The following is a 56,543-nucleotide window of genomic DNA, read 5'->3' as shown; positions in this document are numbered from 1 at the left end:
GCTGGAAAGGGAGCCTCGGGCCCGGTTCGCTCAGTACGACCGGAAAACCGGGCGGGTGACGGTCGAATTGGTGAACGGCTGCAGCTACCTCTTCCCGACCGATCTCGTTCAAGACCTGAGCGATGCCAGCCCCGAAGATCTCGCGGATGTCCAGGTCGATGGCATGGGTTTCAATCTGCACTGGCCCAAGCTTGACGTCGATCTCTACGTTCCGGCGCTCGTGGCAGGCGTGTTCGGCACGCGCGACTGGATGAGAAAGGCGCTCGCACGCCATGCGGGCAGTTCGACCTCTGCGGCGAAGGCGGCGGCGGCGCGCGAGAATGGTCGCAAGGGCGGACGGCCGCGCAAGCAGGCGTAATCAATCGCGAAGTGCATGAATGGGGAAGAGCCAGAGCATGGTGGGCGCGGCTGGGATTGAACCAGCGACCCCTGCCGTGTGAATACGGGTTTACCCCTTTTACCCTTGCTGACACGCTGACACCCCCGGCACAAAATCGTTGTAAAAGCCTATGTTAGTGGCAAACTGCAAGGCAGTGGTTAGCGCCCGCTGACACCTGTTTTTGCTGACACGTGCTGACATGGTGCTGACACAGGACGCTGACACGGGGGAGCGACATGGCGATCAAACTGACCAAAACGACAGTCGGCGAGGCCAAGCCTACGGGCAAACGATACATCTTGTGGGATATCGAAATTAAGGGCTTCGGGCTCCTGGTCCTGCCCACCGGCATCAAGTCCTATCTGTTCAACTACCGCACGCCCGAGGGCAAAGAGCGGCGCATCACCATCGGCAAGGCAACGGACTGGACCGCAGCCGAGGCACGCAAGCAGGCGGACAAGTACAAAGACGCGGTGAAACTGGGCTTGGACCCTTTGGGCAAAAAGCGAGAAGCACGGCAATCCATCACCGTTAGCGAACTGCTCGACGCCTACCTTGCCAGCGCCAAGTTCGGGGAAAAGGCAGAGTCAACCAAGGCGACCGACAAGGGACGCATCGACCGGCACTTAAAACCCCTGATGGGCAAGGTGTATGTGGAAAAGCTGACCAGCGAGGGGGTCAGGAAAATGCACCGCGACATCAAGGCCGGGAAGACCAGCGCCAAGGTAAAGACGAAGGCGCGCGGTCTGGCACGGGTGCAAGGCGGCGAGGGCACTGCAAACAAAGCTGTCAGGCTGCTCAGCGCGGCGATCAACTGGGCAATGTCCGAGGGTCTGCTGGCAAAGCTTACTAAGAACCCAAGCGAGGGGGTGAAGCTGGGCTCCGACGGGCAACGCGATACCATCTTGGCAGACGCCGAGGACTACAAGCGACTGTTTGAAACCCTGGACCGACTGCAAGAGGAACGCAGGCTGCGCCCTGCCGTGGCAGACGCGATCCGCGTCATCGCGCTGACCGGCGCGCGTAGGGGCGAAATCGCCGGTCTCAAATGGCAGCACGTGCATCTTGATAAGGGCCGCATCACCCTCCCGCCTGCAAGTCACAAGTCCGGCAGCAGGACCGGCAAGGCGCGCATCATAGGTCTGCCGACGCTGGCGCAGGAGATCATTAAGCGGCAGCCACAGGGCGAGCCGCACGACTATGTTTTCGCGCCACGCAAGGGTGAGGGGGTAGCTAACTTGTCCAAGCCCTGGCGTCTTGTAAGGGTCGAGGCGCAGCTACCAGACGGGATCGGGCTGCATGGGCTGCGCCACAGTCTGGCAAGCCAAATGGCTATGCAGGGCGCGCAGGCGGCGGAGATCATGACTGCGCTGGGGCATAGCCAACTCAGCACCGCGCAGCGGTATATCCATTGGGCGGAGGACCAGCACCAGAGCCTTGCAGAGCGTGCTGCGGGCGTGGTCATCGCTGGGGCAACCAGCGCCCAAGCCAAGCCCAAACGGGTCCGGCTCGACCCTACCAAGCGAAAGTGACCGCGTTTATATAAGCACGCGGAAAACATCTGTTTTCCAGAGACTTAGGGGGCTTTTTAGCCCCCATTATTTTTCTGCTAACGCGCGACTGTATTACATACGCAGTGACAGCGTTACGCAGAGGGTAAACGACAGTGCAAAAGTACCTTACCAGAAAAGAGGCGGCGGAGTTCCTGACCGAGCGCGGGATGCCGATATCCTGGCGTAGCTTGGGCAAGTTTGCCACGCGGGGCGGCGGGCCGACCTACCGTATCTTTGGGTTCCGCGCTCTTTACAGGCCGGACGACCTGCTTGAATGGGCCGAAGGCAGGATGAGCGAACCGCGCGAAAACACTGCGGGGCAACCGGCGCGCAGCAAGCGAGTCAGGCTATAGGCCATGACGTTACGCCAACTTATTTTGCGTAACATAAATAAACACCAAGCATAGACTCTTTTTGTTCTGGGTTGACGATAAGAAACGGCTGAACTATGGATGAAGGTATTCCGCAATTGGAGGATACGGCATGGATAAGGCAATGCTTGAGCGCATAAAAGATAAGGAACTTAGGAATTGCAGGTGGTTTGGACCATACGCCAAGCAACCAATTAAGAAAAAACAGGCGACTAAGATAAGAACACGGCCTGTTAAGCGAAATGAATGCAAGTAAATAATCGTATGAATTTAGCATAACGATGCTAAAATACCCTCCAGTGATTGTTTTATCCTGGAGGGTATTTTCATGTCTGACGCCAAGATTGGAGCCGTACATGCCGAAGCCTCGCTTGGCGTTGCTTCCTGGCAAAAGAGTCTAGATCAACTGAGCCGCAGCACGCGGGTCGCAACCACTAGAGTCAATAAAGAGTTTCAAACCACCACGACCGCAACGCAAAGGCTCGAAAGGTCGATGGGGAACCTTGCCAGGGCCGCAGCCGGGCCATTGGCAGCCGCGCTGAGCGTGAGAACCGTGCAGCGGTTTACCGCCGAGACATTAAAGAGTGCCGACGCCCTGCAGAAGATGTCTCGGCAGGTCGGGCTCGGCACGTCGGAGTTCCAAAGCTACAGCCAAGCGGCTGAGCGCGCCGGGATGCAGACCAATAACTTTGAGCGGTCCCTGGGCACGTTTGCCCAGCGTGTGGGCGAAGCCCGTAAGGAGCAGGGCAGCCTAAACACGGCGCTCAAAGACACCGATAAAGCCCTGCTCGACAACGTGAAGAACGCCAAGAACCAACGCGAAGCCCTGGAACTGATGGCCGACGCCATCGCCGGCGCGGAAGACCAGACCGAGCGCCTACGTCTGGCCAATGCTGCGTTTGGCCGACAGGGCCGCGAAATGGTTGAGTTTTTGCAACACGGGCGCGAGGGGCTGAGGCAATACGAGCAACGTGCGCAGGCCCTGGGCCATGTCCTAAGCAAGGAAGCCCTCGATGGTGTTGAGGACTTCAATGATGCAGTCGCCGACCTAAACAAAACCATCCGCACGCAGATCCAGGAAGGTCTGCTGACCACCTTCACCAAGGACACCGGGGCACTAAGCGAAGTAGCCAAGGATAAGGACTTCCATCAGGGCTTGCAGGCTATTGGGGGCGGCATCGCTTGGATAGGTCAGCAGGCTGCGGGCACTGTAACGCAGCTTGGGAATGTCGTCGAACTCATGAATGACCCAAGCTGGGCCAACTTCCGCGCAGTCATGCAGACGGGCATTGGTGGCTTGGCGCAGGGGGCTGCACAGACGGTCGGGGGATGGTTCGGCGACAGCAAGCCGGAGACCATGCTTGAGGCTGCAAAGCAGCTACAGGCTGTGCAGGAGCGCATCGCGGAGACCGAGCGCACCATCGCACAGTATAGGGCACAAGGGTACGAGTCTGGCGCACAGGAGGCCGAGCGGCAGCTTGCATCACTGCGGCAGCAAGAAGCCGCTATCCACGGGCAAATGGCAGCCCTGGATGAACTGGGCACCGCACGCGAGCGCAACACAGACGCCACGCTCGACGCCATTGTCGTCACGGGGCAGGCGACCGAGGCGACCGACACGGACACCGAGTCCAACAACGCCAACACCAATTCTCTTGGCGGGCGGGCCAGTGCAGTCAGTCAGCTCGAAGCCTCCTACGAAGCATTGGAAGCCAGACTGGACCCCCTTGGCGCTGCCCATGATGAGTTCAACGGCCACATGGAAACGCTGAACAAGGCCCTAGATGCTGGCATCGTGGGTTACGGGGAATATCTACAGCAAGTCGCCCGGCTGGAGTCGGTTTACGCGGACACCCTCGATCCGCTGGCCGCTACCCTGGAGGGCTTGGACGAGCAAATCAAACTGACCCGGATGAGTAGCGAGGAAGCGGCGATCTACTCCGACGTGCAGGCCCACGTTAACGAACTCCGCGCGCAGGGTGTGGAGCTGACAGCAGCCGAGATCGACGCCATCGAAGGCAAAGTAAGGGCCTTGCACCGGGAGCGCGGCGCACTCGATAGAAACGCAGCCTCCATGCAACGCTATGGCTCGGCGCAAAGCTCCATGGGCATGGGGATTGATGGGTTCACCAACAAGCTCTTCGACGCGATTACAGACCCGTCGAAGTGGAACATGGATAGTGTCAGGGGCATGGCAAATGACCTCGCTATGGACTTCTTCCAGGTCGGGATGAGCGAGGCACTAGGCGGCGCTGCGGGCAGTGGCATGGGCCAGGGCATCAGCAGCGTCCTGGGCGGCATCCTGGGCCAATCGGGTGCCCGACCTGCTGGCCAGTCTGGCGGGAACATCCTCAACGACCTGTTCAGCGTCGGCACCAGCATGGCGGGCTTCGTCGAAATGGGGCGTGGCAACGGATTCCTAGGCGAGCTGCTCAGTATCCCGATCGGAGGCATGTCTGCGGGCACCACGCTCACCCCATACGTTGTAGACGAGGTTGCGCTCACCGACGAGCAGCGCACCCAAATACTTTCTTACCTAAAAGGAAATAGTGATGAGCCTTGTAGCCGCTTTTGTGAACAGCACGGATGCGTTTCTAGTGAGCGACACTGCGGCGTATCAGGGGCGCGATCCACAATTTCACTTTCCGAAGGTGTTCTACTTACCGCATCATAACCTTGCTTTTGGTGGGGTTGGTTCCTGCTATGTTTTACTCAAAATGTATGAGTATCTTTGTGGCCAGACGTTATTTCGCGGCTTTGACGATGCTGCACAGGTGGTAAAACCCCTACTAATGCAAGCCAATGCCGAGTTTAAGAAGTCTCTTGGTGCCGAAGCTGATAACTTTAATTTCCACGACGTGAATGCACCCAAGGAACCGGCAAGCGTAAATACGATATACAACGTGCTTGTACTTGTAGGGTACAGCCTAACACTTAAACGAATGGCCGCTCTGGTTTTTGACGATCAGCCCACCACGGAGACGCAGTTGAGCGAGGGCTTGATATGCGTGCCTGCCGTCCCGCCGGACCTGCTCAACGTTTTCCAGCATTACGCGCAGACGGACCCGCAGCACGCCCTGATCGCCACAGCGGAAGCCCAGCACGCGGGCATGAAGAACGAGCTAGGACACTTCGGAAGTGGGGGCAAATTGGTCTGCCATCATGTTATGGAACATGAAGCAACGTGCAAGACTATACACCATTTTGACAATAACGCGGAGTTCTCACAAAGGTTAAAGGAAAAACAGCATGAGCATTGAGAGCACGGCATTGGAAAGCTGTCTGGCGTCCGGCAGTGATTTCTATCCGGAGATTCAGACAATAAGGCAACTACAAAAGGAAATAGAGGCGGGTGCCTTCGAGGCGCTGCCGCTGTCTGAGCAGGCGAGACTTATTAGGAAAATGCTGTCTGGTCTGTCTGCTATTTCCCGGCGCATGGTCGAATTGGGGCAAAACGAAATGAAGCCCCACCTACGGAACTTGGATCATTTTTGTATTGCAGTAAACGGCGGATACCTACGCAGCATGCCAAATGCCGAGCGCAAGGCACTGATGGCCACGCTAGTTGGACTTCTTTTGGACGTTTCGACGACCGCTATTTTGGCGGGCAAGTATTAAGCTAGGATAAGCGGAGGTAGACCGATGGCGGGGAAAGAGTACGATTATTCCGAGTACTTGCGAAAGCCGCAACCGCAGTTGGACTGGGCCAAGCGTAGGTGCCTGGGCTGCGATACAATGTTTAATTCGTCTTGGATTGGAAACCGACTCTGCAATCCATGCAAGGGAATCGTTGATAACAGGCAGAAGAACACAGGATGGAGCCGGGGAACGAATCGAGACAGGGGGGAGGTCCGAACGGAGCGGCGGTTCGTCCTACCCTTGGACCAAAAGTGGAACGATTTCAGCTTTCAGCGGAAGCGGAAGGTTAGGCGGGTGCGGTTGCCCGAGACGCAGGCTGCGGAGTGAGCCATGTTGACGATTCGGCGCCATGCGACTACGCTGGACGCATAATTACTAATATAGAATATTATAACTTTTTCTTTGTGACATAAAAATTTCCCCCCGCTGGCCAGGGCAGGTAAGCGAGGGGAAATAAAGGAACAACGATGGTTATTACATTAGCCCCACCTCGCCTCCCAGTCAACAGCCCTGTGCTTGCCTATGTGGACACTATTGCGGTCTACATCAGCCGGGCCAAACTTGCCTACAACAGAACGATATTTAGCGAGTTGTCAGACGCGAACCAAGGTAGGTTCCAGAAGTGCGTTGTACAGCCCCAAGGCTGGGCAGACCCGCTCGGGTGGTACGTGACCCTGCATCAACCCACCCATGCCACGCTGGCAGCCCTAGCACGCCATAGGCTGCCCCTGTCACGCTGCCACATAGCCATCGACGTAGACCCCGACCACGGTCACACCCTGGCGCACGCGACCGTGCAGAAATGGCACGGCAAGCGGCAGACATACCAGTACGAGGCCTCCACCTATTGGGCTGCCGATGCCAGCACGGGGCGAAACCTGTCTTACTACGGGGACCGGGCTAGCAAGGTAACGGGCACGCGCTGCGGTCACTTAGAATTACGATTCAACGGTAGGAAGGCAACGCGACGTGCAGGGCTAGACAATCCCCGAACGATACTGGACGACATCGACCTGGATGCACTGCTCGGCCGACAGATTCGCTTTTTGAAAATGAACCACACCAAGCTAGGGCGGCGATTGGATAAGCTGGCGCAGACCGTAAAGTGGAAGCGGAGGCGGTCTGGTCGCGTGTCGTCTATCCGCCAGGAGCAAGAGCGCCGTCATCTACGTAGGTTATCCAGGCTGGGCAGCACGGAAACACAGACAGCACGATATGCCAGTTTTGACGATGTGCCAGTGCAGCTTATCCAAGACTACTGCCCACACCTTAGAACCTGTCTGGACCCCCTAGAATACCCCCATGGAAACGCCCCACAGACATAGTTAAGTGACCACCCTTACCATTTTGCCTGGATCCCATTGATATTATTGACAAAAACAGCACCCCTATTTTTACCACGCACCCCACAATGTTAGATACACCTAGCGAAGCTAGTAACATCAATTATTGGAGTGGTAGTGGGGTAACTATGGTGGGTCTGTAGTGGGTAGGGGTAGGTGTAGCTATGTAGTGTTGTCAGTGTCCCTAGTCCAGTCCCTAGTCCTATCCATACTACTACCATTGTCCCACACCCCACACTTATATTCCTTAGTACAGACCACACCCATAGAAACTATTTCCACCCCCACTAAAATAATCCACACTACGTAGCCACACCCCATAACTACGCCTATAGATGTCACCTACATCCCATATTGAGCTGTAGACCGGAGTCTATTGGCTTGTGGAAGGTGTCCGGCGGGATGCTCACCCTGGCACAAGTAACCCCGCGTTCGCACGGCCACCGATATGCCGCGCCTTTGCCAGTGGTAAAGTATAGATAAGACGTGGCGCAGGCGATACTTGACGCAGTAACTATATCATGCTTATATATGTCCTGGGTCGAGATGTTTGATATACCTCCTTCCTTTTACGTACTTAGGGCGACTTGGCTACCTCCGAAGCAGTCAAGTCGCCCTATTTCTTTGTCCTATTGTGACGGTCGTTTGGCAGGTCACGGCCAGGTTAACCCCGCGCCCAATCGGATGATGCGAGAGTTGCTGCAAAGCTTGCCATCCCCAGTAGAATGGGCGAGGCTGCCCGTGTCGATGCACGCAGACCGCAACCAAGGGTGCGAGAGATGAGGAAAACCATCCTGGCCGCAGCACTTGCGCTCATGCCCGTGTCGGCTGGGGCAGAAGAGACGAAAATGGATTTCCTCACATGCGGACCAGCCGAGGAGTATGCCTGGGAGATCATGGCTGCGCGCCAAAGGGGTGTTTCTATTGGCGACGTGATGCTTCTAACTGACGTTATGGAAGAGGGGTTTTGGAAGCAATACCTTAAAAGCATGACCATAGCTGCGTACCGATTTCCGGTAGCCGATAGCGAACAGGGTAAATATGAGTTGGTCAGTGACTTTGCAAATAAAGTAGCAATAGAATGCTACGAAGCGTTATATTCAATAAATTAATCCTATATCATTCATCATCGCTTTTTTTATTATACCTTTCTATAGTTCGCCTAATTGCATACCCTCTGTCATGGTGTATACCATACTCTGCAAATTGCGAAACGTCGAGTTCGCATGTCTTAGTAAAGCATTTCTCTTGTTTAGAATTTTTGTAATAAAGCACTGTAGTAAACGGCATAAGACCATCAACGCCGATAAGATTGTGCAAGTTTCCAATTTGTATTCGTAATTCTCCACCTGGGCGTATGGCGGTAATTGGATTAAGTTTTGTGTTAGTAGTAATGTTATCTATATGCCATACGAAGTTTTCTTTATCGCATTTAATTGCTAATTGTATATCTCTGGCAATCCCTCGCCCTGAATTGTGGATAACGAGCGCCACTTCATCATTGTGCTCTCCTTCGAGTTCTAAATAAGTCATAACCTCGGGCAACTCCCCAAGCTCCCGAAGCAAGCGGTTCTCTTCAGCTACACGACGGGAAAACACCGCCGTTGCGCCTGCGACCAGTACCATCGCTGCCGTCGAAAACGCGATAATGATATCGAGAAAAGCCTGCCACTGCGGGTCCATTGCCATAGCCCCCTCCACTAGTACTAGTACGACGCGAGGCACGCACTCTACCTTGGCTGCTTGGGGATGTGAAGGGTGCTAGATGCTCTCGCCGTAGTGTGCCGCACTAAGCGCAGCATATTCACTTTAGAGTAGTAATTACATAAAAGGATGCTATATTACCTGTAGTGGATAACAGTACACTTGCAGGTTAGCGGAAATGGCACGTAGTAATCTGTATACTACAGCACGATGGAAAGCGAAACGACACGCCCAACTAAGGGCCGAGCCCCTTTGTCGTTTCTGCGCGATACAGGGCGCGACCACACCCGCAACCATCGCAGACCACGTACAGCCCCACAATGGCGACCCACAAGCATTCTGGTCTAACCAGCTACAGTCCCTGTGCAAGTACCACCACGACTCCACAAAGCAGAGCATGGAGCGCAACGCCCACAAGCCCCGCATCGGTCTAGACGGTTTCCCAGTCGAGAACAATCCAGATGAATACTTATCCTATATATACTGACCTGAGCGCCCATTATCGCTGCAAGCAGTGCAAGACCGAGTGGCAGGCCGAACTCGGGCTTATCGAATGCCCTGCATGTGGCCACCACTACGCACACTGGACCAATGCAGACGCCATGCAGACGGCCATAGACCAAGCGAACCAGAACTACCACGAACGAAAAGCATTTAACCCCAACTACAGACGACCGCACCGGGGGTAGGAAGAACTCCAAACCGAAATCGCCAGACAGCGGCGGCAGTACCGCAAAAACTACAAACATTAAGAAACAAGATTATTAGTAGAACCCTATCCTAACACATTTAGCTTGCCAGGAAATTATGGGCGCACGAGGTTTTAAGTCTAAGCAGGAAACGGAGATGGTAGCAAAGCGCGGGCAGGTAATGACCGTGCCAGAGCCTCCGTTTGACCTTGTAGACGAAGAGGCTGCGGAGTGGCGTCGGCAGATCATCGACATGGACCCAAGCCGATGCACGCCCGAGACCCTGGCGCTACTGACTCAGCTTTGTCGGCATATCGTTTGCGCGCGCAGGATCGCCCGTAACATCACCAAGTTCAACAAGGCCAAGCATCACCCGATCAAACCCTATAACGATCTGTTGCGGATGCAGGAGCGTGAAACGCGGTGCATCGTGTCCATCGCCAAGCAGATAAGAATTGCGGTCGATGGTTACGGCAAGACGAAAGGACGTGGTGGCCGTCGCGTTTCCTTGGAGGCGTCTCCATGGAACGAGTAAGACTGTCACAACGCGGACGCAGGAATATAGCCTGGATTGAAAAGCACTGCTTTGTGCCAGAGGGCAAGCTGTACGCGCAGCCAATGAGGCTGCGTGGATGGCAGAAGAAAGACCTTCGCAAGATCTACGATAACCCCGCAGGCACCCGGACTGCCATACTTTCGTTCGGAAAGAAGAATGGCAAGTCCACGCTGGCAGCCTGTTTGTTGCTCCTACACTTGGTCGGTCCTGAGTCGGTTCCTAATGGTCAGTTGATTTCCACGGCACAAAGCAAGGAGCAGGCCGGCGTGCTTTTCAAGCTCGCCGCCAAGATCGTTCGCTTGTCTCCGACCCTACAGCCTTTTGTCACGGTCAGGGACCACATGAAGGAATTGCACTGCGCAAAGCGCGGCACGCTCTACCGCGCCCTGTCTGCCGAAGCCAAGACCGCGCACGGCTTGAGCCCCGTCTTTGCGGTGCATGACGAACTCGGTCAGGTCGAAGGCCCCCGGTCCGAACTATACAACGCTGTCGAGAACGCAGCCGGTGCCCATGAGGCCCCACTGTCGATTGTCATATCGACCCAAGCCCCCACCGATGCCGACCTACTCTCTATTCTGATTGATGATGCCCTGGCAGGGCACGATCCCCGAACCGTGGTCTCCCTATATACGGCAGACCCCGACGCAGACCCCTTTGACGAGCAGACCATACGCCAAGCGAACCCGAGCGCCGCAGACTTCCTTAACCTGGAGGAATTGCAGCAGCAGGCGGCACGGGCAAAGCGACTGCCGTCAGAGGAACCCCTGTTCCGCAACTACGTCCTCAATCAGCGGGTCGAAGTAGCAAGCCCCTTCATTACCAAGGATGTGTGGAAGTCCTGCGCCCTGCATGTGCTGGAAGACTTGGAGGGCTTGCCGGTCTACGCAGGCTTAGACCTGTCACAGACAACCGACCTGACCGCCCTGGTTCTCGTGGCGCACAACGAGGGCCGGTGGCATGTGCAGCCCACCTTCTGGCTCCCACAGGAGGGGCTTGTGGAGCGGTCACGGCGCGACCGGGTGCCCTACGACACATGGGCCGCGCAGGGCCACCTACAGACGACCCCCGGCAAGGCGCTCGAATACAGCTACGTAGCCGAACACATCCGGGGCTTGGTTGACGACCTCGACTTGAGAAAGGTCGCGTTCGACCGCTGGGGTTTCCGTCACCTACGCCCGTGGCTTCTGCAAGCGGGAATGAGTGAAGCCGAGGTCGATGACCTGTTCGCCGACTTCGGGCAGGGCTTCCGCTCAATGAGTCCTGCCCTGACCACGCTCGAAACCCTGCTCTTGCAAGAGAAGGTCGCGCATGGGGGCCACCCCGTACTTTCCATGTGTGCCGCAAACGCGGTCATCGAGTCCGATGCAGCGGGCAATAGGAAGCTTGCAAAGCACAAGGCGCGCGGACGCATCGACGGGCTTGTGGCCCTAACGATGGCGCTCGCCGTGGCCGAGACCGCACCGCCCCCCAAAGGCCCGTCTGTTTATGAGTCCAGGGGAGTCTTGTCCCTGGATATGCCCTGGATTTAAGCCCCATGAATTTCGTTCAGAAACTCGCCGCTCAAGTGTTCCGCATCGACCAGCCTATGAGCCCGTCTGACCGGGATTCGTTCTTGCGAGTGGGCGGCGGCATGGAGAGTTCGAGCGGGGCCGTGGTCAATGACCAGACCGCAATGAAGGTGGCCGTCTTTTGGCGCTGTGTGTCGCTGATCTCGGGTGCCGTGGCTAACCTGCCCTTGGACTTAATCGAGCGCCGCGCCGACGACGTAAGAGCACCCGCCACGGGGCACCCCCTGCGCCGCGTGCTCACCGTCAAGCCTAACCATTGGCAGACGCCCGCGGAGTTTAGGAAATACCTACAGACCTCGGTCCTAATGCGCGGCAATGGCTATGCGCTGATCGTGCGGACGGGCAACGCAGTCCAAGCCCTGATACCGATCCACCCTGACCGCGTGACAGTGGAGCAGGGAGACAATCTAAGCCTGACCTATCGCGTGACCACCAAGGACGGCAGCACTCGCCAGTTCCCACAACGCGACGTGCTTCACCTACGGGGCTTGAGCCTGGACGGGTTCACCGGACTGAGCGTCATTTCATATATGCGGGAAGCCCTGGGGCTATCGCTCAAAGGCGAGGAAGCCACGGCACGGCTCTTTAAGCAGGGCAACCTTGCAGGCGGATACTTCACCCACCCCGACAAGCTGAGCCAGGACGCATATCAGCGCCTACGGGCCAGCCTTGTAGAGCGTGCTGGATCGGGCCAAGCCCATAAGTGGGATATCCTCGAAGAGGGCATGAAGCCCGAACCACTAAAGATGAACGCGCAAGACCAGCAGTTTATAGAACTACGCGACCTGCAAAAATACGATATCGCTACCTTCATGGGCGTGCCACCTCACCTAGTCGGCTTGTTAGATAAAACCACAAGTTGGGGCAGTGGCATTGAGCAGCAGTCCATCGGTTTCGTTATCTACACCCTAAACGACTGGATCAAGACTTGGGAAGAAACGCTCAAGCGTGACCTGCTACAGGAAGCGCAGTGGGAGACCCATGATTTCCGCTTTTACGTCCAGGGACTAATGCGCGGCGATAGCGGAGCCCGTGCCAATTACTATGCCCAAGCCCTGCAATATCGCTGGATGAACCCTAATGAAGTCCGGGCGCTAGAGGATATGGCCCCCTATAGCGGCGGCGATACGTTCCTTGATCCCCCTAACACTGCTGGCACGCCCGTCGGAGGTAACGATGAGTCTTAAAGCCCTGCCCGAGCTAAAGGGCTTTGACGCCCTGCGCACCCTTGCCTTTGAGCCCGACCCGCAGGCGGTCGAGCAGTGGAACCCCGCGTTGCGTGCAGCCGAGGCCGACGACCCTGCGACCGTCTCCATCTATGACACCATAGGCGAGGACGAGTGGGGCGGGTTTAGCGATAAGCGGATGGCCGCAGCCCTGCGCGCCATTGGCCCCAAGGATGTGACCGTCAACATCAACAGCCCCGGCGGAGACTTCTTCCAAGGGCTGGCTATCTACAGCCTCCTGCGTGACCACCCGGCGCGCGTCACAGTGCAGGTGATGGGGCTGGCAGCGAGCGCCGCGTCGGTCATCGCTATGGCAGCCGACGACCTCCGTATCAGCGATGTGGGTTTCCTCATGATCCACAATGCTTGGGGGGTAGTCATCGGCAACCGCCACGATCTGCGCCAAGCGGCCGAGACCCTGGAACCCTTCGACGATGCAATGGCGTCCCTCTACGCCCGTCGCGCCAATGTGGACAAGGAAACCGCTGCCGCATGGATGGATCAGGAAACCTGGCTCAATGCGGAGCAGGCGGTCGAAGCCGGTCTAGCCGATAGTGTCATAAATGGCGAGCGACCCGTCGAGGCCCCGGACGCCACAACCAATTCCCTTGCCGCAATTAGGCGAGTGGAAGCAGCCCTTGCCAGCCAAGGGCTATCCCGCCGGGAGCGCCGTAGCCTCCTTGGCGAAATCACCAATACCCCCCGTCCTGCCGTAGCGGACGAAACCCCCGAGTTGGTGGGCGCACTGCGCTCGCTTTTGTCTAGTTTGGAGAACAAAGCATGAATGCAATTAACCGAGGGCTCGTCAGCGTGCGGGCCGATGCCGGGGGCGGCGACACCCGTGCCCTGGTCAACCAGATCCAGTCGGCCTTCGAAGAGTTCAAGAAGGCCAATGACGAACGTCTGAACGGCAAGGCCGATGCGGTCCTGAATGAAAAGGTGGACCGGATCAACGCCCACATCAGCGACTTGCAGACGCAGCTCGCAGACGTGGCCAGCCGCAACGCTGGGGCCACCCTGGGCGGCAATGCAAGTCCGGTCGGCGAGGTGCAGGCGGCAGCCGACTTCTCGCGCCAGACTGGCCAGCAGGTCAGCCCCGAGGACCTCCGCGCCTACCGGGCCGCTATCAACACCTACCTGCGCCGTGGTCCTGCCACGCCCGCAGACGTGCAGGCGGCGATGTCTGTAGGTTCCGACCCGGACGGGGGCTATCTGGTCGAGCCCACCCTCGGCGGACGTATCGTCCAGAAGGTCTACGAAACCAGCCCAATCCGGCAGGTCGCCAACGTGACCACCATCGGCACGGACGCGCTCGAAGGCTTCAACGACTTGGACGAAGCCGGGTCCGGTTGGGTTGGTGAAATGGACGCCCGCAACGAAACCAGCACCCCGACCCTGGGGCAGTATCGTATCCCCGTGTACGAGGTTTATGCCGAGCCGAAGGCAACGCAGAAGCTGCTCGACGATGCGGCTTGGAATGTCGAAGCGTGGCTGACCGATAAGGTTTCCAGCCGGTTCGTGCGCCAGGAAAATACCGCCTTCGTCAACGGTGACGGAAGCAACAAGCCTCGCGGTTTCCTCGACTACACAACCAATGACAAGGATGACAGCGCCCGCTCCTGGGGCAAGCTGCAACACGTCCTGACCGGGGCCAATGGTGAATTCCTCGATCTGGACGTGGATACCGGCGACTACCCTGGCGATTGCCTCGTTGACGTGGTGTTCGCCCTGAAGGCTGCCTATCGCTCCAACGCCGTTTGGATGATGCCGCGCAGCGTGGTTGCGACTGTGCGGAAGCTCAAGGACGCCGATGGAAATTACCTTTGGCAGCCGGACTTCCAACAGCGCCAGGGCGGAATGCTCTTGGGCTACCCCATCGTGGAAGCTGAGGACATGCCCGAAGCCGACAACGGCAGCCTTTCCATCGCGTTTGGTGACTTCAACGCGGGCTACCAGATCGTCGATCGCACTGGCATCCGCGTCCTGCGCGACCCGTATACGCAGAAGGGTTTCGTGAAATTCTACGCAACGAAGCGCGTCGGCGGTGATGTGGTCAACTTCGAGGCCATCAAGCTGCTCAAGTTCGCAAGCGCCTAATAGGAGAAAATAGTGATGCGTGACAATTCCTCTAACGTCGGCGTGGTTGCGAGCGTGGTGCCGCAGACCGCGACCGGCAATGTGACCGGCGATCCGGTCGATACGCGCGGATACGACAGCGTGACCCTGGTTGTGGCCACTGGCGCAAGCACGGGCTTTGATGCGGCTGCCGAAGTGCAGGCTAGTGATTCCACTGGTAGCACCTCGTTTGCAGCAGCCGACAGCGCCGAACTGGTCGGATCGTTCGATGCCCTGGAAGCCAATGCCGTGCAGCGTGTCGGATATGTCGGGTCCAAGCGATATGTGCGTGTCGTCCTCGACCACGACAGCGGCAGTGTCGATGCCTCCGCGGTTGCGGTGCTCGGCCACGCGCATCAGCGCCCGGTCGCGTAATGGCTGGGGGGCAGGTTAAGAGCCTGCCCCCACTGCCCTTGGAGGCTACCTACATGCACGCGCTACCACCCGTCCTTGTCACCCCGCCTAGTGGCGTCCTGCTGTCGCTGGCCGAAGCCAAGGCGCACCTCAATATCGACGTGGATGCGACCTATGATGATTTCACCATCAACACGTATATCGACGCTGCGACCGCCTACCTCGACGGATATCACGGCATCCTTGGCCGTGCCCTACTGAACCAGACGTGGAAACAATCCTACGCCGAGTTCTCGTGGCTACTGCGCCTACGTTTGGCACCCGTCTTAGAGGTCACACAGCTCACCTACTACGACAGGGACGGGCAGCAGCAGACTGTCGATTCCGAAGCCTACAGTCTCTTCCACGATGACCTTGGGCCACTGGTCACGTTCCATGATGACTACCAGTTCCCCAGCGTAGCGAACCGCCCCGACGCGGTAACAGTCACTTATGAATGTGGAGTGGGCGACCAGCCCGTTCCGCACCCGGTCAAGCAAGCTGCCCTGCTCTTGGTCGGTCACTGGTATGAGCACCGGGAGGCCGTGTCCGAGGTCGCACAGTCTGCCGTGCCAATGGCCGTCGATGCACTGGTCGCCCCGTACAGACGAGTGGGGCTGCGCTGATGCTTATTGGACGCCTCGACACCACCATCAAAGTGAAGCGCAAGACGCTGGATTACTCTGGCCCCGAGCCGGTGGAAGCGTGGATCACCTTCCTAACCTGCCGCGCCAATGCCAAAGACGCGAGCGCAAGCGAGAGCTATCAGGCACAGGCCGTCCAGGCTTCCATCACCACAAGGTTCACAGTCAGGTGGTCGCCAGACGCGGGCGAGGTCAAACCGCAGGACCGCATCCTTTACGCTGGCAGAACCTACAACGTGACCGGATGCCGTGATGTGGGGCGGCGGCGCTGGCGTGAGATAGATGCCGTGGCGGAGGATTCCTGATGGCCGCAAAGTTCCACGTTGCAGGTCTAAAGGAATTGGCGACCAGCCTGGACGATATGAAAAAGTCCACGGCCAAGAACGTAGTGCGACGGGGCTTGCGCAAGGCTCTCCAGCCCGTGGCCGACCATGCCAAAGACCTTGTGCGCGAGGACTCCGGCGCGCTGAAAGGGTCGATCAAGGTAGGGGCACAGCTCACCCGCAAGCAGAAGTCACTGCACAGGGCTAGGCGCGATGCCGTGCATATTTTCGTCGGAGCCGGTGGGCTCACCCAAGCAGTGACCGAGGAATACGGCACCATCGACCAAGCGCCCCATCCGTATATGCGCCCGGCTTGGGACGCGCACGCGGATAAGGTCATGCCGACGGCAGTGCAGGAAATAAACGTAGAGATCGACAAGGCTAAGAAGCGTGCCGAGCGACGGGCAGCACGGGCCAAGGCCAAGGCCATAGCGGCAGCGAGGGCGAACCGATGATGATGGCTGACCTGATCGCACACCTACGCGCCGAACCTGCCGTGGCCGATCTTGTAGGGCACCGCGTAACGCCAGTGACCCGCTACGAGGAAACCCTACCTGCCGTGGTGGTCACACAGGTCAGTGGGCTCACCGTCCTGACAATGGCCGGACTGGACTCCATGAAGCGAAGCCGGGTGCAGGTGGACTGCTGGGGCACGACATGGACCAGTGCGAAGCAGGTCGCCGAGGCGGTCGAGTCCACCATCAACGGTGAGTGTGGCGTGACCTGGGGAGACACCCTGTTCGGAGAAGTGCATCTCCAGACCATCCGCGACACCAGAGAGACAGGCTCGAACCGCCCCGACTACCTCTTTAGAACGATGCTAGACTTCCATGTCTGGCACCGGGGGGCTTAGTCCTCCAACTCATCCGGCAACCGTCTAGCTACATACCAACCCTCGCCCAACTCCTCTGGATGTGGGAAGCCGGCCTGCTGCCATGCAACCATGCGCTGATGGTTCATTAGCCAAGTAGTATTGCTATCGAGATCAAACAGACAGCACCACTCGGGCAGGGCGGCGTTCGCGTCGATAGGTAGCCACTTCGCCGCGTCGATCTCGTATGTTCGAATTTCAATGGCATACTGGCTCGCAGCCACGCAGAACGGCATGGCAGGCAGGGTTTGATAGATCGTTTTCATATATACAACTCCACAGTTTGCGCGGGGCACCATTGCCCTTGCGTAGGAGTTATACCGGCGGCGATTCCTATATAATTTAAATTCGATATTTCTCTAACGCATAACGCGCAAGGGTAGAGGCTTGCTGACACAGGCTGCTGACACAGGACGCTGACACGGCCAGACCAGACGCAGCAGACCTCCCCTTGTTACCCCCTTTGCACCCGCTGGCACCCTACGGGCACGCGCTACCCCCTTTGCGTGACACCAAGCCCATGCCAGCACAGACCGCGCAAAACTGCGGCTTGCTTGCTGACACAGTGCTGACACGGGGCAAAACAGGGGCTAGACCCTGGTGAGGGCTAGGCCAAAAAAGCTAGGTTTTTCAGGAGGGTAGGTGGTGGGCGCGGCTGGGATTGAACCAGCGACCCCTGCCGTGTGAAGGCAGTGCTCTCCCGCTGAGCTACGCGCCCGCATGTCTGCGGCGGGCGTTTGTCTAAGCGGCGGCGGGGGGGCTGTCAAGACGCGCGAGGCGGCGCGCTTGGGGGCAAGTGGCTTTTCCCGCGCCGGCGCCTGCGGCAGCATGGGCGCAGCAGCCTTCTGGAGGGATGATGACAGCGATTCTGATCACCGGCGCGGCCGGCTTTCTCGGCCAACACCTGGCGCAGCACTTCGCGGACAAGGCCGAGCGCCTGGTGCTGAGCGACATCAAGCCGCTGCCCGAAGAGCCGGCGGGTGCTGAGCGCGTGCAGGCGGACCTGGGCGACCAGCAAGCGGTGCTGGAGATGGCGCGCGGGGTCGACGCCATCCTGCACTTCGGCGGGCTGCCGGTGGAGTACCCCTTCGAGGAGATCCTGCACGCCAACCTGCGCGGCTCCTACCATGTCTTCGAGGCGGCACGGGCCAGCGGGGCGCGGGTCATCTTCGCCAGCTCGAACCACGCCATTGGCTACTACGAGCGCAGCCAGCGCCTGGACGTGGCCGATCCGCCGGTGCCCGACGGCTTCTATGGCCTGTCCAAGGCCTATGTAGAGCTGCTGGCGCGCACCTACTGGATGAAGCACGGGGTGGAGAGCGCCAGCCTGCGGATCGGCAGTGCGCTGCCGGAGCCGCGCGATGCGCGCAACCTCAGCACCTGGTTCGCACTGCCGGACATGATGGCGATGATCGAGGCCTGTCTGGCCGCTCAGACGCTGGGCTGCCGCCTGCTCTGGGGCGCCAGCGCAAACAGCCGCGGCTGGTGGGGCAGGGACGATCGTGAGGGCCTGGACCTGCCGCCCTTTGACGATGCGGAGCGCTTCGCCGCCGCACTCGAGCCGAAGGTGACCGACGATCCGGTGAACGAGCGCTACCAGGGCGGCAGCTTCGCCAGCGACGGCTATGACCGTGACGCGCCGGCGCCGCCCCCGCCGCTGAGAAGGTGATGGTCCGGTAGAGCAGATCGACTCAAATCGGGTTCGCGAAGCGGCCCGGTTTGAGTCGTGAATCTGCTCTACACCCTGATTCAGAGCGGATTCACGCGTTTGTTCTGAACGCTGCGCGTTGCAGATCAAGTGCGATCCACTCTCGCCTATTCCGCTTCGCAGGCCCAGTCGGCCAGGCGGCGCAGGAAGGCGGTGCAGGCCTCCACCTGGGACAGCTCGATGAACTCGTCGGGCTGATGCGCCTGGTCGATCGAGCCGGGGCCGCAGACCACGGTGGAAAGCCCCGCCTGCTGGAACAGACCGCCTTCGGTGGTAAACGCCACCATGCGGCTTTCGTTAGCGCCGGTGAGGCGGCGCACCAGGGCCTCGGCGGCGCCCTCGCGCTCGGGCGTGAGCGGCGGCACGGCGGCAATGGCTTCGGTGACGATGTCGGCTTCCGGCGCGAACTCGCGCAGGGCCGGCAGCACCTCCTCCTGCGCGAAGGCTTCCATGCGCCGGTGGATGTCTGTCGGATCGTCGCCGGGCAGGCTGCGATACTCCCACACGAAGCTGCAGGCACCGGGCAGGATGTTTAGCGCGGTGCCCCCCTCGATGGTGCCGACCTGCACCGTGGTATAGGGCGGTTCGAAGCGGGGGTCGCTGTGCTGTCGCTTCTCCTGGCCCAGTTGCCAGAGCTTCTCGATCAGGCGCCCGGCGGCAAAGATCGCCCCGGCGCCGCGGTGCGGCTGGCTGGAGTGGGCCGGGCGGCCGGTGATGCTGGTGCGGAAGGCATGGACGGCCTTGTGCCCGGTCACCAGGCGCATGTCCGTGGGCTCGCCGATAATCGCCAGCGCCGGCAGGGGCAGGTTGGCGCTCATGTCCTCGATCAGCCCGCCCACGCCCAGGCAACCGACCTCCTCGTCATAGGAGAAGGCGAGATGGATCGGGCGGCGCAGGGGCCGCGCGGCGAACTCCGGCGCCAGTGCCAGCGCGATGGCGAGGAAGGACTTCATGTCGGCGGTGCCGCGGCCATAGAGGCGGCCGTCGCGCTCAGTGAGGGTGAAGGGGTCGCTGGACCAGGTCTGGCCCTCCACCGGCACCACGTCGCTGTGGCCCGAGAGCACGATGCCACCGGGAATGTCCGGGCCGATGCGGGCAAAGAGATTGGCCTTGGTGCCCTCGGCATTGGCGGTGCGGCGGCAGCGCGCGCCCAGGCCCGTGAGTCGTTCCTCAACCCAGTCGATCAGGTCGAGGTTGGAGCGGCTGGACACCGTGGGAAAGGCGATCAGCCTGGCAATCATCTCTTTCGGGTCGAGCGTCGCGTCGGTCATGGATCCTCCGGTCTGGGGGAAGGTGAGGCTTAGCTGCGCCAGAAGCTCGGCATGAAGAGCACCAGCACGGTGAAGATCTCCAGTCGGCCCAGCAGCATGCCGGCGGACAGCAGCCATTTGGCCGAGTCCGGCAGCGGCGAGAAGTTGCCGGCGGGCCCGACGATGGGGCCCAGGCCCGGGCCGACGTTGGCCATGGCGGTGGCGGCGGAGGACACGGCGGTCACGAAGTCCAGGCCGATCGCACCCAGGATTGCCGCCAGCACGGCAAAGCAGAAGATGAAGAGAAAGAAGAAGCTCATCACCGAGGCGCTGACCTGATCGGTCACCGGCCGGCCGTTGTAGTTCACCAGGAAGACGCCGCTGGGCTGCATCAGCCGCATCAACTGGGTCATGGAGGTGGCATAGAGCACCTGGAAGCGGAAGACCTTGATGCCACAGGAAGTGGAGCCGGCGCAGCCGCCGATGAACATCAGGAGGAAGAAGACCGCCACGGCAAAGCCGCCCCAGAGATCGAAGCTGGTGGTGGCGTAGCCGGTGCCGGTCATGATCGAGATGGCGTTGAAGGTGGTCAGGCGCAGAGCGTCGAGCAGCGGCAGGTGGCTCATGGTGAAAAAGAGCCAGAGCGTAAGCGCGGCGATGGCCACGGCCATGATCGAAAGCATGCCGCGGACCTGCTCGTCGCGCAGCAACGTGGTCCAATCCCCCTGCAGGCTGCGCAGGTAGAGCACAAAGGGCATGGAGCCGAGGATCATGAAAAGGCTCGCGGCCCACTCCAGCGCCGGCTCGTGGAAAGCGGCGAAGGAAGCATCGCGGGTGGAGTAGCCGGCGGTGGAGACGGAGGTCATGGCGTGGGCCACGGCGTCGAATGCGCTCATGCCCAAGAGGAAGTAGGTCGCCACAGCCAGGAAGGTGACGAAGATATAGACCGCCACGATCTGCCCGGCGATCTGTGCGGCACGGGGCAGGACCTTGTCGGTCTCGAAGGCCTCGATCTTGAAGAGCTGCATGCCGCCGATGCGCAGCATGGGCAGGACCGAGATCGCGGTGACGATGATGCCGATGCCGCCCAGCCATTGCAGCAGCGCGCGCCAGAGCAGGATCCCATGTGCCGTGCCATCGAGGCCGACGATCACTGTCGAACCGGTCGTGGTGATCCCCGACATGGCCTCGAAGAAGGCGTCGGTGTAGCTGAGCTGCGTGCTGCCCAGGGTGAAGGGCAAGGCGGAGAAGATCGCCAGCACCACCCAGACCGTCGCGGTGAGAATGAAGGCCTGGCGCAGTTCGAGCTGCGGGCGGTTGCCGCGGCTCGCCAGGGCCATGCCGACGCCGATGAACAGCGTCAGCCCGGAGCAGAGCAGAAACACCGGCCAGTCGTCGTCCCCGAAGCTGGCGTCCACCGCGGCGGGCGCCAGCATGATCAGCGCCAGGACCGAGAGGATGATGCCGTTGACGAAGACGACGGGCTTGAGATTGGGCATCGCGGGCGATCCGGCGAAACGCCCCGCGCGCGCCTAACCGGCCGACCCGCGATGGCCGACCAGGGAGAGAAACTCGCGCCGGGTGGAGGCGTTGTTGCGGAACAGCCCGAGCATTCGACTGGTGACCATGTTGACCCCCGGTTTGTGGATGCCGCGGGTGGTCATGCACTGATGTTCGGCCTCGATCACCACGGCCACACCCAGGGGATCCAGCACATCCTGCAGCGTGTTCGCAATCTGCGCTGTCATCTTCTCCTGAATCTGTAGCCGCTTGGCATAAGCCTCTACGACACGGGCCAGTTTCGAAATCCCCACCACTCGCCGACGCGGCATGTAGGCCACGTGGGCGACGCCGATGATCGGCGCCAGATGATGCTCGCAGTGGCTCTCGAAGCCGATGTCCTTGAGCAGCACCATCTCGTCGTAGCCGTCGGTTTCCGCGAAGGTGCGCTGCAGCAGTTCCACCGGATCGATGGCATAGCCGGCAAAGTACTCTTCATAGGCACGCGCTACCCGGGCCGGCGTGTCGCGTAGGCCCTCGCGCTCAGGATTGTCTCCGGCCCAGCGCAGCAGCAACCTGACGGCGGCCTCCGCTTCCTCCCGGCTCGGCCGGTCGGTCAGTGAATCGTCGGAAGGGCCGGAGGGCGAGGTCTTCACCGAAGTCATTTTCATTGGCGGCCTCCTATGCCGCGCTGTCAGGGCATGAAGTCGAGTGTTTGGAACTAGTTGATCCGCACGGCTTCATGCGGGCTGTCCAGAGAGAAGGCGGGAATGGCGATCCAGAAGCGTTCCCCGCCGTCGCTTTGCATCTCGTAGCGACCCTGCATGATGCCGCTGGCCGTCGGCAGCGGGCAGCCGCTGGTGTAGACGAAGCTCTCGCCGGGTGCCAGATGCGGCTGCTCGCCCACCACTCCTGGCCCCTCGACTTCCTGATTGAGGCCGTTGGCATCGGTGATGCGCCAATAGCGGTTGAGCAGCTGCACAGCCTCGGCGCCGTGGTTCTCGATGCGCACCTGATAGGCCCAGACGTAGTGGTGGTTCTCCGGCTGCGACTGATCCTCCAGGAACCTGGGCTCGACCGTCACCTGAATGGAACGGGTGGTTTCACTGTAGCTCAAGGCTGTACTTTCTCTCGCTCACATGGTGTCCGGGGCATCGACGACGGCATCGATCTCCGGGCGCATGGTTTCGGCCATCTGCAGATCCTCGTCGCTCACCTGCTCGATGGAGCGGGCAATCGCCACGGCCGGTCCCATCATCTCCAGCATGCTGGCGCGCTGCTCCTCGCTGACTCCGGGTTGATTCTCGATCTGCTCCAGCGCCGCCGTCATCTCTTGCAGCATGTTCGGGTGCTGCTCCCGGATTTGCAGTGCCATGTAGGCGCGCAGGGTGCGATCACCGACCTCGGCCCAGCGATCCTCATCCGTAAAGTCCTGATCGACAAGAATGGCCTGGAACTCCGGGTAGCCTTCGTGGCCGCGGAACTCTTCAAGCGAGGCGGCCATGGGCGAAAAGCCGTCGTCGGGGTTGATCTCGATGTTGTCGAAATCGCTCTCGTCGTAGCGCTGGCCCAGTTCTTCGAGCGCGTCCAGCGTCGCCAGGAAGCGACGTACCTCGTCTTCTTGTAGCGGCGCGCCACTCTGCGCCTGGGCGGTGAACGGCAGCAGGACGATCAGCGCGGCAAGCAGGGCGGAGCGCAGGCCAAAGCGCAGTACGGACATGGGTAACCTCTATGAAACGTCGTTGACCGGCAGGAGCCTAGAGCAAGTCCCCGTGAGTTGAAACCTCGCAGCGCAGCTTCCATGCTGGCCCAGAGCATGGCGGCAAGCTTGGCGGCAAGGGCACGTGCGGCGCGGCATATGGCGCTTGCGCGCCCCAGCAGCGCTGGGCTACCAAGCAGTAGGAATCCAGAATTAAGAGTAGGCGCCATGGCCGATGAGATGATCAAACTGCTCGCCCGCGAGGAGATCCGCGAACTGATCAAGCGCTGGTGCCGCGCGATCGACCGGCTCGACCTCGAGGCCATTCGCGATGTCTTCCACCCCGATGCCTACGATGATCACGGCAGCTTCAAGGGGGGTGTCGACGCTCTCATTGCCTGGATCGCCGAGCGACACAGCAGCATCCCCTTCAGCATGCACGCGGTGACCAACTGCCTGGTGGACTTTCTGGCCGAGGATGAGGCTCTGGCCGAAACCTATTGTATCGCCATGCAAAAGTATCCCGTGGAAAGCCGAGGCGCGCTGGAATCCCTTGTGGGCGAGCTGGACATGCCGGCCGACAAGGCTTTGGACATGACGATCGCCTGCCGCTACGTGGATATCGTGACGCGGCGCGATGGTTGTTGGAAGATTGCCCGACGCACGGTTGTCTTCGATTCTGTCTCCGTGGTCCCCGGCGTGGCCATACCGCGTCCCGAGGACACAGGCTGGGTCGGCGGCAAGCGTGGGGGCGAGGGCGCGGACCGCGACCTGGTCCATCAAATTCTGGCACGAGGGACGGCATGACGACGAGGACGCGAGACCACCAGCCGAAGGGCCTGCGCGCGGAGTTGCACGCCCTGAAGCGCGCCCGCATCGTCGACGCGGCGGTGCGGTTGTTCTACGAGCGCGGCTACGAAGGCACCACGGTGGATGCGCTTGCTGCGGACATCGGAGTGGCCAAGCCCTTTATCTATAGTCATTTCAGCAGTAAGCAGGCGATACTTGAGACTGTTTATGAACAGTCGGCCACCCGTCTGCACGCCAACATCGAGGCGGTGGTGGCCAGCGACCAGCCGGTTCCCGACAAGCTCGCGGGTTTCCTGCGGGAGTTCACGCTGGAGAACATCGATCGCCAGGTGACCAGCGGCGTGTACCTGCAGGAGGAAAAGAACCTCTCCGAGGCGTTCCTGACCCGCATCCGCGCCGTCGAACGCTCCTTCAACGATCTCCTGGCCGGTCTGGTCGCCCAGGGCTGTGAGGAGGGGCATTTCCATGTGAGCCAGCCCAAGCTCGCGGCGCTCAGCATCGCCGGCATGGTGCGTTGGGTGCACCGCTGGTACTCACCCGATGGCCCCCTCTCGCCCGAGGAACTGGCGGACGAGATCGCACAGCTTGGTCTGAACCTGGTGGGATATCGCAGGTGAGCGCTGTCAAGGCACGGCCGGCAGTTGAGGCCACTACTCCGACAGTGAATTTTGGCCGGGCGGAGGAGATCGTCGCGGTCGGGGCGGCAGTGGCCACCCTGCGGCGGGACGAGGCGCTGGCCCGGCGCCTGGCGGAGGAGGTGGCCGAGCGGGGGCGCGGGCGCATCTCCGACGAACTGATTGAAACGATCCGGCTCGCAGCGGCCGAGGAGGCCGAAGCGGGCCGGATTACGCCGCGGCTCGAGGGCGACAGCAGGCTGGCAACGCTGCTGGTTACCGCCTGCCTGGGCACGGAGGTCGAAGCGCAGGAACGCCTCATGCTGCTCGATCAGTCCGACCTCTTGGCGGACGAGCCGCAGCCTCGTCCGCTGGGCTCTCATCCGCAAGCGGTGGAGCAGAAGCGGGTCGCGGTGATCGGTGCCGGGGCCTCGGGCATCGCCATGGGGCGCGAACTGCTGGAGGCCGGCTATGCGGTCACGCTGTTCGAGCGGGATCACCACTGCGCCGGCACCTGGGCGCAGAACCTCTATCCCGGCTGCGGCGTCGACTCGCCCAGCTATGTCTACTCTTATTCCTACGCCCAGAAGCCGGACTGGAGCCGCTACTTCGTGCGCCGGGCCGAGATCGCGGACTATCTGGAAGACTGCGCCACGCGCTTCGGCCTGCGTGCGCACATCCGCTTTGCGACCGAGGTGCTGGCCTGCGATTACGATGCGCAGCGTTGCCGCTGGGACGTCACCTCGCAGGCCGGCAGGGCGGCGCCCCGGACCGAGAGCTATGATGCGGTGGTGAGCGCCGTGGGGCAGCTCAACAGCCCCGCCTGGCCCAGCATTCCCGGTCTTGAGCGCTTTTCCGGGCCGCTGGTGCATACGGCCTGCTGGGATCCGGCGCTGGACCTGAAGGGCAAGCGGGTGGCCGTGGTCGGTGTCGGGGCCAGCGCCATGCAGGTGGTGCCGACCATCGCGCCGGAGGTCGCTCAGCTCACCGTCTTTCAGCGGCAACCACATTGGGTCATGCCCAACCGCCACTATCTGGCCGAGGTGCCGGCGGCAGAGATCGCGCGGCAGAAGGCGCTTCCGGCCTACCTTGCCTGGAAGCGGCTGGTCTTCAACTGGAACTACGGCGATTACGCCTTTCCGGCCCTGCTGCAGGATCCGGAGTGGCCGCAGGATGTCCCCGATGCGCTGAACGCACGCAGCGCGCGGCTGCGGGACATGATGCTGCGCCACATCCGCCGGCAACTGGCGGGACGGCCCGATCTCATTGCGAAGATGACCCCAGGCTACCCGCCCTACAGCAAGCGGCTGTTGCTGGACAACAACTGGTACAAGACCTTCCTGCGCGACAATGTGCGCCTGGTGACGGAGGGCATTGCCCAACTCCTGCCTGAGGGCATCGAGACCCAGGACGGCGAGCGGCATGACTTTGACGTTATCATCTTCGCCACCGGGTTCGCGGCCAGCCGCATGCTCTCCTCCTTCGAGGTGATGAACGGGCAGGGGCAGAGCCTGCGCGGGCTCTGGGGGGACGACAATCCGCGGGCGCACCTCGGGGTCACGGTGCCGGGATTTCCCAACTTTTTTATGCTCTACGGCCCCAACACCAATCTCGCCTTCGGCGGATCGGCCATCATCCATTCGGAGATCCAGAGCCGCTACATCGTGCAGTGCCTCGACATGGCAACAGAAGCTGGCGCAGAGGCACTGGAGTGCCGAGCCGAGGCCTTCGAGGCTTACAACCACGAGGCGGATGCGCGACTGAGCCGCATGGTCTGGTCGCTGGGCGGCTCCACCAGCTGGTTCAAGAACACCTCGGGCCGCGTCACCACCAACAGCCCCTGGAGCATGGGTGAGTACTGGGCGCGCCTGCGCCAACCGGATCCCAATGACTTCCACTTCGTTCGGGCGGAAGAGGATCAGAGATGAGGCCGGCGTCATTGCGTGAAGCGGACACTGGCCTGTCCCAGGAAGCAGCGCGCGAGGTCGACTGGCTGGAGGCGCACCTGGCGGACTGGCGCGAGGCCTGCTTTCCCGAGTTGATCCTGGCGGGCAATGCCGAGCCTGAGCACCTTGCCGTGGTGCATGGCGACAGAGAGTGGAGCCACGGCGCGTTGGCGCAAGCTGTCCGCGGTGCAGCCCGTAATCTCGCGGACCGGCATGGCGTGCAGCCCGGTGAGCGGGTCGTGATGATGATGGAGAACAGCGACCACTTCATCATCGCCTACCTGGCGATCCACCGCGCCGGCGCGGTGGCCGTGCCCTTCAACACGAAGCTGAGGCGGCGCGAGGTCGACTACCAGATCGCGGATTGCCAACCCAGCCTGCTGATCTCCGATGCACCGCTGGAGAGCGCGTTGCCGCAGATCCGGCCGGAAGCCTTGCTGGACGCGCCACCGGCCGAGGTAGACATGCCGAGGGTGGAACCCGACGCACCCGCCACGATCTTCTATACCTCCGGGACAACCGGGGCGGCCAAGGGCGTGATTCACAGCCATCGCACGCTCATCGCCGGTGCCTTCCAGAATTGTCGCGGCTGGGGCTATGAGCTGCCCGGCAGCGTGACGCTGGCCATGACGCCGCTTTTCCACATCGCCGCCCACTCCTGGTTCTATCCCGTGCTGGCCAATGGCGGCACGCTGATCGTCGAGCGCTTCAAGACCGAGGTGGCGCTCGACCTGATCGAGCGCCACCGGGTCGACGGCTTTGGGGCCGTGCCGGCGATGCTGCTGATGATGCTGGAGCATCCGGACCGCGCCGCGTTTGACCTTTCGTCTGTGCGGAACATTCGCTTCGGGGCCTCCAGCATGCCGCCGGAGCGGATTGCCGAGCTGCGCGAGGCCTTCCCCAATGCCGGGCTCTTTCACGGCATGGGGCAGACGGAGTCCGGCGGAACCATCAGCGTGCTGCCGGATGCCTTCGCGCTGAGCAAACTCGGATCGGCGGGCGGGCCCATACCCGGCGTAGCGGTCAAGATCGTCGATGAGGCCGGTGCCTGCGTGCCGCGCGGCACCGTAGGTGAAGTGCTGGCCCAGGGTCCGCATATCATGGTGGGTTATCTCGACAAACCTGAAGCCAGCGCCGAAACGCTTGCCGCGGGCTGGCTGCACACCGGCGACATCGGGGTCATGGACGAAGACGGGATGATCACGCTGGTCGACCGCAAGAAGGACATGATCGTGCGCGGCGGCGAGAACATCTACTCAACCGAGGTGGAGCACCAGCTCCTGCTGCACGAGGCGGTGCGCGAATGCGCCATCGTCGGCCTGCCGAACCGTTTGCTGCAGGAAGTGGTGGGTGCGGTCATCGTGACCGATGACGAGGCGGACGAGGCCCTGCGCGCCAGCCTGCTCGATTTCGCGGGCGAACGCCTGGCGCCCTTCAAGGTCCCGACACGGTGGTTCTGCACAGATGCCCTGCCGCGCACGGCAACCGGCAAGATCCAGAAGCAGGCCATCCGTGAGGCCGCAGCGCGAGGCGAACTTCCGGAGTTCTGACGCTCAGCCGGAGGTCATCTCGGCAATGTTGCGCAAGAGCACCTCGCGGGAGATTTCGCCCAGATGCGAGCGCACGAGCTCGCCCTGCGCATCGATGAAGAGTGTGACCGGCAAGCCGAGGGCATCGTAGTGGGCTGTCAGTTGTTGTTCGCGGTCGAGGAGCACCAGCCCCAGGTTCAGCTCCTCTGCGTCGAGATAGCGGTGGATCTCCGCCATCTCTTCACCCTGGTTGGCGAAGATGAAGGTGACGCCGTCTTCCTCGGCGGCGACCTCTGCCATCATCGGCATCTCACGGCGGCAGGGTGGGCACCAGGTGGCCCAGAGGTTCACCACCAGCGGCCCTTCGAAGCCGTCGCCAAGCGCGAAGGCTTCCCCGGTCATCTGCTGGAACTGGGTCTCGGGCAGGGTGGGGCGTTCGCGGCTCGTGGTCAGTTGCAAAGTGACGGCCCAGGCGAGAAGTCCGGCGGTAAGCGGGGCTGCGGCCCAGGGCAGATGCCGTCGCGGCAGCCGCCATACTGCAAATGCGGCCAAGGGTATCACTGCCCAGGGCCAGGAGAAGCCGCCTTGCCAGAAGGCCAGCGCGCGCAGGGGTTCCTGGGCAAAGGCGGAAAGGTGCTCGAGCACGTGGCCCAAGCGGGCGCTGACGACAGCCAGCGCGACGCTCCAGAAGGCCCAGGATTCGAAGCGCCGTCCCAGGCGCCAGGCGATCAGCACGGCCAGGAACAGGAAGGCGCCTATCCCCAGAATCGCCGCGAAGCGCTCGCTGGAGAAGACCAGGGGACCGATTCCGACTGCGTTCATGCTTTCAAGACCTCGCCAAGCTGCTCATCTGTGGGAGGCGGATGCTATCCAGCCTCCCGGCGGGGCCAATGGCGCGGATTGTCGCGGGGCGGGAGGTGCTTGCCATTCCCCAATCATCATACCATTCTCGCCCGGACCTCAGGAGTATGAGCCCTATGACCACTGTTCCAGCCCCAGAACAGCGACCTGAACGCCCCCCAGAACACCCCCGCGTGGGCCTTTTCGTCACCTGTCTGGTCGACCTCTTTCGGCCCAGCGTCGGTTTTGCCGCGGTGAAGCTGCTGGAGGAGGCAGGCTGTCGCGTGGTGGTGCCGGAAGGGCAGACCTGCTGTGGTCAGCCGGCCTACAACTCAGGTGATCGTCGCGACACCCGCGACGTGGCGCGCACGGTGCTGCGCGCCTTCCGCGACGTGGACTACATCGTGGCTCCCTCTGGCTCCTGCACCGGCATGCTGCATGAGCACTATCCCGTCCTCTTCGCCGGCGAATCCGAAGAAACCGAGGCTCGGACCCTGGCAGGGAAGTGCTGGGAGTTGATGGCCTTCCTGACCGATGTCATGGGACTGGAGCGAGTTGCCGCCTCCTGGCCGGGCACCGCGACCTACCACGATTCCTGTTCCGGTCTGCGCGAGTTGGGCATCAAGGACCAACCCCGACGACTGCTGCAGTCGGTGGAGGGGCTGGAACTGCGGGAAATGGCGGAGGCGGAGGTTTGCTGCGGCTTCGGTGGCACCTTCTGCGTCAAGTATCCTGAAATCTCCGATGCCATCGTCACCAAGAAGGCCGAGAACATCGAGCGCAGCGGGGCCGAACTGCTGCTCGCCGGCGATCTGGGCTGCCTGATGAACATGGCCGGCAAGCTGCAGCGTCGCGGGGCGGACGTCGAGGTGCGTCATGTGGCCGAAGTGCTGGCAGGTCAGACGGACGAGCCGGCGATCGGCGAGCCGGCGACAACGCAACGGCCGGCGGCGGAGTAGGGCAGAGCGATGCAGGCAACCTCTCACGCCTTCAAGGACAATGCCCATCGCGCGCTGCAGGATTCCGAGCTGCAGCGGGCCATGGGGCACGTGCGCAGCGGCTTCATCGACAAGCGACAGCAGGCGGCTGACCGGCTGCCGGAGTTCGAGCAGCTGCGCGACGAGGCCAAGGCGATCAAAGATCATACTCTGGCGCATCTGGACCTCTATCTGGAGCGCTATGAGGCCAAGGTGACGGAGAACGGCGGCAAGGTGCACTGGTGTGCCGATGCAGAGGAAGCGCGCCAGGCGGTTCTGCGAATCTGCCGTTCGGTGAATGCCCGCACGGCCACCAAGGGCAAGTCGATGATCTCCGAGGAGATCGCGCTCAACGACTTCCTGAGCGAGCAGGGCATCGAGCCGGTCGAGACCGATCTCGGCGAGTACATCATCCAGATCCGCAATGAACCGCCGAGCCACATCATCGCCCCAGCAGTGCATGTGACCAAGGAGCAGGTGGAAAGCGACTTCCGGCGGGTGCACGGGCACCTGTCGCCTGAACGTCCGCTGTCCGAGCCGACGCAGCTCGTGGATGAGGCGCGGCAGGTGTTGCGCCAGCGCTATCTCGATGCCGATGTGGGCATCACCGGGGCGAACTTCCTGATTGCCGAGACGGGCACCAGCGTCATCGTCACCAACGAGGGCAACGGCGACCTGACCCAGACCCTGCCGAAGGCGCACATCGTCATCGCCAGCCTGGAAAAGGTCGTGCCCACCCTGGAGGACTGCAGCACCATCCTGCGGGTGCTGGCCCGCTCGGCCACGGGGCAGGAGTTCTCCTCCTACACCACCTTCTCCACCGGCCCGCGGCGTGCCGACGATCCCGATGGCCCGGGTGAGTATCACGTGATCCTGCTGGACAATGGTCGCAGCTCCATGCTCGGCACGGAGTTCCAGGACATGCTGCGCTGCATCCGCTGTGGCGCCTGCATGAACCACTGCCCGGTCTACCACGCCGTCGGCGGACACTCCTACGGCTGGGTTTATCCCGGGCCGATGGGCGCGGTGCTGACGCCCTCGCTGATCGGCGTGCATGAGGCAGGGCATCTGCCCAATGCCTCGACCTTCTGCGGGCGCTGCGAGGCGGTCTGCCCCATGCGCATCCCCCTGCCGAAGATGATGCGGCATTGGCGCGAGCGGGAGTTCGAGCAACACCAGGCGCCCCCCAAGGCGCGGATCGGCATCGAGGCCTGGGCGTTTCTCGCCAAGCGGCCGCGGCTCTATCGCTGGGCCACGAGCCTCGCGGTGCGTTTCCTGGGGCGCGCCGGGCGCAAGCGCGGGCGTTTCTCCAGCCTGCCGCTGGCGGGGGGCTGGACGGCACACCGGGAGCTGCCGGCGCCGGCCGGCCGCAGCTTCCAGGCGCTCTGGTCGGAACGGCAACAGCGGTCGGGGGGTGCGCCATGAGCGGCCGCGAAGCGATCTTCGGCGGCCTGCGCCGCTTCCTCAAGCGTCAGCCCGGCGACGGTGCGGAGGCGGCGGTGGAAGCCCGCCTGCGCAGCCGTGTGCGCGGCACGGTCCCGCAGCGTGGCCAGCTCTCGGGGGAGGCCTTGCTGCAGCTCTTCGTGAGCCAGGCGGAGGGGGCGAACGCCACCGTGGCCCGCGTCGCCGCGGCCGAGGATGTGCCGGGCGCCGTTGCGGACTATCTGCGCCAGTGCAATCTGCCGCTTCAGGCCCGGCTTGCTCCGCATCCGGATCTGCAGGCACTGCCCTGGGCGGAGAAGGTGCCGATGTTCGAGCTGTCCGAGGGGCGGGCGGCGCCGAATGACCGCGTTTCCGTGACGCCAGCCTTCGCGGCGGTGGCGGAGACGGGCACCCTGGTGCTGCATTCCGGACCGCAGACGCCGACCACGCTCAACTTCCTGCCGGAAACCCATGTCGTGGTGCTGCGCGCCGAACAGGTCGCCGGTGCCTATGAAGAGGTCTGGGATCGCCTGCGGGAGGTCCACGACGGCACGATGCCGCGCACGGTCAACATGATCACGGGACCCTCACGAACCGGCGACATCGAGCAGCAACTGCAACTTGGCGCCCACGGCCCGCGTCGCCTGCACGTCGTCCTCGTCGAGGACGGGACAGAGCCGGCTTAGGGGGCTTTGGCTTGTGGCATCCGCGCGCAGAAGCTCCAGGCCGGGCCGGCCCAGCGAGGAGGACCTCCGGCTGTGGCGCCACATCACCCGTGATGCCAAGCCGCTAAGGTCCCGACTCCGCGCGGTTGAAGCGGAGGCGCCCGCAACGGTTCCGGCCCAGGCGCCCGGCGAACGACGACCGGATCTGAAGAACTCCACAGCCCGGGGTGCGCTGCTGCCCGCCAAGGTGCGGCCACCCGCAGTGCCGGAACTCAGCCACGGAGATGTGGCAGGGCTGGACAAACGCAAGGCCCAGCGCATGCGACGAGGCCGGCTGCCCATCGAGGCCCGGCTGGATCTGCACGGCATGACCCAGGCGGACGCCCACGCGGCGCTTTCCGGTTTCGTCACTCGGTCGGCGGCGCTCGGCCGGCGCTGTATTCTGGTCATCACCGGCAAGGGACGCGGCGGCGAGGCCGGCGTGCTGCGCCGCCAGGTGCCGCTCTGGCTCAACCAAGCCGGCATGCGCGACAAGATTCTCGCGTTCGACCATGCCCGCCCGGAGCATGGCGGCCAGGGCGCGCTCTATCTCCTGCTCCGGCGCCAACGCGACAAGGAGCGAGGATGACGCCCTTCGGCGCCAGGCTGCGCGAACTGCGGCGCGAACGCGGGCTGGCGCTGGGCGAGATGGCCGCCGGGCTGGGCGTGACGCCGGCCTATCTCTCCGCCCTGGAGCGGGGCTATCGCAGCCGGCCGAACCGACGTTTCGTGCATCGCGTCTGCCAGTATCTCGGCATCATTTGGGACGAGGCGGAAGCGTTGCAGCGCCTGGCTGACCTGTCGCACCCGCGCGTGACGGTCGATACGGCCAATCTCGACCCCCGCGCCACCCTGCTCGCCAACCGTCTGGCCGAGCGCATTGCCGAGTTGCCGCCGGAACACATCGAGGCCCTGTTGCGGCTGATCGAGGAGGAGTAGCGGCGCCCACGCCCAAGCCCCTGATGATTTTAGGGAAGAAATCTCCAGACAGAAGCGTTATATTCGAATGGAAAGAACGCTGCAGGCTTCGAACCGGCAGCGCCACCACGGAGAGAAATGCGAGGCTCCATGCTTGATTCCGCTGGCACGCCGGCAGCGCCGTTGATCGACCCCTTCGCGCGCGCCATCACCTATCTCCGCGTATCGGTGACCGATCGCTGCGACTTCCGTTGCGCCTATTGCATGTCGGAAGACATGACCTTCCTGCCCAAGGCGGAGATCCTGAGCCTGGAAGAGCTGGATCGCCTGTGCAGCTCTTTCGTGCGCCTGGGCGTGCGCAAGCTGCGGATCACTGGCGGAGAGCCCCTGGTGCGGCGCGACATCATGTGGCTTTTCGATCGGCTGGGGCGACACCTCGACGGCGGCGGCCTGGAGGAGCTGACCTTGACCACGAACGGCAGCCAGCTCAGCCGCTATGCCGACCAGCTCTACAAGGCCGGCGTGCGCCGCATCAACGTCTCCCTGGACACGCTCGACCCGGACAAGTTCAAGGCGATCACCCGCTGGGGCAAGTTCGACAAGGTGATGCAGGGGCTGGAAGCGGCCAAGCAGGCCGGGCTCCAGGTCAAGATCAATGCCGTTGCCCTGAAAGGCGTGAACGACAAGGAAATCCACGACCTGGTTGCCTGGTGCGGCCGGGAGGGCTTCGATCTCACCTTCATCGAGGTCATGCCCATGGGCGATATCGGACCCGAGCTGCGCCTGGATCAGTACTGGCCCCTGACCGAGGTGCGGCGGGAACTGCAGACCCGCTGGACGCTGGATGAGAGCAGCCATCGTACCGGCGGCCCGGCGCGTTATTTCTCCTGCCGGGAAACCGGGGGACGCATCGGCTTCATCACGCCGCTCACGCACAACTTCTGTGAAAGCTGCAACCGCGTGCGCCTGACCTGCACCGGCACGCTCTTCATGTGCTTGGGACAGGAGGATGCGGCCGACCTGCGGGCACCCCTGCGCGCCAGTGAAGCCGATGAGGCTGTAGAGCAGGCGATCCGCGAGGCCATCTCGCGCAAGCCCAAGGGGCATGACTTCATCATCGACCGAGAGCAGGGAACGCACGGCGTGGCGGCCCGGCATATGAGCACCACCGGCGGCTGATCGGCGCCATGGCGCGTCGGCAGCGGCAACAGCGGCAGCAGACCGCCGTCGACCGCAGCACGGCGGGCGTGATCGCGCCGCCGCCGCTGCTGTTCGCCGGTGCGCTGGCACTCTCCGCTCTGCTGCACTGGGCTCTGCCTTTGGGCCTCGGCGGTGGCCTGAGCGCATGGCTGCGGCTGCCGCTTGGTTTCGGGTTAATCCTGGCTGCGGCCTTCGGTGCACTCTCGGCGCTGCGCGCCTTCCGGCGGCTTCAAACCCCGGCTGAGCCCTGGAAACCCACGCGGCGCCTGGCCACCGGCGGCGTCTACCGCTACACCCGCAACCCCATGTACCTGGGCCTGCTGCTGTTACAGGCATCCAGCGGACTGCTGGCGGACAGCCTCTGGCCGCTGCTCGTTCTGCCGCTGCTGGGTCTGCTGCTGCACCGGGGCGTGGTGCTGCGCGAAGAACGCTACCTCGCCCGGCGTTTCGGCCAGGAGTACGAAGACTACCGGCAACGGGTGCGGCGCTGGCTGTAGGGCCGCCAAGCGCCGAACAATGCGTCCCTGAATCACAACGGCCCGGCTGATGACAGCCGGGCCGTTGCCGTTTCAGCACCTGATACGAAGACTCAGGCGGCCTTCTCGTTCAGCTTGCGCAAAACGTAGTGCAGGATGCCGCCGTGGCGGTAGTACTCCACCTCGTCGGCCGTATCGATGCGGCAGAGCAGCTTGATCTCCTCGCTGGCACCGTCCGGCCGATGGATGCGGCAGGTGATATCCATGCGCGGCGTGATCCCACCGGCAAAGCCTTCGATGTCGAAGACCTCGTCGCCAGTGAGTTCAAGCGACTTGCGGTCCACGCCCTCGGGGAACTGCAAGGGCAGGATGCCCATGCCGACCAGGTTGGAGCGGTGGATGCGCTCGAAGGACTCGGCGATCACCGCCTTGATGCCCAGCAGGCGGGTGCCCTTGGCCGCCCAGTCGCGTGACGAACCGGTGCCGTACTCCTTGCCGGCGACGATCACCAGCGGCACGCCCTCGGCCTGGTACTGCATGGCCGCGTCGTAGATCGGCATGATCTCGCCCGAGGGGCGGTGCTTGGTGAAGCCGCCCTCGACGCCTGGCACCATCTCGTTGCGGATGCGGATGTTGGCGAAGGTGCCACGCATCATGACTTCGTGGTTGCCGCGGCGCGCGCCGTAGGAGTTGAAGTCCTGCGGACGCACCTGATAGCCCATCAGGTAGTGGCCCGCCGGGCTGTCGCGCTTGATCGCACCGGCCGGCGAGATGTGGTCGGTGGTGATGGAATCGGCGAGCAGTGCCAGCGGCCGCGCGCCCTTCACCTCCTCGTAGGTGCCGGGCTCCGGCGTGATGTCCTCGAAGAAGGGCGGGAAGCGCACATAGGTGCTGCCCGGATCCCACTTGTAGGTCATGCCGCTCGAGGTCTTGATGGTCTGCCACTGCGGCGGACCCTGGAAGACGTTGTCATAGCGGCTGCGGAACATCTCCGGAGAAAGCGACTGCTCGAGTAAGGTCGCGATCTCGCGATTGGTCGGCCAGATGTCCTTGAGGTAGACCGCTTCGCCGTCGCTGCCGGTGCCGAGCGGCTCGTTCACCAGATCGGCAGTCGCCACTCCGGCCAAAGCGTAGGCCACCACCAGCGGCGGCGAGGCCAGGTAGTTGAGCCGCGTCTGCGGATTCACCCGCCCCTCGAAGTTTCGGTTGCCCGACAGCACCGCGGCTGCGTGCAGATCGCCCGCATCGATGGCCTCGGCGATGGGCTCCGGCAAGGGGCCGGAGTTGCCGATGCAGGTGGTGCAGCCGTAGCCGACGAGATCGAAGCCGAGGGCGTCGAGATCGTCCTGCAGGTCGGCGGCTTCCAGATAGTCGGTGACCACTTGGCTGCCTGGGGCCAGGGAGGTCTTCACCCACGGCTTGACCTTCAGTCCCTTCTCCCGCGCCTTGCGCGCCAGGAGGCCGGCGGCGATCAGCACCGAGGGGTTGGAGGTGTTGGTGCAGGAGGTGATGGCGGCGATGACCACCGCTCCGTTCGGCAGGCTGTAGGACGCATCCTTGACCGGTTCCGAGGCATCGAGCGTGGAACCTGCCTCGGTGATGGTCGCCTTGGCGCTCTGCGCCATGTCGGACAGCGCAACGCGGTCCTGCGGGCGCTTCGGTCCCGCCAGCGAGGGCTCGACGGTGCCGAGGTCCAGTTCCAGGGTCTCGGTGAAAACGGGATCCTGATCCGCGTCGTCCAAACGCCACATGCCCTGGGCGCGGGCGTAGGCTTCCACCAGTTCGACGACCTCCGGGTCGCGGCCGGTGAAGGCCAGATAGCGCAGGGTTTCCTCGTCCACCGGGAAGAAGCCGCAGGTGGCGCCGTATTCCGGGGCCATGTTGGCGATGGTGGCGCGATCGGCCAGGGTCAGGTGCTTCAGGCCCGGGCCGAAGAACTCGACGAACTTTCCGACCACACCGTGGCGACGCAGGATTTCCGTGACCGTCAGCACCAGATCGGTGGCCGTGGCGCCCTCACTCATCTCGCCGGTCAACTTCATGCCGATCACTTCCGGCAGCAGCATGGAGATGGGCTGGCCGAGCATGGCGGCTTCCGCCTCGATGCCGCCGACGCCCCAGCCCAGCACGGCAAGGCCGTTCACCATCGTGGTGTGGCTGTCAGTGCCGACCAAAGTGTCGGGATAGGCGATCTTGCGTCCGTCCACCTCGGTGTTCCAGACGACCTTGGCCAGGTACTCCAGGTTCACCTGATGGCAGATTCCGGTGCCCGGCGGCACGACGCGGAAGTTGCCGAAGGCGGTCTGGCCCCAGCGCAGGAAGGCATAGCGTTCGCCATTGCGCTCGAACTCGTGGTCGACGTTCTGGGCGAAGGCCTTGGCGTTGCCGTACTCGTCGACCATGACCGAGTGGTCGATGACCAGATCGACCGGGGAAAGCGGGTTGATCTTCTGCGGATCGCCGCCGAGCTTGGTCATGGCCTCGCGCATGGCGGCAAGGTCGACCACGGCGGGCACGCCGGTGAAGTCCTGCATCAGCACGCGTGCCGGACGGTAGGCGATTTCGCGACTGGAACGGCGCTTCTCGAGCCAGCCGGCGACGGCCTTGACGTCGTCGACCGTGACGGTCTTGCCATCCTCGAAGCGCAGCAGGTTTTCGAGCAGCACCTTGAGCGAGAAGGGCAGGCGGCTGATGTCGCCGATCTGCTCGGCGGCCGCCTCCAAGCTGTAGTAATCGTACTCCTGGCCTTTGACGTCCAAGGTACGGCGGGTTTTCAGGCTGTCATGTCCTGGGGTCACCGGATCTCTCCTATGCCGTGCCGGTCGGCACGGGGAGCCGCGCCGGGACCGGCGATTCTGGGTCGCTTCCACCGATAACGCTCATCTGAGCAGCGAAACGATATCGGGCTAGCGCCCCGCGACCGGTAGCGACCATGTCGGCGGGAAACCGCTGTCTTGAAGTGTGCGGATATATACGCCCTCCGGCTCGTGCAGCCAAGGCCCGCCGATCAGAGACGATCGGAACGCGCGCGATGTGGCGGACGGCTGTTTATGTGAAAACTCCCTATTGCGCTGAGAAATGAGGGCGCTAGCATGGACTTGGCTCATGGAGCCGCGTGCTCGCTGCAAGCGCTACGATAGAAACAGGCGCCGGCGCAGTGCGTAGACAGGGAGAACTAGAGGCTTTCGGGGAGACCCCAGCGATGGTCGCTGACGATCGTGCAGCCATGCCCTTTGAGCGGTGCGTCGCGCTGCGCTTATATCGCGCGGATGGCGATGCTTCATCGCGGGAGGGGGTGCGATGAGCACAGCAAGTCTGCCGCCGGAGTCGCTCGATACCTTTCCAAAGCTGCTCGCCCATCACGTTGAGGTCCGTGGCGACCGTCCGGCGATGCGCGAGAAGGATTACGGTATCTGGCAGACCTCGACCTGGAAGGAGGTTGCCGCCGAAGTCCGGGATTTCGCTTGTGGCCTGGCGGCGCTGGGACTGCAGCGTGGCGAGAGGGTGGCCATCGTCGGCGACAATCGCCCGCGCCTCTACTGGGCCATGACGGCCGCGCAAGCCTTGGGCTGCGTGCCGGTGCCGCTCTACCAGGACTCGGTGGCCGAGGAGATGGCCTTTGTCCTCGACCACGCCGAAGCGCGGTTCGCGGTGGTCGAGGATCAGGAGCAGGTGGACAAGCTCCTGGAACTGAAGGATCGCTGCCGCACGCTGGAGACGATCATTTACGATGATCCCCGCGGCCTGCGGAATTACGACCAGCCCTTCCTGCATGACTACGAGGCGGTACAGAAGGAAGGTCAAACCTTCCTCAAGGCGCATCCCGACTTCTACGAGCAGGCCGTGGCCGCCGGCGCGGGAAGCGACATCTCCGTCATTCTCTATACCTCCGGCACCACCGGCCGCTCGAAGGGCGTGGTGCTGACCGCCGCAGGCTGCATCAACGCGGCGCGCGACACCGTGGCCTTCGATCACCTGAACGATCGGGACCAGGTGCTGGCCTATCTGCCGCCTGCCTGGGTGGGCGACCACTATCTCAACTATGCGCAAGGCCTGGTGGCCGGATTCTGCATGGCCTGTCCTGAGAGCGCCGACACGGTGGAGCAGGACCTGCGCGAGATCGGACCGACCTTCTATTTCGCCCCACCGCGGGTCTTCGAGAACCTGCTGACCCGGGTCATGATCCGCATGGAGGATGCCGGGCGCATGAAGCGTGCCCTGTTCCACCACTTCATCGCCCTGGCCAAGCGCCATGGCGAGAAGATCCTCAATGGGGAGCAGGTGCCTTTGCTCGTCCGGTTGCACTATGCCCTGGGTGAGGTGCTGATCTATGGGCCCCTGAAGAATGTGCTCGGTTTCTCGAACATCCGAGTGGCCTATACGGCAGGCGAGGCCATCGGCCCCGACCTCTTTTCCTTCTACCGCTCCATCGGGCTGAACCTGAAACAGCTTTACGGTCAGACGGAAGCCTTCCTCTACGTCACAGCCCAGCCCGACGGCGCCATCTTCGCAGACACCGTGGGACCGGCGATCCCCAATGTGGATATCCGCATCGAGGAGGGCGGCGAGGTCCTCTTCAAGTCGCCCGGCCAGTTCCAGGGCTACTACAAGGACGAGGAGAACACCGCCGAGGCGCTGACCCCGGACGGCTATGTGCGTACCGGCGATGCCGGCTTCTTCGACGAGGCCACCGGTCATCTCAAGATCATCGACCGGGCAAAGGACGTGGGGCGGATGCAGGATGGCAGCCTCTTCGCGCCCAAGTATGTCGAGAACAAGCTGAAGTTCTTTCCCTTCATCAAGGAGGCCGTGGTCTTCGGTCACGAGCGGCCCTTCGCCACCGCCTTCATCAACATCGATATGGAGGCCGTCGGCAACTGGGCGGAGCGCAACTCCATCCAGTACGGCAGCTATCAGGAACTGACGGCCTTGCCCGAGCTCTACGCGGTCATTGGCGAGAATGTGGAGCAGGTGAACCGGGATCTGGCGCAGGACAGCAAGCTCGCCGGCTCCCAGGTGCGGCGCTTCCTGGTGCTGCACAAGGAACTGGACGCCGATGACGGTGAGCTGACCCGCACGCGCAAGGTGCGCCGGCGCATCGTCAATGAGCGCTATGCAGACCTGATCGCGGCACTCTACGACGGTCGTACCGAAGTGCACGCCTCCGTCGAAGTGACCTTCGAGGATGGCCGCAAGGGCCGGCTCGACGGCGACCTGACGATCGCCGATGTGGAGACCTTCCCGCCCGCACAACCCGCGATCCGGCAGGCTGCGGAATGAGTGCTGTTGCGACCTCCCCGGCCACGAACCAGAACCGACAAGAGGATGGTGGCGTGACGCAAAGCACCGCGCGCGTGTTCGACGAGGTCCTGCTGGAGGTGAAGGACATCTCGCTTGCCTTCGGTGGGGTGAAGGCGCTGACCCACATCTCCTTCGACATCCGCAAGGGCGAGATCCGGGCCATCATCGGCCCGAACGGGGCCGGCAAGACATCGATGCTCAACGTTATCAATGGCTTTTACCATCCCCAGGAAGGCACCATCACCTACAAGGGGAAGGTGCGCCGCAAGATGCGCCCCCACAACGCCGCCAAGCAGGGCATCGCCCGCACCTTCCAGAACGTGGCGCTGTTCAAGGGCATGTCGACCCTGGACAACATCATGACCGGGCGGCTGCTGAAAATGCGCACCAACATGCTGTTGCAGGCCATCTATTGGGGCCCCAATCAGCGCGAGGAAATCCGCCACCGCGAATTCTGCGAACGCATCATCGATTTCCTGGAGATCCAGGCCATCCGCAAGACCCCGGTGGGTCGCTTGCCCTATGGGCTGCAGAAGCGGGTGGAACTGGCTCGTGCCCTGGCCATGGAGCCGGAACTGCTGCTGCTCGACGAGCCAATGGCCGGCATGAATGTCGAGGAGAAGGAGGACATGTGCCGCTTCGTGCTCGACGTGAACGAGGAGTTCGGCACCACCATCGCGCTGATCGAGCACGACATGGGCGTGGTCATGGATATCTCCGACCGGGTGGTGGTGCTCGACTATGGGCGCAAACTGGCCGACGGGCCGCCGGATGAAGTGCGCCGCGACGAGGAGGTGATTCGCGCCTACCTCGGCGTCGGGCACTGAGGGAGGGACAAATACCGTGCCAATGAGGATCCTGCCCTGGCTGATCATCCCGCCCGCGGCAATCATCGGTCTCGGGCTGCTGCTGCAGGGCATCAGCGCCATCGATCCCAATCTTTTCTTCAACTGGGGCTACTTCCTGGAAGTGCTGATTGCGGGGACGCTGCAAGGCGTCATGTACTCGCTCGTGGCGCTCGGCTTCGTGCTGATCTTCAAGGCCTCCAGCGTCTTCAACTTCGCCCAGGGTTCCATGGTGCTCTTTGCCGCGCTCACCATGGTGGGATTGATGGGCTGGGGGCTGCACTGGACCCTGGCCTTCCTCGTAACCGCCGGCGTCATGGTGCTGCTAGCCATGGTGATCGAACGGGTCGTGCTGCGCCCGCTGGTCAACCAGCCGCACATCATCCTTTTCATGGCGACCATCGGCATCTTCTATTTCCTGGATGGCTTCGGGCAGACCCTGTGGGGCTCGGACGTTAAGCAGCTCGATATCGGCATTCCGCGCACGCCGATCTTCCTCTTCGAGGAAACTTTCGACGGTGGCATCCTGGTCAGCCAGTTCGATGTGATCGCGGCGTTGGTCGGCGGTGCCCTTGTGGCGATTTTGGCGATCTTCTTCCAGAAGACGCGCATCGGCCGTGCCCTGCGTGCTGTTGCCGACGATCACCAGGCGGCGCTGTCCGTAGGCATTCCGCTCAAGACAATCTGGGCCATCGTCTGGTCGGTTGCAGGCATCGTGGCGCTGGTCGCCGGCGTCATGTGGGGCAGCAAGATGGGCGTGCAGTTCACCCTGGCCCTCATCGCGCTGAAGGCCCTGCCGGTGCTGATCCTGGGCGGCCTGACCTCCATTCCCGGCGCCATCGTCGGCGGCTTGATCATCGGAGCGGGGGAGCAGATCGCCGAGGTCTTCCTGTCGACCTACATCGGCAGCGCGATCCAGGACTGGTTCGCCTACGTGCTCGCCATGCTGTTCCTGCTGGTCAGGCCCCAGGGCCTGTTCGGCGAGAAGATCATCGAAAGGGTCTGAGGCGATGTTCTACCGCGAAGCCGGCCAGTACAAATCGGACTACGCCTCGGATCAGGCGATCTTCCCCATCCGGCAGGATCGGATCGGTGTCCTGATCATCTTCCTCTTCGCCTTGCTGGTGGTCCCCTTCATCGCCACGAACTACCTGCTGAACTCGATCCTGGTGCCCTTCCTGGTCTTCTCGATCGCGGCCATCGGGCTCAACATCCTGACCGGCTATTGCGGACAGGTCAGCCTGGGCACGGGCGGCTTCATGGCCTGCGGCGCCTTCTTCACCTTCAAGCTGACCACCTGGATGCCTGAGGTGAACATCCTGCTGATCTTCCTCCTGGCCGGGTTCGGTACGGCGCTGGTGGGAATTGCCTTCGGCATTCCCTCGCTGCGGATCAAGGGTTTCTATCTCGCAATTGCCACCCTGGCGGCGCAGTTCTTCCTGATCTGGATGTTCACTCAGAATCCCTGGTGGACGAACTACAACCCGGCCGGCGTCATCACTGCGCCGCCGCGTGCGATCTTCGGCAATTTCTACGTCACCGGCATCGAGGCCACGCCGGTGAACAAATACCTCTTCTTGTTATGCTTCACGGCAGTGCTGGCTCTGGTGGCGAAGAACCTGGTACGCAGCGCCCTGGGGCGTGCCTGGATGGCCATCCGCGACATGGATATCGCGGCAGAGATCATCGGCATCCGCCCGATGGCGGCGAAGCTTTCCGCCTTTGCCGTGTCCTCCTTTTTCATCGGCATCTCCGGGGCGGCCTGGGCCTTCATGTACACCGCGTCGGTCGAGGCGCTGGCCTTCGAGGTCACGCGCTCCTTCCAGGTGCTCTTCATGATCATCATCGGTGGCTTGGGCTCGATCCTGGGTTCCTTCCTGGGGGCGGCCTTCATCGTCCTTCTGCCGATTGCACTCAGCAACCTTCCGGCCATGGTTGGTCTGCGCCTGCCGGTGGATCTGATCGCGCACCTGGAGTTCATGATCTTCGGCGCCATGATCATCTTCTTCCTGATCGTCGAGCCGAACGGGCTCGCGCGACTCTGGCAGATCGGCAAGGAGAAGCTGCGCCGCTGGCCCTTCCCCTACTAGCCGTCGTCAGCAACCCTGCCACAGAGGCAGGTTCAACCAGCCGGGGAGAAAATCCCGGCAACCGAGGGAGGTTAGAGTAGCATGACTCTGAAACGACTTCTGATCGGGTCGGCCGCGGCTGCCCTGCTGGCAGTGCCAGTCACAGCGACGTCGGTCCAGGCCCAGGACGATGAGAACGCCCAGTATTTCCCGGGGTTGCAGTATCGCTCCGGGCCTTACGCACCGAGTGGTATTCCCTTCGCCAATGGCTATGCCGACTATCTGGAAATGCTCAACCAGCGCGATGGTGGCATCAACGGCGTGTCGATCTACTACGAGGAATGCGATACCGCCTATAACAACGACCGCGGCGTCGAATGCTATGAGCGCCTGAAAGATGCCGGCCCCTCTGAGCCGGCCGCCTGGAGCCCGCTGTCCACCGGTATCACCTACGCTCTGATTCCCCGTGCGACGCAGGACCGGGTGCCCTTGCTGTCCATGGGATACGGTCGTGCCGATGCGTCCGACGGCCGGGTCTTCCCCTGGATCTTCACCGCACCCGCCACTTATTGGGCCGGGGCGGACGCCATCATCCAGTACATCCAGGAAGAAGAAGGCGGCGATCTGGAGGGCAAGAAGATCGCGCTCGTCTACCACGACAGCGCCTACGGTCGCGAACCGATTGCCACGCTGGAGCGTCTGGCGGAGGAAGAGGGCTACGAGCTGTCACTTTACCCCGTGGCGCCTCCGGGCCTGGAACAGAAGGCCACCTGGCTGCAGATCGCCCGCCAGCTGCGGCCGGACTGGACCCTGATGTGGGGCTGGGGCGTGATGAACTCCACCGCGGTGCAGGAAGCAGCCGCCATCGGCTATCCCATGGATCGCTTCATCGGCATCTGGTGGTCGGGCACGGAGCCGGATGTACGGCCGGCCGGCAACGCGGGCACCGGTTACAAGGCGCTGAATTTCCACGCGACGGGGACGGATTTCTCCGCCATCGATGACATCCTCACTCTGCTCTACGACGAGGACGAGGGCTACGGTGAACGCGAAGGCGTCGGTGAGGTGAACTACAATCGCGGTATCCTGAACGCGGTGTTGACAACCGAAGCCGTACGCACCGCCCAGGCCGAGTTCGGCGAGCGGCCCTTGACCGGCGAGGAGGTGCGCTGGGGCTTTGAGAACCTGCACATCACCAATGAGCGCTGGGAGGAGATGGGCCTGGCCGGCTTCGCACGCGAAATCCAGCTGTCGTGCGAGGACCATGAAGGCGGCGGTTCCGCCTACGTGCAGCAGTGGAACGGCGAGGCCTGGGAGCCGGCGTCCGACTGGATCCAGCCGCGCAACGATGACCTGCGGCCGGCCTATGAATCCTCTGCGGCCCAGTATGCCGAGGAGCAGGGGCTCGAACTCCGGGACTGCTCTGAAGAAATGTAAGGCGTGTGTACCGGGCGGCTTCGGCCGCCCGGCTTTTTCCTGACGGGAGGGACCAGCCCATGAGCCAGGCCGCGGTCGCCGAGCGGCTTCGCAGCGACAGCTCCGCCGCTGCGACGGACAAGCCGTTGCTGGCGGTGAACAACATCGAGGTCATCTACGACCACGTCATCCTGGTGCTCAAGGGTGTCTCTCTTTCCGTGTCCAAGGGGGGCATCGTGGCCCTGCTGGGTGCCAATGGCGCGGGCAAGACCACGACGCTGAAAGCCATTTCCAACTTGCTGCGCGCCGAGCGTGGCGAGGTCACCAAGGGCTCCATCGAGCTCGAGGGGGAAAGGGTGCAGGACTTGACGCCCAACGACCTGGTGCGCCGCGGCGTGATCCAGGTGATGGAGGGGCGGCATTGCTTCGAGCATCTGACCATCGAGGAGAACCTCATGACCGGCGCCTACACCCGGGGCGACGGCCGCGCCGCCATCGAGCGCGATTTGGAGATGGTCTACTCCTATTTTCCGAGACTGAAGGAACGTCGCGGCAGCCAGGCGGGTTACACCTCCGGCGGAGAACAGCAGATGTGCGCCATTGGCCGGGCCCTGATGAGCCGGCCCAAGGTGGTGCTGCTCGACGAACCCTCCATGGGCCTGGCGCCGCAACTGGTCGAGCAGATCTTCGAGATCGTCAAGCAGATCAACGAGGAGGAGGGCGTCTCCATCCTGCTGGCGGAGCAGAACACCAACATTGCCCTCAAGTACGCCCGCTACGGCTACATCCTAGAGAATGGCCGCGTGGTGCTTGATGGCGAAGCGACTGCCTTGCGCGAAAATGAGGACGTGAAGGAGTTCTACCTTGGCCTGTCCAGTACCGGGCGCCGCTCCTATCGCGATGTCAAACACTACAAGCGACGGAAGCGTTGGCTGGGATGAGTGATTTCTACGACGACGAGGAAACCCGGGACCCTGGAACCCGTGAAACGGACCTGCTGGAGGCACTGCGTGCCCAGGTCGCCCATGCCAAGGCCAAGGCGCCGGCCTATGGGCGCCTGCTGGCCGATGTGGAGGCTGACAGGCTGCAAAGCCGTGCCGATCTGGCGGAGCTTCCGGTCACCCGCAAGGCCGACCTGATTCGTCTGCAGGCCGAAGAACCGCCTTTCGGCGGTTATGCAGCAGTGGAGCCGGGACAGGCCGGGCGGATCTTCGTCTCGCCCGGGCCGATCTATGAGTTGGAGGATCGCGAGAGCGACTATGGCCGCATGGCCCGTGCACTCTTTGCCGCGGGCTTTCGCGCGGGGGAGATCGTCCACAACTCCTTTGCCTATCACCTGACGCCCGGCGGCTGGATCCTGGACGCCGGCGCCCGGCGGCTGGGCTGTGCCGTGGTCCCGGCCGGGGTCGGCGCGAGCGACCAGCAAGCCCAGGCCATGGCCCATCTGCGGCCGGCCGGGTGGTGCGGGACACCGGACTTCCTCAAGGTCATCCTGGAAAAGGGCGCCGAACTCGGCCTCGATCTCTCCTCCGTCAACAAGGCGCTGGTGTCCGGCGGGGCACTCTTCCCCTCCCTGCGCCAGGAGTACGCCGAACGCGGCGTCGCCGTGCGGCAATGCTATGCCACGGCGGAACTGGGGCTGGTGGCTTACGAAACGCCGGCCGAGGACGGCATGGTGGTCGACGAGGGCGTGATCCTGGAGATCGTGCGCCCGGGCACCGGCGATCCCGTTCCAGAAGGCGAGGTGGGGGAGGTGGTGGTCACCAGCCTCAATCCTGCCTATCCGCTGCTTCGTTTTGCCACCGGTGATCTGTCGGCGGTGCTGCACGGTCCCAGCCCCTGCGGGCGGACCAACATGCGCATCAAGGGCTGGATGGGCCGGGCCGACCAGACCGCCAAGGTGAAGGGGCAGTTCGTCCACCCGGAGCAGGTGGCCGCGGTGCTGAAGCGCCACCCCGAGCTCTCCAAAGCCCGGCTGGAGATCGATCGCAAGGGCGAGAGCGACGTGATGGTGCTGCGCTGCGAAGCCGAGGGAGCCTCCGCCGGCCTGGCGGAACGGGTGGTCGAGAGTCTGCTGGCCGAAACCCGGTTGCGCGGCGAGGTGGAGCTCTGCACGCCGGGCGGGCTGCCCAACGACGGCAAGGTGATCGACGACCGTCGCCGCTACGAGTAGAGCGGATCACGAACGTTTGGACCGGCAGTGACCAAAACAGGCGCCCGTTCGCCCCTGTTCCGGTGGACAATACGTCTCGCAAGCCCATGTGATGTTGATCAAGATTCGCGGAGTGGGACCGCGACCACATAAGGTGCCGGGTCCCGCAGGCTGCTGCGAACGGTGCATGAAGAAGGGATTGCAGATGCTTTACGTCGACACGCCGACACGCTCGGAATTCGCAACACTCACCGGAACGCGTGCGGAAGCCTGCGTATCGCTCTATCTGAAAACCACGCCCCTCACCCAGGATATCGGTCAGTCGCGCATTGAGATGGGCAATCTTGTGCGCGAGGCGCAGCGTCAGCTTGAGGAAAACAGCTTCGACAAGCGTGCCCTGGAAGCGCTGCTCGAAAAGCTGCACGACCTTCAGGATGATGACGCCTTCTGGAACCATCAGGCAAACAGCCTCGCCGTGTTCGCGACCCCTGACAACATCCGCACTTATCGCTTGGCGAACCACCTGACGCCAATGGTACAGGTGGCCGATCGCTTTCATCTCAAGCCCCTGTTCAGGGCCGTCACTTTTCCGAACTCGGCTTTCATTCTTGCCCTCTCCGAGAACGCCGTGCGCCTGGTCGAGATGGAGGCCGATCTCCCGCCTGAGACCGTCAAGGTTCCGAACCTGCCGAAGGATGCCGCCTCATCGGTCGGTAAGTCGACGCTCAACGACCGAAGCTTCAGCGGCCGCATCCATGGATCGGAAGGTCAGAATGTGCGCTTTCAGCAGTATGCCCGGCAGGTGGATGCTGCCCTGCGGCCGATCCTGGCGGGGCGCGAAACCCCATTGATTCTCGCTGCCACCGGACGGCTCGCTTCGGTCTATGCGGAAGTGAACTCCTATCCTCATCTGCTGGCCGACACCATCGGTGAGAGCCCGGACCGGCTGAGTGATGGGGAACTGGCTCAGCGTGCACGGCCGATCCTCGATGCCGCCTATGAAAAGGAGCTCGCCGAGGTGCGGGCGCTGTTCGAGCGCCGTACGGGTGAGCGCCGCACCACGACCGACATCTCCGATGCGGCACGCGCGGCGACCTTTGGGGCTGTGGACACCTTGCTGGTGGATATCGACTCCGTCGTCCCGGGATCTGTCGATGATGAGACGGGCGCCGTCACCTTCATGAAGGAGGATGACGCAACGGCTTACGGTGTCGTGGACACCATCGCTGCGCGGGCCTTCGCAAACGGAGCGAGAGTGCTCGGGGTTCGTCAGGCCGACATCCCTGGAGGCAAGGAACTCGCGGCGATCCTGCGGTATTCGTTCTGAATCAGCACCGCCTGGCGAAGAGATCGCCTGACGGGATTTGCGCGGTCCTGATCAAGTAAACGCCGGAGTGCCAGGACGGGGCCAATAATCCGCGCCTCGCGCTTCTGCGCCCTCTTCCCACGGCGCGGGCGAGGGCTGTAGTCTCCCCGCCCATGACTGCCCTCATGCGCGATTGGCTCGACAGCCTGAAGATCTACGCCGACCGGCGGATCGCCACGATCCTCTGCCTCGGCTTCGCCAGTGGCCTGCCGGCGCCGCTCGTCTTCTCCAATCTGTCGATCTGGCTGAGCGACGCTGGTGTCAGTCGTACGGATATCGGGCTTTTCGCACTGGTGGCGACCCCCTATGCCATCAACTTTCTCTGGGCGCCGCTGATCGACAAGTTGCCGCTGCCCTATCTCACCCGCCGCTTCGGGCGACGGAGAGGCTGGGCACTTTTTACCCAGGTCTGGCTCATGGGCGCCCTGGCGGTCATGTCGCTTACCGACCCGGCGACCAGCCTCTTCACCATGGCTCTGGCCGCGATCTTCGTAACCGCGAGTTCGGCGACCCAGGACGTGGTGATCGACGCCTACCGCATCGACATCCTGGAGCCCGACAAGTACGGCGCCGGTTCGGCCGCGGCTATCTGGGGCTGGCACCTGGGCGGCACGCTGGTGGGCGGCGCCGGCGGTCTCTATCTCGCGGCCGCCTTTGGCTGGAATACGGCCTACCTCGTGCTGGCGCTGGCGGTCGGCATCGGCATGGCGGCGGTTCTGCTCTCGCCCGAGCCGCCTTTCCGCCCGCCCGAGGAGACGGTTGAGAGCGAGCGCCGCGCCGCTGGTTGGATCCATCGCCGGGTGGGCGTGAAGCTCGGCGATGCCCTGACTTGGCTCTATGTGGCGGCCGTGGCGCCCTTCCTCGACTTCATGAAGCGGCGCGGCTGGCTGCTGATCCTGATCTTCATCTTCGTCTTCAAGCTGGGCGACGCGCTGCTCGGGCGCATGTCCGGCGTCTTCTATCGGGAGATGGGCTTCGATCTCGTCGCCATCGCGGACGTCAGCAAGGTCTACGGCCTGGGCGCCAATGCCATCGGCATCCTGATCGGCGGCTTTTTGGTGCACCGCCTCGGAACGCTGCGCGCGCTCTTTGTTGGCGGTGTCGCTGCGGCCGTGACCAACCTGACCTATTCCTGGCTCGCCGTCTCGGGCCAGAGCATGACCATCTTCATCCTCGCGGTGGTGGCCGACAACTTTACCGGCGGCCTGGCGACCGTCGCCTTCGTCGCGTACCTCTCCAGCCTCTGCAATGTGGCCTACACGGCGACGCAGTATGCGTTGTTGGCCTCGCTGGGCAATCTGGCGCGCATCTGGTTCTCGGCCTCGGCCGGGGCGATGGTCGACGGGCTCGACGGTGATTGGGCGACATTCTTTGTCATCACGGCCGGCGTGGCCCTGGTCGGGCTGCCGTTGCTGCTCGTCATCATGAAGCTCTTTCCCGAGGGCAGCCGCCCCAAACGCGGCGCGGTGCCAGCCGAGAGCAGCGCGACCGGATAGTGCGCCATCCGTGGGCCGCTTGACGCGCATCAAGCGGCCAAGGCGCAGTGCTGTTATAAAGGTCGAACCGGCCCGCGCTGACGCACAAGGAAGGCCACGACGTGACCACACGCAATCTCGACGCACTCTTCAAACCCCGCTCCATCGCCCTGATCGGGGCCAGCCGGCGGGAAGGCTCGGTGGGCCGCGTGGTGGCGCGCAACCTCTTTCACGCCGGCTTCGAGGGTCCGGTGATGCCGGTCAATCCCCACGAGCGGGCGATCGAAGGCGTGCTCGCCTACTCCGATGTCGCGGCGCTGCCGGAAACCCCCGATCTGGCGATCATCGTCACGCCGCCAAAGACCGTGCCCGGGATCGTCGGAGAACTGGGCGCCCGCGGCACGCGTGGCGCAGTGGTGGTGACCGCCGGCTTCAACTCTCCGGCCGAGGAGGACGATACTGGCGGGGAGAGCCGCAGCCTGCGCCAGGCCCTGCTCGACGCGGCCCGGCCCCACACGTTGCGCATTGCGGGGCCAAACTGCGTCGGCGTCATGCTGCCGCATCTCGGGGTGAACGGAAGTTTTGCGCACATCCCGGCGCTGCCCGGCGATCTGGCCTTCGTGACCCAGTCAGGGGCCATGGTGACAGCGATGCTGGACTGGGCCACGCCGCGGGGCATCGGCTTCTCCCATGTGGTCTCTCTCGGCGACATGGCCGATGTCGACTTCGGCGACATGCTGGATTATCTCGCCGTCGACCCGAGCACCCGCGCGGTGCTGCTCTATGTCGAGGCGGTCACCGATGCGCGCAAGTTCATGTCGGCCGCCCGGGCCTGCGCGCGCACCAAGCCGGTTATCGTGATCAAGGGCGGCCGTCATGCCGAGGGCGCCAAGGCCGCCACCTCCCATACCGGAGCGCTGGCCGGGGCGGACGAGGTCTATGACGCTGCCTTTCGCCGGGCCGGGGCACTCAGGGTCTTCACCCTGGAGGAGCTTTTCGACGCGGCCCAGACTCTCTCCACCGCCACGGCCCTGCCGCGGCGAGGCGCAGACAAGTTGGCAATCCTCACCAACGGTGGCGGCCTGGGTGTGCTGGCCACCGACGCACTGATCGACGGCGGCGGGCATCTGGCCGAGCTCACACCGGAGACGATCACGCGGCTGGACGGGCTGCTGCCCAGCACCTGGAGCCGCGGCAACCCCGTAGACATCATTGGCGATGCCCCCGGTTCGCGCTACGCCGGCGCCCTCGAGACGCTGCTGGAAGCGCGCGAGGTGGATGCCGTGCTGGCCATGCACTGCCCGGTGGCGGTCGCCGATCCCACCGCCGCGGCGCAGGCCGTGATCGACACCCTGGGGCCGCGCGACCGGCGGGGGAGCAAGTTGCCGGTCTTTACCGCCTGGCTGGGCGAACGGGCGCCGCTGGAAGCCCGCCGCTTGTTCAGCGAAGCGGGTCTGCCCAGCTACGACACGCCGGAGCGCGCCGTGCGCGGCTTCATGCACCTGGTGCGCTATCGCCGCAGCCAGACCGAGCTGATGGAAACGCCGCCCTCCATTCCCGACAGCGAGGAGCCCGACGGAGCGACTGTCCGCGAGCTGCTGCAGCGCGCCCAGCGCGAGGAGCGGGAGTGGTTGAGCGAACCGGAAGCCAAGCAGCTGCTGGCGGCCTACGGCATTCCGGTGGTGGCCACGGAGGAGGCGGGCGATGTGGAGGCGGCCGTGGCGGCGGCTGCGCGCATCGGCTATCCGGTTGCGATCAAGATTCTCTCCCACGACATCACCCACAAGAGCGACGTGGGCGGCGTGCAACTCGATCTGGCCGATGCCGACGCCGTGCGCAGCGCGGCCGAAGCCATGCTGGAGCGTGTGCGGCAGAACCGGCCCGACGCAAGGATCGAAGGCTTTTCCGTTCAGGCCATGGCGCGCCGGCCTGGGTCACAGGAACTGATTCTGGGGCTGGTCGAGGACCTGCAGTTCGGCCCGGTGGTGCTCTTCGGGCAGGGCGGCACCGCCGTGGAGGTGGTGCGCGACAAGGCGGTGGCGCTGCCGCCGCTCAATCTGACGCTTGCAAGTTCGCTGATGGCGGAAACGCGGGTCTATCGCCTGCTCGAAGGCTACCGCGACCGCCCGGCCGCCGATCTCGATGCCATCGCCCTGGCACTGGTGCGCCTGGCCCAACTCGCCGCCGACTTTGCGGACATCGCCGAGGTGGACATCAACCCGCTGCTGGCGGACTCAAAAGGGGTGGTGGCGCTCGATGCCCGGGTGCGGGTCAAGCCCGCCGGCGCCGAAGCTGCACGCGGTGCCCGCGCCCGCCTGGCGATCCGGCCCTACCCCAAATCGCTGGAGCAGGAGGGCGAACTGCGTGACGGCACAAGCATCGCCATCCGCCCGATCCGCCCCGAGGACGAGCCGGCGCTGCAGCGCACCTTTGCACATCTGACGCCGGAAGACGTGCGCATGCGCTTCTTCTCCCACATGGCGGCGCTAAGCCACGAGTCGGCAGCGCGCCTCACCCAGATCGACTACAACCGCGAAATGGCGCTGGTGGCCCTGGACCCCGAGCACCCGGACGAAATCTGGGGCTGGGTCACCGTCGCTGCAGACCCCGAGAACCGCCGCGCGGAGTACGCGGTGGCGGTGCGCTCCTACCTCAAGGGCCGGGGCCTGGGCTACCTGCTGATGCACCGCATCCTGGCCTACGCCGAATCCTGCGGCATCGAGGAGGTTTGGGGCGATGTCCTCGCCGACAACCGCCGCATGCTCACCATGGCCACGGATCTCGGCTTCAAGACCCAGAGCTGCCCCGACGATCCGGGCGTGATGCGGGTGGTGAAGCGCTTCGGGTAGGGGGGCGGTGCTGCGGGACGGAAGTTCGCGCGCTCAGGAGCAGGGGGTAATCCGTTGCCACTGATGACCAGTCAGGGCCACATCTGGGCAGCGTGAAGCACGCGCAGAACCGTTATCGCCGCAGCGGTTTCGGCGTAGATCACGATGTAGTTGGGCCGAACCACCAGTTCCCGTGTCCCCTCCACCCTGCCAGGGCGGCAACGTTTCGGGTGCGCCGAGAGTTGCTCTACCTTGCTCTGGATTTCTTCCATTAGAGCAAGAGCTGCATCCGGGTTGTCGTCCGAGATGTAATCGACAATCGCCATCAGGTCTGCGACGGCAGCGGCCTTCCATTGGAGCTCAGGCACCGCGCTTCCCGTTGATCAGGGCGCGTGCCTCCTGCATCACCTGGTCGTGCGGCTTGGCCGGGCGGGGATCGGCCAAGGCTTCCTGCACCTTGGCGCGGAACCAGGCGTCATAAGCCTCCGGGTCGGCGGTCAGACCAGCGGGCAACCCGCCTTCTGCGGCAATGCGAGTCAGCAGGATGCGCACGGCGTCCGAAAGCGTGAGCCCAACACCCGACAGGGCGTCGGTTGCCTGTGCCTTGAGCCGGTCGTCCACTCGGACATGAATCATCGAGGTCTGGGCGGGCATGGCATGGCCTCCTGTTTCCAAGGCCAGTATGTCTCTCAATTGAGATTCAATCAATCTGCCTTGGGACTCGGAAGATTGTGCACTGAATTTGCAGCAGAAGCGGGGACGGTGTCCGCGTCATGGCACGCTCGATACTGCTTGCGGTAATTTGCCCGCCTCGCGCGCAAGGACCTTCTGAACCGCTGGATCGGCATCGATCCTGTCATGCAGCATCTGGACGTTTGGAAACTCCGTCAGGCCGCTCGGCAGGAGTTTTGCCGCCCAGCGGATCATCGGGAAAGAATAGGCGTCGATCACCGAGCGACCCCCGTCGAGGATATGGTCCCGGCCTTCAAGGTGGCGGTTCAGGATGCCGAACTGCCTTGTGACCAGCTTTTGGCCTGCCTCGACCACCGCCTGCCGGGCCGCTTCGCTTTGGTCAGTTGTGTAGCGATGGGGCATGAAGATCGGCCAGAAGGAGGCGTGAACATCCGAGGTGAAGAAGGCCGACCAGCGTTGCGCTTCGGCCTTGGCGCGCAGGCTTTCGCCGCCTGAGAGCCCGGACTCGGGGTGTTTGGCCGCCAGGTAAACGAGGATCGCGCCGGCCTGTGTCAGGAGCCAGCCATCGTCTTCCCGAAGGGTGGGCACGGCGCCCGCGGGATTCACTGAAAGAAGCTCCTTGGAGCCGAACTTCACCTTGACCGCCTCGTAGGGTGCGCCGATCCATTCGAGTGCAATATGTGGCGCCAGCGAGCAGGCGCCAGCGGCGTAGTACAATGTAGGCATCGTTTACTCCTGTTCTTTCCGGGACTGACTCCTGACGCACCGCGCCTTTTGGGCACAGCTTTTGGCAGTTGTGCCCTGCAGGCCCGTAGCCTTCCACAGGCCTGGTCGCTTCGGCCCACGGGCAACTCAGCTGGTCACAAACTCCAGGAGGTCGGCGTTCAGGACGTCGGCGTTCACCGTCAGCATGCCGTGCGAGAACCCGGGATAGGTCTTCAGCATGCCGTCCTGCAGCAGTTCGATCGCCTTCAGCGCCGAAGCGTCAATCGGAACGACCTGGTCGTCTTCACCATGCAGGACCAGAGTCGGCACAGTGATCGCCTGGAGGTCCGCAGTTTGGTCGGCTTCCGAGAAGGCCTCGATGCCGTCGTAGTGGGCTTTGGCGCTGCCCATCATGCCCTGCCGCCACCAGTTCTGGATCACGCCTTCATGAACCGTCGCGCCCTCACGGTTGAAGCCGTAGAACGGACCCGATGGGACGTCGCGGAAGAACTGTGCGCGGTTGCCGGCCAGCGCGGTTCGAAAGCCGTCGAAGACCTGCATCGGCGTCCCCTCGGGGTTGTCGCCGGTCCTCAGCATAAGCGGCGGAATGGCCGCGACCAGGATGGCCTTGGCCACCCGGCCCGCAGGTTCGCCGAGCCGCGCGACGTAGCGCGCCACTTCGCCGCCACCGGTGGAATGGCCGATGTGAACCGCGTTCCGAAGGTCCAGCGCCTTGACCACGGCGAAGGCGTCGGCCGCGTAGTGGTCGATGTCGTGATCCTCCGCGACTTGAGTCGAGCGTCCGTGACCGCGCCGATCATGGGCGACGACGCGATAGCCCTTCGACAGGAAGAATAGCATCTGTGCGTCCCAGTCGTCGGAACTGAGCGGCCAACCATGGTGAAACACGATGGGCTGGGCGTCGTTAGGACCCCAGTCCTTGTAGAAAATCTCTACACCGTCGTCGGTCGTGACAAAGCCCATGGTGGTTCTCCTTTTGGAAGGTCGTGGGGAGAGGTTCGCTACATCGCGCCCTGATTGGCGGTCATGGCGGACCAGATCATCAGGGCCCCGAAGGCCATAAAGATGATGCCGGTCAGCATCCGTCCGCGCCGCGCATGCTCCGGGTTGCGGAGCAGCCGGACGAAGTGCCGGGCACCGAAGGCATAGCCGCCGAGAACGACGAGCTTCGCGATAACGAAGGTCACTACCAGAAGGGCGAGGACGGACGGTCCGCTCCCGACCGGGAGGAACTGAGGGAACAGCGCGGCGAAAAACAGAATGGCCTTTGGATTGCTGATCCCCACACCGAAGGAATGGAGCCAAAGACGCAAGCCGTTCGTCCCATGAGCTGCCTCCATGGCGGTCGGGCCCACTTGCGGTGCGGCAGGGCGAAGATAGCTCCATCCGAGCCAGATGATGTAAGCCGCGCCCCCTAGGCGCAGGGCGAGGAAGGCAAGCGGATAGGCCATGAGCAGGGCGCCCAACCCGATGACGGAAAGCGTGGCCAGCAACGCGATCGCCACCAGATCTCCGCTCAGGGCGGCCAGCGCGCGGCGCCACCCGTAGGCAACGGCGTTGTTCACGATGAACACTGTGGACGGACCCGGCGTTGCGGCCTGGGTCGCGCTGACCAAGAGAAAGGTCAGATAGGCCGAGAGTTCCATTCTCGCATCCTTCGGCGACGCTGACATAGAGGGTGTACTCAACTTGCCGTTCCCTTCGACAAGGCGGTAGTGCCATAGTCAAGCTAGCTGTGTCGCGAAAGGAGGAACGCCGGAATGGACATCGAGGATCTGCAGACATTTGTCGCCGTGGCCGATGCCGGGGGTGTTTCGGCCGCCGCGCGCCGGCTCGGTGTCTCCAAGTCGATCGTCAGTCGGCGGCTCTTCCGGATCGAAGCGGAACTCGGCACCCAGCTCCTCGCACGTACGACCCGCGGTGCCGCGCTTACGGAGGCGGGCTCAACTTTCAGAGAGCATGCGGCCCGGGCCAGCGCCGAGATCGACCTGGCGAGGGAAACGATCCTCCCAACCGGCGGGCTGCGTGGCCGCCTGAGGGTCGCCGTCCCGCTCACTTTCGGCCCGGCCCGCTTCACCCCTGCGCTCGCGGAAATGGCGCGTCGCCACCCGCTGCTCCACATCAGCAGCTCTTACAGTGATCGTTACGTCGATCTCATCGCAGAAGGATTTGATTGCGGGATCCGGGTTGGAACCCTTCCGGATTCCAATCTGGTCGCGAAGCGTATCGGCCCGATCCATGGATCGCTCGTTGCAAGCCCGGAATACATCAAGGCGCACGGGGCACCCCGGACGCCGGATGAGGTCGTCGCCCATGAGGCACTCATGCAGGGAACCGAAACCTGGCAATTCCTGGACGGAGATAGCATCGTCACCGTTCAGCCGCAGGGCAGGTTCAAGGCCGACAGCGGTGTGGCGCTCGCTGCCGCTTCGGTGGCGGGGCTCGGCATCGCCTGGCTGCCCGATTGCATCCTGCATGAACATGTGGCCTCCGGCGCCCTCGTGCCGATCATGACGGACTATCCCCCACCTCCCGCGGGCATTTATGTCGTCCGTCCGCCGGGTCTGCATCCCGCGCGAAAAATCCGGGTCCTCATTGAAACGCTGACCGAATGCCTCGAACGGCATCCGGACGCCCTCCTCCACAATCACTGAGTCCCGAAGGGCGGACCGCCCCGGCCGACGGTTCGTGTTCGGCGCAGGCTC

At 63.1% G+C, this 56,543-nt stretch carries 53 protein-coding genes and 1 tRNA gene (1 of these 54 only partly in view); 39 read left to right on the top strand and 15 right to left on the bottom strand.

Annotated features, from left to right (window positions below; genetic code table 11):
* The 6 genes from ABZ720_RS09405 to ABZ720_RS09380 form a co-directional block, all read left to right on the top strand.
* A protein-coding gene (locus ABZ720_RS09405; protein ID WP_366555264.1) for a DUF2442 domain-containing protein crosses the window boundary here: on the top strand, positions 1 to 358 show its 3' portion. 56 nt of this gene lie to the left of the window's left edge; 358 of the gene's 414 nt are visible here — the last part of the coding sequence; its start codon lies beyond the left edge, outside the window; the stop codon is at positions 356 to 358.
* Positions 359 to 615: 257 nt separating this feature from the next.
* A complete protein-coding gene (locus ABZ720_RS09400) occupies positions 616 to 1,911 on the top strand; it encodes a site-specific integrase (RefSeq protein WP_366555263.1) in 1,296 nt (431 codons plus the stop codon).
* A 720-nt stretch (positions 1,912 to 2,631) separates the two neighbouring features.
* A complete protein-coding gene (locus tag ABZ720_RS09395; protein ID WP_366555262.1) occupies positions 2,632 to 4,977 on the top strand; it encodes a hypothetical protein in 2,346 nt (781 codons plus the stop codon).
* The gene (locus ABZ720_RS09390; RefSeq protein ID WP_366555261.1) at positions 4,901 to 5,563 is read left to right on the top strand and encodes a hypothetical protein; all 663 of its coding nucleotides are present in this window, start codon (positions 4,901 to 4,903) and stop codon (positions 5,561 to 5,563) included. Before ABZ720_RS09395 ends, ABZ720_RS09390 begins: the two co-directional genes overlap by 77 nt.
* The gene (locus ABZ720_RS09385; protein WP_366555260.1) at positions 5,553 to 5,921 is read left to right on the top strand and encodes a hypothetical protein; all 369 of its coding nucleotides are present in this window, start codon (positions 5,553 to 5,555) and stop codon (positions 5,919 to 5,921) included. The genes ABZ720_RS09390 and ABZ720_RS09385 overlap by 11 nt, the downstream gene beginning before the upstream one ends.
* A 2,143-nt stretch (positions 5,922 to 8,064) precedes the next feature.
* Positions 8,065 to 8,397 (top strand): hypothetical protein, encoded by a 333-nt coding sequence (locus ABZ720_RS09380; protein WP_366555259.1) that lies wholly within the window; start codon positions 8,065 to 8,067, stop codon positions 8,395 to 8,397.
* Positions 8,398 to 8,404: 7 nt separating this feature from the next.
* Here ABZ720_RS09380 and ABZ720_RS09375 read toward each other — a convergent pair whose 3' ends face one another.
* On the bottom strand, positions 8,405 to 8,974 hold the full coding sequence (locus tag ABZ720_RS09375; RefSeq protein WP_366555258.1) for a DUF8453 domain-containing protein: 570 nt from the start codon (positions 8,972 to 8,974) through the stop codon (positions 8,405 to 8,407).
* Positions 8,975 to 9,835: 861 nt separating this feature from the next.
* Between ABZ720_RS09375 and ABZ720_RS09370 the strand changes: the two genes are divergently transcribed.
* The 10 genes from ABZ720_RS09370 to gp17 are packed head-to-tail and all read left to right on the top strand — an operon-like array spanning position 9,836 to position 17,356.
* On the top strand, positions 9,836 to 10,213 hold the full coding sequence (locus ABZ720_RS09370; protein ID WP_366555257.1) for a hypothetical protein: 378 nt from the start codon (positions 9,836 to 9,838) through the stop codon (positions 10,211 to 10,213).
* A complete protein-coding gene (locus tag ABZ720_RS09365) occupies positions 10,201 to 11,763 on the top strand; it encodes a terminase large subunit (protein WP_366555256.1) in 1,563 nt (520 codons plus the stop codon). The genes ABZ720_RS09370 and ABZ720_RS09365 overlap by 13 nt, the downstream gene beginning before the upstream one ends.
* A gap of 5 nt (positions 11,764 to 11,768) precedes the next feature.
* Entirely contained in the window at positions 11,769 to 12,989 is a 1,221-nt protein-coding gene (locus tag ABZ720_RS09360; RefSeq protein ID WP_366555255.1) for a phage portal protein, read from the top strand.
* Complete coding sequence (locus ABZ720_RS09355) at positions 12,979 to 13,812, top strand: head maturation protease, ClpP-related (RefSeq protein ID WP_366555254.1); 834 nt, start codon at positions 12,979 to 12,981, stop codon at positions 13,810 to 13,812. The genes ABZ720_RS09360 and ABZ720_RS09355 overlap by 11 nt, the downstream gene beginning before the upstream one ends.
* The gene (locus tag ABZ720_RS09350) at positions 13,809 to 15,125 is read left to right on the top strand and encodes a phage major capsid protein (protein ID WP_366555253.1); all 1,317 of its coding nucleotides are present in this window, start codon (positions 13,809 to 13,811) and stop codon (positions 15,123 to 15,125) included. Before ABZ720_RS09355 ends, ABZ720_RS09350 begins: the two co-directional genes overlap by 4 nt.
* A gap of 15 nt (positions 15,126 to 15,140) precedes the next feature.
* Positions 15,141 to 15,518 carry a hypothetical protein gene (locus ABZ720_RS09345; protein WP_366555252.1) on the top strand — a complete coding sequence of 126 codons (378 nt, stop codon included), beginning with the start codon at positions 15,141 to 15,143 and terminating at the stop codon, positions 15,516 to 15,518.
* A 53-nt stretch (positions 15,519 to 15,571) separates the two neighbouring features.
* Complete coding sequence (locus tag ABZ720_RS09340) at positions 15,572 to 16,162, top strand: head-tail connector protein (protein WP_366555251.1); 591 nt, start codon at positions 15,572 to 15,574, stop codon at positions 16,160 to 16,162.
* Complete coding sequence (locus ABZ720_RS09335) at positions 16,162 to 16,485, top strand: phage head closure protein (RefSeq protein ID WP_366555250.1); 324 nt, start codon at positions 16,162 to 16,164, stop codon at positions 16,483 to 16,485. Before ABZ720_RS09340 ends, ABZ720_RS09335 begins: the two co-directional genes overlap by 1 nt.
* Positions 16,485 to 16,958 carry an HK97-gp10 family putative phage morphogenesis protein gene (locus ABZ720_RS09330; protein ID WP_366555249.1) on the top strand — a complete coding sequence of 158 codons (474 nt, stop codon included), beginning with the start codon at positions 16,485 to 16,487 and terminating at the stop codon, positions 16,956 to 16,958. The genes ABZ720_RS09335 and ABZ720_RS09330 overlap by 1 nt, the downstream gene beginning before the upstream one ends.
* Positions 16,955 to 17,356: a tail completion protein gp17 gene (gene gp17, locus ABZ720_RS09325; protein WP_366555248.1), complete on the top strand. Its 402-nt coding sequence runs from the start codon at positions 16,955 to 16,957 to the stop codon at positions 17,354 to 17,356. The genes ABZ720_RS09330 and gp17 overlap by 4 nt, the downstream gene beginning before the upstream one ends.
* Here the strand turns inward: gp17 and ABZ720_RS09320 are convergent.
* Positions 17,353 to 17,640 (bottom strand): hypothetical protein, encoded by a 288-nt coding sequence (locus ABZ720_RS09320; protein WP_366555247.1) that lies wholly within the window; start codon positions 17,638 to 17,640, stop codon positions 17,353 to 17,355. The two genes, gp17 and ABZ720_RS09320, sit on opposite strands and share 4 nt — an antisense overlap.
* Positions 17,641 to 18,017: 377 nt before the next feature.
* Positions 18,018 to 18,092 (bottom strand) — tRNA-Val (locus ABZ720_RS09315).
* Positions 18,093 to 18,227: 135 nt separating this feature from the next.
* Here ABZ720_RS09315 and ABZ720_RS09310 point away from each other — a divergent pair.
* Positions 18,228 to 19,043 carry an NAD-dependent epimerase/dehydratase family protein gene (locus ABZ720_RS09310; RefSeq protein ID WP_366555246.1) on the top strand — a complete coding sequence of 272 codons (816 nt, stop codon included), beginning with the start codon at positions 18,228 to 18,230 and terminating at the stop codon, positions 19,041 to 19,043.
* Positions 19,044 to 19,189: 146 nt separating this feature from the next.
* Here the strand turns inward: ABZ720_RS09310 and argE are convergent, their stop codons facing one another.
* The 5 genes from argE to ABZ720_RS09285 are packed head-to-tail and all read right to left on the bottom strand — an operon-like array spanning position 19,190 to position 23,552.
* The gene (argE, locus tag ABZ720_RS09305; RefSeq protein ID WP_366555245.1) at positions 19,190 to 20,353 is read right to left on the bottom strand and encodes an acetylornithine deacetylase; all 1,164 of its coding nucleotides are present in this window, start codon (positions 20,351 to 20,353) and stop codon (positions 19,190 to 19,192) included.
* Positions 20,354 to 20,382: 29 nt separating this feature from the next.
* Positions 20,383 to 21,831 carry a TrkH family potassium uptake protein gene (locus ABZ720_RS09300; RefSeq protein WP_366555244.1) on the bottom strand — a complete coding sequence of 483 codons (1,449 nt, stop codon included), beginning with the start codon at positions 21,829 to 21,831 and terminating at the stop codon, positions 20,383 to 20,385.
* 33 nt (positions 21,832 to 21,864) lie between these two features.
* Positions 21,865 to 22,503 (bottom strand): GTP cyclohydrolase I FolE, encoded by a 639-nt coding sequence (gene folE, locus ABZ720_RS09295; RefSeq protein ID WP_366555243.1) that lies wholly within the window; start codon positions 22,501 to 22,503, stop codon positions 21,865 to 21,867.
* A gap of 50 nt (positions 22,504 to 22,553) precedes the next feature.
* Positions 22,554 to 22,949 carry a Co2+/Mg2+ efflux facilitator ApaG/CorD gene (gene apaG / locus ABZ720_RS09290; RefSeq protein WP_366555242.1) on the bottom strand — a complete coding sequence of 132 codons (396 nt, stop codon included), beginning with the start codon at positions 22,947 to 22,949 and terminating at the stop codon, positions 22,554 to 22,556.
* A gap of 18 nt (positions 22,950 to 22,967) precedes the next feature.
* Positions 22,968 to 23,552 carry a hypothetical protein gene (locus tag ABZ720_RS09285; RefSeq protein WP_366555241.1) on the bottom strand — a complete coding sequence of 195 codons (585 nt, stop codon included), beginning with the start codon at positions 23,550 to 23,552 and terminating at the stop codon, positions 22,968 to 22,970.
* Between the two features lie 207 nt (positions 23,553 to 23,759).
* On the opposite strand from ABZ720_RS09285, the gene ABZ720_RS09280 reads away from it, so the two are divergent.
* From ABZ720_RS09280 to ABZ720_RS09265, 4 genes are read left to right on the top strand one after another with little or no spacing between them, the layout of a single operon-like run.
* A complete protein-coding gene (locus ABZ720_RS09280) occupies positions 23,760 to 24,338 on the top strand; it encodes a nuclear transport factor 2 family protein (protein WP_366555240.1) in 579 nt (192 codons plus the stop codon).
* A complete protein-coding gene (locus tag ABZ720_RS09275) occupies positions 24,335 to 24,958 on the top strand; it encodes a TetR/AcrR family transcriptional regulator (protein ID WP_366555239.1) in 624 nt (207 codons plus the stop codon). The genes ABZ720_RS09280 and ABZ720_RS09275 overlap by 4 nt, the downstream gene beginning before the upstream one ends.
* Complete coding sequence (locus ABZ720_RS09270; RefSeq protein ID WP_366555238.1) at positions 24,955 to 26,883, top strand: flavin-containing monooxygenase; 1,929 nt, start codon at positions 24,955 to 24,957, stop codon at positions 26,881 to 26,883. The genes ABZ720_RS09275 and ABZ720_RS09270 overlap by 4 nt, the downstream gene beginning before the upstream one ends.
* Positions 26,880 to 28,451, top strand: a complete 1,572-nt coding sequence (locus tag ABZ720_RS09265) for a class I adenylate-forming enzyme family protein (protein WP_366555237.1) — start codon at positions 26,880 to 26,882, stop codon at positions 28,449 to 28,451. Before ABZ720_RS09270 ends, ABZ720_RS09265 begins: the two co-directional genes overlap by 4 nt.
* Positions 28,452 to 28,454: 3 nt before the next feature.
* Here ABZ720_RS09265 and ABZ720_RS09260 read toward each other — a convergent pair whose 3' ends face one another.
* Positions 28,455 to 29,252, bottom strand: a complete 798-nt coding sequence (locus ABZ720_RS09260; RefSeq protein WP_366555236.1) for a prolipoprotein diacylglyceryl transferase family protein — start codon at positions 29,250 to 29,252, stop codon at positions 28,455 to 28,457.
* A 155-nt stretch (positions 29,253 to 29,407) separates the two neighbouring features.
* Here ABZ720_RS09260 and ABZ720_RS09255 point away from each other — a divergent pair, with 155 nt between their 5' ends.
* From ABZ720_RS09255 to ABZ720_RS09225, 7 genes are all read left to right on the top strand, one after another.
* Positions 29,408 to 30,229 carry a (Fe-S)-binding protein gene (locus ABZ720_RS09255; protein ID WP_366555235.1) on the top strand — a complete coding sequence of 274 codons (822 nt, stop codon included), beginning with the start codon at positions 29,408 to 29,410 and terminating at the stop codon, positions 30,227 to 30,229.
* Positions 30,230 to 30,238: 9 nt separating this feature from the next.
* A complete protein-coding gene (locus tag ABZ720_RS09250; protein ID WP_366555234.1) occupies positions 30,239 to 31,672 on the top strand; it encodes a LutB/LldF family L-lactate oxidation iron-sulfur protein in 1,434 nt (477 codons plus the stop codon).
* Complete coding sequence (locus tag ABZ720_RS09245) at positions 31,669 to 32,355, top strand: LutC/YkgG family protein (RefSeq protein WP_366555233.1); 687 nt, start codon at positions 31,669 to 31,671, stop codon at positions 32,353 to 32,355. The genes ABZ720_RS09250 and ABZ720_RS09245 overlap by 4 nt, the downstream gene beginning before the upstream one ends.
* Before the next feature lie 298 nt (positions 32,356 to 32,653).
* Positions 32,654 to 32,962 (top strand): Smr/MutS family protein, encoded by a 309-nt coding sequence (locus ABZ720_RS09240; RefSeq protein WP_366555232.1) that lies wholly within the window; start codon positions 32,654 to 32,656, stop codon positions 32,960 to 32,962.
* Positions 32,959 to 33,312, top strand: coding sequence for a helix-turn-helix domain-containing protein (locus ABZ720_RS09235; protein ID WP_366555231.1), 354 nt, complete (start codon positions 32,959 to 32,961; stop codon positions 33,310 to 33,312). The genes ABZ720_RS09240 and ABZ720_RS09235 overlap by 4 nt, the downstream gene beginning before the upstream one ends.
* Before the next feature lie 129 nt (positions 33,313 to 33,441).
* Positions 33,442 to 34,470, top strand: a complete 1,029-nt coding sequence (gene moaA / locus ABZ720_RS09230; protein ID WP_366555230.1) for a GTP 3',8-cyclase MoaA — start codon at positions 33,442 to 33,444, stop codon at positions 34,468 to 34,470.
* 8 nt (positions 34,471 to 34,478) lie between these two features.
* Entirely contained in the window at positions 34,479 to 34,988 is a 510-nt protein-coding gene (locus ABZ720_RS09225; protein ID WP_366555229.1) for a methyltransferase family protein, read from the top strand.
* Positions 34,989 to 35,080: 92 nt separating this feature from the next.
* Here ABZ720_RS09225 and acnA read toward each other — a convergent pair whose 3' ends face one another.
* Positions 35,081 to 37,765: an aconitate hydratase AcnA gene (gene acnA, locus ABZ720_RS09220; protein ID WP_366555228.1), complete on the bottom strand. Its 2,685-nt coding sequence runs from the start codon at positions 37,763 to 37,765 to the stop codon at positions 35,081 to 35,083.
* 502 nt (positions 37,766 to 38,267) lie between these two features.
* Here acnA and ABZ720_RS09215 point away from each other — a divergent pair.
* The 10 genes from ABZ720_RS09215 to ABZ720_RS09170 all read left to right on the top strand — a co-directional run bounded on the left by ABZ720_RS09215 (position 38,268) and on the right by ABZ720_RS09170 (position 52,440).
* Entirely contained in the window at positions 38,268 to 40,247 is a 1,980-nt protein-coding gene (locus tag ABZ720_RS09215) for an AMP-binding protein (protein WP_366555227.1), read from the top strand.
* A 53-nt stretch (positions 40,248 to 40,300) separates the two neighbouring features.
* Complete coding sequence (locus ABZ720_RS09210; protein WP_366555226.1) at positions 40,301 to 41,095, top strand: ABC transporter ATP-binding protein; 795 nt, start codon at positions 40,301 to 40,303, stop codon at positions 41,093 to 41,095.
* Between the two features lie 22 nt (positions 41,096 to 41,117).
* Positions 41,118 to 42,119, top strand: a complete 1,002-nt coding sequence (locus ABZ720_RS09205) for a branched-chain amino acid ABC transporter permease (protein WP_366555471.1) — start codon at positions 41,118 to 41,120, stop codon at positions 42,117 to 42,119.
* 4 nt (positions 42,120 to 42,123) lie between these two features.
* Positions 42,124 to 43,203 (top strand): branched-chain amino acid ABC transporter permease, encoded by a 1,080-nt coding sequence (locus ABZ720_RS09200; RefSeq protein ID WP_366555225.1) that lies wholly within the window; start codon positions 42,124 to 42,126, stop codon positions 43,201 to 43,203.
* 81 nt (positions 43,204 to 43,284) lie between these two features.
* Positions 43,285 to 44,619 (top strand): ABC transporter substrate-binding protein, encoded by a 1,335-nt coding sequence (locus ABZ720_RS09195; RefSeq protein ID WP_366555224.1) that lies wholly within the window; start codon positions 43,285 to 43,287, stop codon positions 44,617 to 44,619.
* Between the two features lie 59 nt (positions 44,620 to 44,678).
* Positions 44,679 to 45,539: an ABC transporter ATP-binding protein gene (locus ABZ720_RS09190; protein ID WP_366555223.1), complete on the top strand. Its 861-nt coding sequence runs from the start codon at positions 44,679 to 44,681 to the stop codon at positions 45,537 to 45,539.
* Positions 45,536 to 46,771: a phenylacetate--CoA ligase family protein gene (locus tag ABZ720_RS09185; RefSeq protein WP_366555222.1), complete on the top strand. Its 1,236-nt coding sequence runs from the start codon at positions 45,536 to 45,538 to the stop codon at positions 46,769 to 46,771. The genes ABZ720_RS09190 and ABZ720_RS09185 overlap by 4 nt, the downstream gene beginning before the upstream one ends.
* 325 nt (positions 46,772 to 47,096) lie before the next feature.
* Positions 47,097 to 48,077 (top strand): baeRF11 domain-containing protein, encoded by a 981-nt coding sequence (locus tag ABZ720_RS09180; RefSeq protein WP_366555221.1) that lies wholly within the window; start codon positions 47,097 to 47,099, stop codon positions 48,075 to 48,077.
* Positions 48,078 to 48,241: 164 nt separating this feature from the next.
* Positions 48,242 to 49,612, top strand: coding sequence for an AmpG family muropeptide MFS transporter (locus ABZ720_RS09175; protein WP_366555220.1), 1,371 nt, complete (start codon positions 48,242 to 48,244; stop codon positions 49,610 to 49,612).
* A 101-nt stretch (positions 49,613 to 49,713) separates the two neighbouring features.
* The gene (locus ABZ720_RS09170) at positions 49,714 to 52,440 is read left to right on the top strand and encodes a bifunctional acetate--CoA ligase family protein/GNAT family N-acetyltransferase (RefSeq protein ID WP_366555219.1); all 2,727 of its coding nucleotides are present in this window, start codon (positions 49,714 to 49,716) and stop codon (positions 52,438 to 52,440) included.
* 71 nt (positions 52,441 to 52,511) lie between these two features.
* Here ABZ720_RS09170 and ABZ720_RS09165 read toward each other — a convergent pair whose 3' ends face one another.
* The 5 genes from ABZ720_RS09165 to ABZ720_RS09145 all read right to left on the bottom strand — a co-directional run bounded on the left by ABZ720_RS09165 (position 52,512) and on the right by ABZ720_RS09145 (position 55,484).
* On the bottom strand, positions 52,512 to 52,787 hold the full coding sequence (locus ABZ720_RS09165) for a type II toxin-antitoxin system RelE/ParE family toxin (protein ID WP_366555218.1): 276 nt from the start codon (positions 52,785 to 52,787) through the stop codon (positions 52,512 to 52,514).
* Entirely contained in the window at positions 52,780 to 53,073 is a 294-nt protein-coding gene (gene relB / locus ABZ720_RS09160) for a type II toxin-antitoxin system RelB family antitoxin (RefSeq protein ID WP_366555217.1), read from the bottom strand. The genes ABZ720_RS09165 and relB overlap by 8 nt, the downstream gene beginning before the upstream one ends.
* A gap of 117 nt (positions 53,074 to 53,190) precedes the next feature.
* Positions 53,191 to 53,829 carry a glutathione S-transferase family protein gene (locus ABZ720_RS09155; RefSeq protein ID WP_366555216.1) on the bottom strand — a complete coding sequence of 213 codons (639 nt, stop codon included), beginning with the start codon at positions 53,827 to 53,829 and terminating at the stop codon, positions 53,191 to 53,193.
* Between the two features lie 135 nt (positions 53,830 to 53,964).
* The gene (locus ABZ720_RS09150) at positions 53,965 to 54,801 is read right to left on the bottom strand and encodes an alpha/beta fold hydrolase (protein WP_366555215.1); all 837 of its coding nucleotides are present in this window, start codon (positions 54,799 to 54,801) and stop codon (positions 53,965 to 53,967) included.
* A gap of 38 nt (positions 54,802 to 54,839) precedes the next feature.
* Complete coding sequence (locus tag ABZ720_RS09145; RefSeq protein ID WP_366555214.1) at positions 54,840 to 55,484, bottom strand: LysE family translocator; 645 nt, start codon at positions 55,482 to 55,484, stop codon at positions 54,840 to 54,842.
* Between the two features lie 114 nt (positions 55,485 to 55,598).
* Between ABZ720_RS09145 and ABZ720_RS09140 the strand changes: the two genes are divergently transcribed.
* Positions 55,599 to 56,492 (top strand): LysR family transcriptional regulator, encoded by an 894-nt coding sequence (locus ABZ720_RS09140; protein ID WP_366555213.1) that lies wholly within the window; start codon positions 55,599 to 55,601, stop codon positions 56,490 to 56,492.
* Positions 56,493 to 56,543: the final 51 nt, after the last annotated feature.

Origin of the sequence: Aquibaculum sediminis (assembly GCF_040712085.1) — a bacterium.
GTDB lineage: Bacteria > Pseudomonadota > Alphaproteobacteria > Kiloniellales > DSM-21159 > Aquibaculum > Aquibaculum sediminis.
This window is presented reverse-complemented; position numbering and strand designations above follow the sequence as displayed.

Coding starts and splice junctions, on each gene's coding strand:
- ABZ720_RS09400 (WP_366555263.1), top strand. CDS start 616: ATGGCGATCAAACTGACCAAAACGACAGTCGGCGAGGCCAAGCCTACG.
- ABZ720_RS09395 (WP_366555262.1), top strand. CDS start 2,632: ATGTCTGACGCCAAGATTGGAGCCGTACATGCCGAAGCCTCGCTTGGC.
- ABZ720_RS09385 (WP_366555260.1), top strand. CDS start 5,553: ATGAGCATTGAGAGCACGGCATTGGAAAGCTGTCTGGCGTCCGGCAGT.
- ABZ720_RS09380 (WP_366555259.1), top strand. CDS start 8,065: ATGAGGAAAACCATCCTGGCCGCAGCACTTGCGCTCATGCCCGTGTCG.
- ABZ720_RS09375 (WP_366555258.1), bottom strand. CDS start 8,974: ATGGCAATGGACCCGCAGTGGCAGGCTTTTCTCGATATCATTATCGCG.
- ABZ720_RS09370 (WP_366555257.1), top strand. CDS start 9,836: ATGGTAGCAAAGCGCGGGCAGGTAATGACCGTGCCAGAGCCTCCGTTT.
- ABZ720_RS09365 (WP_366555256.1), top strand. CDS start 10,201: ATGGAACGAGTAAGACTGTCACAACGCGGACGCAGGAATATAGCCTGG.
- ABZ720_RS09360 (WP_366555255.1), top strand. CDS start 11,769: ATGAATTTCGTTCAGAAACTCGCCGCTCAAGTGTTCCGCATCGACCAG.
- ABZ720_RS09355 (WP_366555254.1), top strand. CDS start 12,979: ATGAGTCTTAAAGCCCTGCCCGAGCTAAAGGGCTTTGACGCCCTGCGC.
- ABZ720_RS09350 (WP_366555253.1), top strand. CDS start 13,809: ATGAATGCAATTAACCGAGGGCTCGTCAGCGTGCGGGCCGATGCCGGG.
- ABZ720_RS09345 (WP_366555252.1), top strand. CDS start 15,141: ATGCGTGACAATTCCTCTAACGTCGGCGTGGTTGCGAGCGTGGTGCCG.
- ABZ720_RS09340 (WP_366555251.1), top strand. CDS start 15,572: ATGCACGCGCTACCACCCGTCCTTGTCACCCCGCCTAGTGGCGTCCTG.
- ABZ720_RS09335 (WP_366555250.1), top strand. CDS start 16,162: ATGCTTATTGGACGCCTCGACACCACCATCAAAGTGAAGCGCAAGACG.
- ABZ720_RS09330 (WP_366555249.1), top strand. CDS start 16,485: ATGGCCGCAAAGTTCCACGTTGCAGGTCTAAAGGAATTGGCGACCAGC.
- gp17 (WP_366555248.1), top strand. CDS start 16,955: ATGATGATGGCTGACCTGATCGCACACCTACGCGCCGAACCTGCCGTG.
- ABZ720_RS09320 (WP_366555247.1), bottom strand. CDS start 17,640: ATGAAAACGATCTATCAAACCCTGCCTGCCATGCCGTTCTGCGTGGCT.
- ABZ720_RS09310 (WP_366555246.1), top strand. CDS start 18,228: ATGATGACAGCGATTCTGATCACCGGCGCGGCCGGCTTTCTCGGCCAA.
- argE (WP_366555245.1), bottom strand. CDS start 20,353: ATGACCGACGCGACGCTCGACCCGAAAGAGATGATTGCCAGGCTGATC.
- ABZ720_RS09300 (WP_366555244.1), bottom strand. CDS start 21,831: ATGCCCAATCTCAAGCCCGTCGTCTTCGTCAACGGCATCATCCTCTCG.
- folE (WP_366555243.1), bottom strand. CDS start 22,503: ATGAAAATGACTTCGGTGAAGACCTCGCCCTCCGGCCCTTCCGACGAT.
- ABZ720_RS09285 (WP_366555241.1), bottom strand. CDS start 23,552: ATGTCCGTACTGCGCTTTGGCCTGCGCTCCGCCCTGCTTGCCGCGCTG.
- ABZ720_RS09280 (WP_366555240.1), top strand. CDS start 23,760: ATGGCCGATGAGATGATCAAACTGCTCGCCCGCGAGGAGATCCGCGAA.
- ABZ720_RS09275 (WP_366555239.1), top strand. CDS start 24,335: ATGACGACGAGGACGCGAGACCACCAGCCGAAGGGCCTGCGCGCGGAG.
- ABZ720_RS09265 (WP_366555237.1), top strand. CDS start 26,880: ATGAGGCCGGCGTCATTGCGTGAAGCGGACACTGGCCTGTCCCAGGAA.
- ABZ720_RS09260 (WP_366555236.1), bottom strand. CDS start 29,252: ATGAACGCAGTCGGAATCGGTCCCCTGGTCTTCTCCAGCGAGCGCTTC.
- ABZ720_RS09255 (WP_366555235.1), top strand. CDS start 29,408: ATGACCACTGTTCCAGCCCCAGAACAGCGACCTGAACGCCCCCCAGAA.
- ABZ720_RS09250 (WP_366555234.1), top strand. CDS start 30,239: ATGCAGGCAACCTCTCACGCCTTCAAGGACAATGCCCATCGCGCGCTG.
- ABZ720_RS09245 (WP_366555233.1), top strand. CDS start 31,669: ATGAGCGGCCGCGAAGCGATCTTCGGCGGCCTGCGCCGCTTCCTCAAG.
- ABZ720_RS09240 (WP_366555232.1), top strand. CDS start 32,654: ATGCGACGAGGCCGGCTGCCCATCGAGGCCCGGCTGGATCTGCACGGC.
- ABZ720_RS09235 (WP_366555231.1), top strand. CDS start 32,959: ATGACGCCCTTCGGCGCCAGGCTGCGCGAACTGCGGCGCGAACGCGGG.
- moaA (WP_366555230.1), top strand. CDS start 33,442: ATGCTTGATTCCGCTGGCACGCCGGCAGCGCCGTTGATCGACCCCTTC.
- ABZ720_RS09225 (WP_366555229.1), top strand. CDS start 34,479: ATGGCGCGTCGGCAGCGGCAACAGCGGCAGCAGACCGCCGTCGACCGC.
- ABZ720_RS09215 (WP_366555227.1), top strand. CDS start 38,268: ATGAGCACAGCAAGTCTGCCGCCGGAGTCGCTCGATACCTTTCCAAAG.
- ABZ720_RS09205 (WP_366555471.1), top strand. CDS start 41,118: ATGAGGATCCTGCCCTGGCTGATCATCCCGCCCGCGGCAATCATCGGT.
- ABZ720_RS09200 (WP_366555225.1), top strand. CDS start 42,124: ATGTTCTACCGCGAAGCCGGCCAGTACAAATCGGACTACGCCTCGGAT.
- ABZ720_RS09195 (WP_366555224.1), top strand. CDS start 43,285: ATGACTCTGAAACGACTTCTGATCGGGTCGGCCGCGGCTGCCCTGCTG.
- ABZ720_RS09190 (WP_366555223.1), top strand. CDS start 44,679: ATGAGCCAGGCCGCGGTCGCCGAGCGGCTTCGCAGCGACAGCTCCGCC.
- ABZ720_RS09185 (WP_366555222.1), top strand. CDS start 45,536: ATGAGTGATTTCTACGACGACGAGGAAACCCGGGACCCTGGAACCCGT.
- ABZ720_RS09175 (WP_366555220.1), top strand. CDS start 48,242: ATGCGCGATTGGCTCGACAGCCTGAAGATCTACGCCGACCGGCGGATC.
- relB (WP_366555217.1), bottom strand. CDS start 53,073: ATGCCCGCCCAGACCTCGATGATTCATGTCCGAGTGGACGACCGGCTC.
- ABZ720_RS09150 (WP_366555215.1), bottom strand. CDS start 54,801: ATGGGCTTTGTCACGACCGACGACGGTGTAGAGATTTTCTACAAGGAC.
- ABZ720_RS09145 (WP_366555214.1), bottom strand. CDS start 55,484: ATGGAACTCTCGGCCTATCTGACCTTTCTCTTGGTCAGCGCGACCCAG.
- ABZ720_RS09140 (WP_366555213.1), top strand. CDS start 55,599: ATGGACATCGAGGATCTGCAGACATTTGTCGCCGTGGCCGATGCCGGG.